The sequence below is a fragment of the Pseudomonas sp. GW456-E7 genome (assembly GCF_059424105.1).
Genome location: NZ_JBWKZB010000013.1, coordinates 57672 through 114728, shown reverse-complemented (window position 1 = coordinate 114728; position 57057 = coordinate 57672). Strand labels below are relative to the sequence as shown.

Sequence of the window (57057 nt, the reverse complement as noted above, 5' to 3'; positions counted from 1 at the left end):
CACCGCTGATGACGAATGTGCCCCAGATGCCGAGGAATATGGCCATCCCGTACTCGCCTTTCCAGGCCAGCCAGGCTGTCGCCGGAATCCACACCAGCGGCGGCCCCATCGGAATCAGGCTGAGCATGAAGGTCACGATGCCGAGCACCAGCGCACCCGGTACGCCGGCAATCAGGAACCCGATCAGCGCCAGGATCGCCTGGGCCGCTGCTGTACCAATCACTCCGTTCACCACCCGCTGTACCGTGCCTGCCACCAGTTCAATGTAGTAGCCGGCCCGTTGACCGATCAGCCGTTCCAGCAATGTGTGCACAAACGCCGCCAGGCGCGGTCCGTCACGATAGAAAAAGAACACGAAGACGATGCTCAGGGTCAGTTCGAGAATACCGCCGCCGATCTGCGCGCTGCGCGCCAGCAACCAGTTACCCATCTGCCCCAGATAAGGCTTGAGCGACACCATCATCGCCGCGCCCTGCTCATCAATGCTGTTCCAGAGTCCGACCAGCCGCTCGCCCACCAGGGGAATCGAACCCAGCCAGGCCGGTGCTTCGGGCAGCCCCTCGACCTGCGCATCCTTGATGAATGCGGTGGCATCACGCACATGATCGGCGAGGTTGAAACCCAGCCACACCAACGGTGCCGCGACCAGCACCATCCAGCCCAGCGTCAGCAATGCCGCCGCCAGAGACTCGCGGCCATTGAGCCAACGGGTCAGCAAGCGCATCAGCGGCCAACTGGCGAATGCCAGGACGGCGCCCCAGAACATCGCCGACCAGAACGGCGCCATCACCCAGAAGCTCGCGCCGAACAGCACGACGAGCAGGATCTGCACCAACAGGCGATCGTTATTGATCATTGAAAATCCCGAAAATATCAGTCAGCAAAAGAGTAGGCGAACGCAGCGTGCACGCTCGCCCGGTACAGCCTACCGCAATAGCTCGATGTGCAGGCCAGAGCCTTCGGCACTGCCGGCTTCCATTCGCGCGGCACGCACGCCCTGGGCAATCAGTGCCTGACGCCAGGCTTCGGCGTTCGCTCCGGAAATGCTGACCCGCAAGGTGGTGTCCAGATTCAGTCCGCGGGAAATCAGGCGCAGCCAGGTCTCGTCTGGTGCACTGTTCAACGTGGAAAAATCCAGTTCGCCGGTGCTCTTGAGCTCACGCAGCAAGGTCGCGGACGTCGGAAACAACTCGCCCAGCGGTGCCGAAGCGTCGAACTGCTCGACATGCAGGTAGGCTTTGCGATTACCGCGGGTGATGCTGTACAGCGCGACGAGCGTGTTATCCCGTGGCGCGGCAAGTCGCAGCAGCAAATAGGCTTGTTGATCGTCGGCACCGTACAGTTTGGCGTTGCCGAAGACTTCGTTGGCCCAGAGGCTGCTTTCGCCGCAATCGCGCGCCTGGCACCAAAAGAGCAACCCGGCGTCCTGTTTTTGCAACGCCTCGCGGGCAGCGGTGAACGCTTCGATGGAAGAATGCTCCGCTGGCAACTCGTAGGTCACCGAAGTGACGTTGCCGCGGGCACTGACCTGACCGTCGAAACGTAACTGGCCACTGATCTTGCGGATCGAGCCCAAGGGGTAGATCCGCTCCAGTTCGGCGGCAGGGCGATAGTCGACAATCTGGGCGTCGACCATGCGCGGCACTATCGGCAGGTCCTGACTGCCAGGAACATCGGCGGCGAACAACAAGGGACTGAAACTGCACAGCACCAGCAAACTGAATGAACGCATGGATAGACTCATCGGATCAGCATGGCCTGGGCGCCCTTGATGACACTGGCTTCATCGGCGCGTTGCGGTACCTGCAGACCACGCTGCACCGCCGGCCGGGCCTCCAGGGTTGCCATCCAGCGTTGCAACGCCGTCAAGCCCTCCACCGGGACACCCGACCACTCGTAACCGCGCACCCATGGAAAGGTGGCGATGTCGGCAATGCTGTATTCATCGGCGAGGAACTCCACGCTTTGCAAACGCGTGTCGAGCACTTCATAGAGGCGACGGGTCTCGTGCTGATAGCGGTCGATGGCGCCCTGGAGTTTTTCCGGAAAGTAGCGGAAGAACACGTTGGCCTGGCCCTGCATCGGGCCGATGCCACCCATCTGGAACATCAGCCACTGCAACACCAGCGAACGTCCCTTCGGGTCGCTCGGCATCAGTTTGCCGGTCTGTTCTGCGAGGTAAATCAGGATGGCGCCGGACTCGAACACGGCGAAATCGCCATTGGCGCGGTCGACAATTGCCGGAATCCGGCCATTGGGGTTGATCTTGAGGAAGTCCGCGGACTTCTGCTCCTTCTTGTCGAAACTCAAGGCATGCACCCTGTAGGGCAGGCCGAGTTCCTCGAGCACGATAGAGACCTTGTGGCCATTCGGGGTCGCAGCGGTGTAGAGATCTATCATGGTTGTCTCCCTTTTCAACCCGTCAAGCCTCGACAGTTGCCCGGCGCAAGTCAAGGAATGGCGAAAAACCGATTGAAACAGTCTGCGACAAGATCGGCACCGGACTCGTCATTCAGGTGCAGATGGTGGCCGCCTGGCAGCTGTTCCCGGCTAAAGGGTAGACGCTCCAGCAACTCGGGGTGTTTGGCGAGCATGCCGTCGGCAGCGACCACCAGCGTTGCTGGACATTTGATCCGCTGGACGAAGGCCATGGCCTGCTCGGTGGTCAGGCGCAGTGGCGATGGCAGCGTGAGGCGATTGTCGGTGCGCCAGGTATAACCACCCGATACCGGCATCAGACCCCGCTGCGCCAGCAGTTCCGCGGCTTCGCGGCTGACCGCCACCAGGCCCTTCATGCGCGCTTCGATGGCGCGGTCGAGGGTGTCGTAGACCGGTTTGCGCTTCTCCCGCAGATCCAGTTGCGCCTGCAGGGCCATGCCCATGCGCTCGGCAGCGTTTTCCCCCTTGTCTGTAGGAGGAATGATGCCGTCGATCAGCGCCAGGTGGGTGACCCGCTCGGGCATCGACCCGGCGATGATCAGCGAAGCGATGGCGCCCATCGAATGCCCCATCAGCGCAAATTTCTTCAGTCCAAGCTGTTCGGCGACTTGCAGCACATCGTGGGCATAGTCCCACATGGCGTAACCGGCTCCCGGCGGGCGATGCCCGGAATGACCGTGACCGGCCATGTCCAGCGCGATGATGCGCAGGCCTTTGAGTTTGGGAGCCAGACGGGCAAAGCTGTTGGCGTTGTCCAGCCAGCCATGCAGGGCAATGACCGGCAAACCGTCTTCAGGACCGAACAGGTGTGCCGCCAGTTCGATGTGCGGCAGGCTCAGGCGGACCTCTTCGACGGCATGGCTCATGCGCAATCCTGTTGTCGACGGCCATCCCAGCGATGGAACAGACCTTTGAGCATTTGCGCGGTATCAAGGGGACGCTCGAGCGGAAACATGTGGCCGCCGGGCATGGTCAACGACTCGCCCAACGGCAGGCGGTCGACCGAACTGGCGTGATGGCGCATCACCACTCGGCTGTTGTGCCCGCGAACCACCGCCAGCGGCACTTGCAACTTGCGGGTGCTGCCCGGGCTGGTGTGCGGCACGCCGCGATAGATGCTGATTTCCGTGGCCGGGTCGAACCGCAGGCGCAGTTTGTCGCCGACCTGGTGCAAGCCATGTTGCAGGTAGGCATCGAAGCATTCGGGGTCGAAACCGCGAAACAGGGTTTTACCGGCAAAGTATTTCCGGGCGCTTTCCAGGTCGGCGAACTCTTCGCGGCGGCCCAGGGTACGGCCGGCCGGCGTCAGGCGGTCGATGAAACCGAAGCGTTTGGCCGCACGTATGACCCATTGATCGGCTCGGGTCAGCACTGGCGAGTCGAGCATCACCACCCCGCGATACAGCTCAGGGCAGCGCAAGGCCGCATGCAGGTGCAACACCCCGCCGAAGGAGTGACCGACGCCCCACACGGGCTCGGCCTGTTGTTGCAGGTGATGGATCAGCTCATCCACCAGGTTGTACCAGTTATCGTCCGCCGGGTAACGCGGGTCGTGGGCGTGCTGCTCCAGATGCGTCACCTGAAACTCGGGTGCCAGCGCCGCAAACAACTTGCCGTAGGTCCCCGAAGGAAAACCATTGGCGTGGGCGAAAAAGATCTGTTGCGACATACCTGCAAATCCATGAGCGAGAACAGACGTTGATTGTCCGTAAGACCGCTTCCTACAGCAATGACCATAACTACCAGGAATGGTGGCAGGAGCTGCCGCAGGCTGCGATCCTTTGATTTCAAACCGTCAACGTAACGGAGGTTTCTCACCCAACGGCACCACCGCCATGGTCAACCGCGACACACAACTGGCCTTGCCCTCATCGCTGGTCAACCGAATGTCCCAGACATGGGTCGTGCGGCCGATGTGGATCGGCTTGGCCACTGCCGTCACCCGCCCGCTGCGCAGGCCGCGCAAATGGTTGGCGTTGATTTCCAGGCCCACGCAATAGAACTTGCTGGCATCAATGCACAGGTAGCTGGCCATCGAGCCGACCGATTCGGCCAGCACCACCGAGGCACCGCCATGCAGCAAACCGTAAGGCTGATGGGTGCGGTGATCGACGACCATGCTGGCGGTCAGGGACTCATCGTCGAAGGACTCAAAACGGATGTCCAGCAGTTCGCCGATGGTATTTTTCTGGATTGCGTTCAACTGCTCGATGTTGGGAGCGGTGCGCCACAGACTCATCGCAGGGTTTCCTTGTTGGTTTTGTTGGTGAATCAATCCTGCCACAGCACCGCTTCGTTGCGCTCGCTCCATTCTGCAAAACGCTCACCGTACGCCGCTTCGATCACGTTGCGCTTGATCTTCAACGTCGGGGTGAGAAAGCCGTTTTCCACGGCCCAACTGTCCTTGACCACCACCAGGCGCCGCAGCTGTTCATGCTTGTCGAGCGCACCGTTGACCTCTTCCAGCAGTTTTTCCAGGCTCGAATGCAGGCCGGCGCGTGCGGCCCCGTCGGCATCCTGTTGGCCGACCGCCGACAACACGCACAAACCCAGCGGTGCACTCAAGCCATCGCCCACCACGCAGACCTGTTCGATACGCGAATGCACGGCCAGGCGATTTTCAATCGGTGCCGGCGCCACGTATTTGCCTTTGCTGGTCTTGAAGATTTCCTTCAGGCGCCCGGTCAGGCGCAGATTGCCTTCGGCGTCCTCCTCGCCCTTGTCGCCGGTGCGCAGGAAGCCGTCCTCGGTAATGGTGTCAGCGGTTTTTTCCGGTTCCTTGAAATAGCCGAGCATGGTCGCGCCACTGCGCACCATGACCTCCCCCGTCTCGGCGATCCGCACTTCAACTTCCGGGCACGGCTTGCCGATCCAGCCTGGTTTGTTCTGGCCCGGGATGCCGATGTGGGAGTAACCGCAACTCTCGGTCATGCCGTAGACCTCCAGCACGTCCAGTCCCAGTTTGCGGTACCACTGCAACAAGGTTTGCGGCACCGGTGCCGCGCCGGACAACGCGATGCGCAACGCATCCAGACCCAGTCCGGCGAGAACTTTATGCCCGACTCGTTTGCCGATGATCGGCAGGCCAAGCAGGAAGTTGAGACGTTTTGCCGGGATCTTGCTGTACACGCCCATCTGGAATTTGGTCCAGATGCGCGGCACGCCAAACAGTGCGGTCGGGCGCGCACGCTGCAGGTCGGTGAGGAAGGTGTCCAGGCTCTCGGCGAAAAATACCGTTTGGCCGGTATAGATCGACGCCAGTTCGACGAACATCCGTTCGGCAACGTGGCACAGCGGCAGGTAGGACAACAACCGGTCCGACTCGTTGAGGCCAAACAACGCAGTGCCGCGTGTGGTGGCGAAGCCCAGATTGCCGAAGCTGTGCATCACGCCTTTGGGCATGCCCGTGGTGCCGGAGGTGTAAATGATGGTCGCCAGTTGATCGGCGGCAGGTTTCGGATCGTCCTGGATGGGCGAGCTGCCTTGCAGGTCGGCCCAACTGAAATCGAACGTACCCGGCGGATGCAGGGGCAGGCTGATGGTCGGCAGGTCGGGGCTGACGCCACGGGACATGCCTGGCCAGTCGTCAAGCTTGCCGATGAATGCCAGCGCCGCTTCCGAATGTTCGAGCACCTGGGCAACCGATTCGGCGGTGAGGTTGGGGTACAAGGGCACCGACACATGCCCGGCCATCCAGATCGCCAGGTCGGCGATGATCCAGTGCGCACAGTTCTTCGAGATCAGGGCGATATGGCTGCCCTGCGGCAACTCCCGCGCTCGCAACCAATGGGCCGCGCAACGGGCCTGGTGACCGACGTCCGCCCAGGTCAAGGTCTCGACCTGGCCGCCTCCGACCGGCTGGACCAGGAAGCGCTGGCGGGGGTGACGGGCCTCACGCTCGTAGAAAACGTCCAGCGGCAAACGAAAAGCAGCAGACATGACTCGCTCCTGTGTTTTTGTTCTGGAGCAAGCGTAGTCAACCAAGCAAGTGCTTGGTTAATTTTTTACAGGTAAAAAGCAAGATCAAAAGATCGCAGCCTGCGGCAGCTCCTACATGGAAATGGCGTGCATCTTGTAGGAGCTGCCGCAGGCTGCGATCTTTGCTTTTATGGGTGCTTGATGTCGTTGAGCCTCATCGACCCGACCAACAACTCATTGCTCTCGAGCTCGGCCAGGCCGGCGGTGCTGACCCGCTCCGGTGGATGTCCCGCGCCATGTTGCAGGTAGCTCAACAAATTCCCCACCAGAGGGTTGTGACTGACCAGCAGGACATCGCTCACCGCCACCATTTGCTCGGCGACCTTGTCCGGCTCGGTGTCCGGTGTCAGCCACTCGACAGTGCGGATTTCCGGCTCGAACCCCAGTGTTTCGCGCACCAGTTGCGCCGTCTGCTGCGCTCGCAGGTACGGACTTGCGTATATCGCCGTCAGCGGTTGCCCGATCAGTTGCGCGGCGCTGCGCAGCACCTCCTCACGACCGTGGTCCGTCAGTTCCCGCTCCGAATCGTGGGGCCGGGAGCCGTGTGGTACAGCTTCACCATGACGCAATACCCAGAGTTTCATAGCTTGGGTTCCTCATCTCGAGCCGGATGCGGTGCCGGTGCCACAACATGCGGCGCTTCACCTTCCGGTGTACGCGGCGTCGGCCAATCGGCGAACGGCCAAGGCTTCTGGTCGCTGTGAAAGCTGCCGAAACGACCGATCTGCGCCAGAAACTGGCTCAGACTGTCGCCAAAGTTCATCAGGCTGGCGCTCGGGGCGCCATAAAACAAACGATAGATCAACTGCACCAGCACGACGGCGCCGAGGATGAACTGCGCGACTTGCCACACCAGCACGAAGACGATCATCCACAACACGCGCAGCAGGATGGATTCATACTTGGCTTCTACTTTTGGATCGTTCATGCGCAACTCCCTGCTTTTATGGCAAGCGTGATTAATTGAAACCACTGGTGGAAATAAAGTCGACGTCGGTTTTCGGCTCGCCACGCATTAACAGACCGATGACCTGCTCCAGCGTGCGGCCTTCGAACAGGATCGCGTGCAACCCGGCGACCAGCGGCATGTACACGCCAACCTCCTGGGACTTGGCCTTGAGTACTTTAAGGGTGTTGACCCCTTCGGCGACTTCACCCAGGCGCGTGACGGCCTCGTCCAGGCTCAGGCCCTGGCCGAGGGCGAAGCCGACCTGATAGTTGCGGCTCTTTGGTGAAGAACAGGTCACGATCAAGTCGCCCACGCCGGCCAGGCCCAGGAAGGTCATCGGGTTGGCGCCCTGATTCACCGCGAAGCGGGTCATTTCCGCCAGTGCCCGGGTGATCAGCATGCTCTTGGTGTTTTCCCCCATGCCCAGCGCCACCGCCATGCCGGCGATGATCGCGTAGACGTTTTTCAACGCCCCGCCCAGTTCCACGCCGAAACGGTCGGCGCTGGCATAAACGCGAAAGGTGCGGCCGTGCAGCGCGGCCTGAACCTGTTGGCACAGTTCTTCGTCTTCACTGGCGACCACCGTGGCCGTCAGCGCATGTTCTGCAATTTCACGGGCCAGGTTGGGGCCGGACAGGACGCCAATGCGTGCCTGCGGGGCGATTTCTTCAAGGATCTCGCTCATCAACTTGAACGTGTGGGCTTCGATGCCTTTGGTCAGGCTCACCAGCATTTTGCCGCTCAAGCGTTCGGCGTGCGGCACCAGCACCGAGCGCAGCGCGCTGGAGGGCAACGCGACGAAACACAGGTCGCTGGCATCCAGGGTGGCTTGCAGGTCGGTGACCGGGGTGACGCCGGGCAGAATCTTGATGCCTTTGAGGTAACGCGGGTTTTCGCGATTGACCCGAATGGCCTCGGCCTGTTCGGGGTCACGCATCCACTGAAGGACCTGATGCCCGTTCTCGGCCAGCAGATTAGCCACGGCGGTTCCAAAACTTCCGCCTCCCAGGACCGCAATCGGGCGCTGTTCAGTCATATGCAATCCGTTAATCCATACCAGTGGCGATGTCGGCATTATACGGGGCAGCCCATCGGCGGCCAGCCCCGACATCAAATACCTGCACCCGCAGGAAGAAGACCAATAAAACCGAGGAAAATGCAGACATCGTGAATGGAAAAGTCATTCGGCTCGGTTAACATGCGCGCCATCAATCACTGACAGGGATGTGTTGTGTCTCCGGCTGCTCCTTCACCGCGTTCGCCTCTGGTACTGGCGCTGATTTTCAGCTCGCCGGTGCTGGCCGACGACCTGTTCCTGGACAGCGAACCGCTGCCGCAAGTGCTCACCGCCACGCGCCTGAAGCAGTCGCCGGCGGCCGTGCCGGGCAGCATGACGGTGATCGACAGCGCCCTGATCCACGCCACCGGTGCCCGTGACATCAGCGAACTGCTGCGCCTGGTGCCGGGGATGATGGTCGGCAACATCAGCGGCAACCAGGCCGCGGTGAACTACCACGGCACCAATGCGACTGAAGCGCGACGCATGCAAGTGCTGATCGACGGGCGCTCGGTGTATCGCGCCGGCCTGGCCACCGTCGACTGGAGCGACATTCCGGTGGCCATGGAAGACATCGAGCGCATCGAAGTCTTTCGCGGGCCCAATACCGTCAGCTACGGCGCCAATGCCCTGATGGCGGTGGTCAACATCATTACCCGGCGGCCGGCCGACAGCCTCGGTACCCGCATGAAGGTCACCCGGGGGCAGCGCGGCATCAACGACTTTTATGCCAGCCAGGGCCTGGGCTGGGAGGATGGTGACATGCGTCTGTCCCTGTCCGGCCAGCAAGACGACGGCTTCGACACCGACAGAACCGGCGCTGATTACCATGACAGTCGTCGCCTCGATCGCTTCAACCTCGCGGTCAGCCAGAGCCTCGACGAACGGCAAAGCCTCGATTGGCAAGTGAATGCCAAGGACGGCACCAACCAGCGGCCCTATACCTACCGGCCGGTGTTCCCGGGGATTACCCGTGCCGGCAACGACTCCGACGTCACCGCCAAGGACTACGCCGGGTCGTTGCGCTGGAACCTGGACATCAATCCCGATCACAGCCTTTATATCCAGGGTTCGGCCCAACACTGGGATCGCCAGCAAACCTGGCGCGCCTGCGACGCAGAAATTTCGTTCAGCCCGCAATTGACCGAGCTCTGGCAACTGAACCCGAACTACACCGAACGCCTGGCCCGCAACATCACACGCTTCACCGGCCGTGGAGCCCCGGCTGGCACACCCGCCGAGCAGGCGCTGGCCAACCAGGTACTCGATCAATGGCGCAACGGTGCGAGCCAGACCGTTTGCGGCGACATCGACCAGAGCACCCGGGAAACGCGCTACGACCTTGAACTGCAGGACACCCTGAGCCTTGCCGATAACCTGCGGCTGGTCAGCGGGATGAACTATCGTTACGACCGGGCGGATTCCGAGACTTACTTCAATGGCACTCTCGATGACAGGACCTGGCGGGTGTTCGGCCAGGTCGAGTGGCGTGCCAGCGAACACTGGTTGCTGCAAGGCGGCGCCATGTTCGAAGATGCCCGGCTGATCGGCAGCTCGCTGACACCTCGCATGGCGGTCAACTACCTGATCAACCCGCGCCACGGCTTGCGTGCGGTGTACTCCGAGGCCATCCGCTCGCCGGACATGTTCGAGAACAACGTCAACTGGAGTTATCAGGTCACTAACCTCAAGCCCGGTGCCTTTGGCCAGTCCAGCGCCCGCTATTTCGTCAAGACCCGCGGCCCGGGCGACCTCGATCAAGAGCACATGCGCTCCCGGGAGCTGGGCTACAACGGCTACTTCCCCGAAACGGGGCTGGCACTCGACGTGAAGTTGTTCCACGACGAAATCACCGGCATGATCAGTGAACCGCTGCGCAACAATCAGTACGTCGCCAGCAACGCCAACAAGGAGCGTTTTTCGGGAGCCGAAACCCAGCTCGACTGGCGCGTCGGCAGCTTCGATCGCCTGCGACTGACCTATGCCTACGTCGATGCCGACGCCAGCAATCCGCTGGATGCCAGGCAGACTGCAAACAACAGTGGTTCAGCCGGATGGCTGCGGGATTGGGGCCGGGGCTGGAACAGTGCGCTTTTCTATTATGGCGACGACGCCCTCAACGGTTACCGCTTCGAACGGGTCGATGCGCGCATCGCCAAACGTATCGCCCTGGGCAAGGCCAGCCTGGAACTGGCCGGAGTGCTCCAGCAACGCCTGGACAATCAGCCGACCACCTTCATCGATAACCGTTATGACCAGCGCCACGTGATGTATTTCAGCGCAGAGCTGGAACTGTAAGATGCCGTATCGTCCGGCCTGGAGAACACCGACCTTGAGCCGGTTGCTGGCGGTGCTTTGCCTGTTGTTCACCGGCATGCTGGGCAGCCTGGCGAGCAATGCGGCCGACATTTTGCTCACGGGGGCCGAAGACAGCCCCGGTGTGCGGGCGTTTACCCAGGCCCTGAGCGAGTTGCGACCGAACGACAACGTACGATTCCAGGCGCTGGCCAGTTTGCCGATACCGGAAAAACTGCCGGAAAATATCCGCTTGATTCTCCTCGATCTGCCCAGCCTCGACTGGCGCCTGCAGGACGCCCAGGGCCCGGCGACACTGGTGCTGCGCATCAGCCGCCTGCAAGCCCGGCAACGCTTGAACAGCTCGCTGCCGGCGCGCCTTTGCCTGCTGTGGAGCGATCCACCGCCGGACCGCCAATTACGCCTGACCCGCACCCTGTTGCCCCAAGCCAGACGCATTGGCGTGCTCTACGACAACCACAGTGAATTCCTGTTGGATGAGCTGCGTCAGGCCGCCCTCCCCCTGGGCCTTGAGGTGGTCACCCAACGCTGGGACAACATTCACGACAGCCGTCCGTTGCAGACCTTGCTGAAGAACAGCGACGTGTTGCTGGGACTGGACGACGCCGACCTGTACAACCCGCAAACCGCAAAGAACCTGCTGCTGAGCAGCTACTCGCGGCAAATGGCACTGATCGGCCCCAACGCGAGCTTCGTCAAGGCCGGGAGCCTGGCCAGCACCTACAGCGATCAGAGCGACTGGCTGGCGGTCCTCGATGAGTTACTCGACCGGCCACCGACCACCTGGCCGCGCTCGCACTATCCCCATCGATTCAAGGTCGCGAGCAATCCCCAGGTGGCGCGCTCCCTGGGTATCGAAGAGATAAACGAGGCGTCTGTCGCCACATTGCTGGCTGAAGGAGAACGCCGCCCATGAACCTGCGCCGTCGCTGGGACATCAACACCCGCACCCAACTCATCAGCCTCGGCCCTGCCCTGCTGCTGACCTTGTTGCTGATCAGCTTCTTCACATTCGTGCGTATCCAGGATCTGCGTCAGGAAATCTCCCACACCGGCCAGTTGATCGCCAACCAACTGGCCCCCGCCACCGAGTACGGGGTGATTTCGGGCAACAGCGAAGTGCTTGAAACCTTGCTCAAGGCGACGCTGGCCACGCCCAACGTGAGCTTTCTGGAAGTCCAGGACAGCGCCAACCGGGTTCTGGTGTACGTCGAACAACCGAACGAACACCACAATCGCGCTCAACAGCTCGAAGTGTTCCAGGCCCCCATACGGCTCCAGCGAATCGCTTTGCACAATGACTTTTTCCAGAGCAGCAAAACCGCCACTGCCGCCCCCACCGAGGACTACCTCGGCCGGGTGATCGTCGGGCTGTCCAACGATGCCTTCAGTCGGCGCCAGCAGGAAATCGTGCTCAAGGCTGCCATTCTGGCGCTGTTTGCCCTGCTGTTTACCTTCCTCGTGGCCCGACGCCTGGCGAGCAGCCTGTCGCAACCGATCCGTGATATCGGCAATGCCGTCAAGGCGATCCAGGCCGGCGATTACAAAAAACCGCTGCCGATTGTCGATGACACCGAGCTGGGGGCACTGTCGCAACACATCAACAACCTCGCCAGCGGCCTCGAACAGGCCAGCCGCGAACAGCATCAGGCCATGGCACAGTTGATCCAGACCCGCGAAGAGGCGGAAAAGGCCAACAACGCCAAATCCGACTTCCTCGCCATGATGAGCCATGAACTGCGCACGCCGATGAATGGCGTACTGGGCATGCTGCAGTTGCTGGAAACCACCGACATGACCGAGGAACAGGTGGAGTACGCGGCGCTGGCCTCGGAGTCCACCGAGCACTTGCTCAAGGTCATCAATGACATCCTGGATTTCTCGCGGATCGAACGTTCGGAACTGGAACTGGAGCACATTCCCTTCAACCTCGCCGATCTGATCGGCAGTTGCGCCCAGTCGTTCCAGCACAGCGCCGCGCAACGCGGTCTCGACCTGCAATTGATGATCCCCGACGACATGCGCGGCCTGCAGGTCAAGGGCGACCCGACGCGTATCCGGCAGATACTGGTCAACCTGGTGGGCAACGCGCTGAAGTTCACCGAGAAGGGCCGCGTCACCCTCGAGGCGCAATGGCAGTCGCTGGATCACGAACTGCTGTGGTTCACCTGCACGGTGCGTGACAGCGGCATCGGCATCCCGGCCGAAAGCCTGGAGTTGATGTTCAACGCATTCCAGCAAGCCGACAGTTCCATTTCAAGGCGCTACGGCGGCACCGGACTGGGCCTGCCGATTGCTCGCACCCTCGCCGAACGCATGGGCGGCACCTTGCGCGCGCAGAGTGAGGAAGGCCGCGGTTCGGTATTCACCCTGGAAATTCCCCTGGCCCTGCACCAGCAGACGCAGCCGCTGTTGCCGCCCCGCGCGCAAACCGGCGACAGCGACGGCGAAGGGCGCAATGTGCTGCTGGTCGAGGACAATCCGGTCAACCAGACGGTCATCGAAGCCATGTTGCGCAGCCTGGGTTTCAAGGTCAGTGTCGCCGCCGACGGCGCGCAGGCGGTACGCAGTGCCGAGAGCCTGATTTTCGAAGCGATCCTGATGGACTGCCGCTTGCCGATCATCGATGGCTATGAAGCCACCCGGCAAATCCGCCAGTTACCCGGGTGCACCGACCTGCCAATCATCGCCCTGACCGCCAATGCCTTGCAGGGCGATCGCGAGGCCTGTCTGTCGGCTGGGATGAACGATTACCTGGCCAAGCCATTCAAACGGACTGATCTGCAACAAATTCTGCAACGGTGGGTGCAGTAGTACAGGCCTTTCGACCATCTGTGACTGGCGTGAAAGGCGAAAGTGCGGCAGTCTTAGGCACCTCGACAGGCCCGAAAAGGGGCTTGAATAATAATTTCAGTGCACAAGTGTACATTCATGTCCTTGGTGCTGTGACTTTCACCACAACGCAATAGTCTATGAGTAGGCTGCCGGTTCGAGGCATGAACGCTTCGATCGGCCGGGAAGATTTGCCCCACCTGCCGCATGGGACTATTGAGGAGCTCGCATGACCAAACAAAACGCCTTTACCCGGGAAGACCTGCTGCGCTGCAGTCGCGGTGAGCTGTTCGGCCCAGGTAACGCGCAACTGCCCGCCCCGAACATGCTGATGGTTGATCGCATCACCCTGATCAGCGAAGAAGGTGGCAAGTACGGCAAGGGTGAATTGGTCGCCGAGCTGGATATCAATCCGGACCTGTGGTTCTTCGCCTGCCACTTCGAAGGCGATCCGGTGATGCCGGGCTGCCTGGGCCTCGACGCCATGTGGCAGCTGGTCGGCTTCTTCCTGGGCTGGCAAGGCCTGCCGGGCCGTGGCCGTGCGCTGGGTTCGGGCGAAGTGAAATTCTTCGGCCAGGTCCTGCCGACCGCCAAGAAAGTCACCTATAACATTCATATCAAGCGCGTCCTCAAGGGCAAGCTGAACCTGGCCATCGCCGACGGTTCGGTCACTGTCGACGGTCGCGAAATCTACACCGCCGAAGGCCTCCGGGTCGGCGTGTTCACCTCCACTGACAACTTCTAAGGGTTATCCGCATGCGCCGCGTCGTTATCACTGGTCTGGGCATCGTTTCTTGCCTGGGCAATGACAAAGAGACCGTCTCCGCTAACCTGCGTGCAAGCCGCCCTGGCATCCGGTTCAACCCGGAATATGCCGAAATGGGTCTGCGTAGCCAGGTTTCCGGCTCCATCGACCTCAACCTTGAAGAACTGATCGATCGCAAGATCTATCGCTTCGTCGGCCATGCGGCAGCTTATGCCTACCTGGCCATGAAAGACGCCATCACCGACTCCGGCCTGACCGAAGAGCAGGTGTCCAACCCGCGCACCGGCCTGATCGCCGGCTCCGGTGGCGCATCGACCCTGAACCAGATGGAAGCGCTGGACATCCTGCGCGAGAAAGGCGTCAAGCGCGTCGGCCCATACCGCGTCACGCGGACCATGAGCAGCACCGTTTCCGCTTGCCTGGCCACTCCGTTCAAGATCAAGGGCCTGAACTACTCCATCGCTTCTGCCTGCGCCACCAGTGCTCACTGCATCGGTACCGCCATGGAACAGATCCAGATGGGCAAGCAGGACATCGTCTTCGCCGGCGGCGGTGAAGAAGAGCACTGGAGCCAGTCGTTCCTGTTCGACGCCATGGGCGCCCTGTCCAGCAAGCGTAACGACACTCCGGAACAAGCCTCCCGTGCCTACGACGCTGACCGTGACGGCTTCGTCATCGCCGGCGGTGGCGGCATGGTCGTGGTCGAAGAGCTGGAACACGCTCTGGCCCGCGGCGCGAAGATCTACGCGGAAATCGTCGGCTACGGCGCGACTTCCGACGGCTACGACATGGTTGCCCCAAGCGGCGAAGGCGCGATCCGCTGCATGCAGCAGGCGCTGTCCACCGTCGACACCCCGATCGACTACCTGAACACCCACGGCACCTCGACCCCGGTCGGCGACGTCGCGGAAATGAAAGGCGTGCGTGAAGTGTTCGGCGACAAGGCTCCGGCCATCAGCTCCACCAAGAGCCTGTCGGGTCACTCCCTGGGCGCCGCCGGCGTTCACGAAGCGATCTACTGCATGCTGATGATGGAAGGCAACTTCATTGCCGGCTCCGCCAACATCGACGAGCTGGACCCTGAAGTGGCCGACCTGCCGGTGCTGACCAAGACCCGCGAAAACGCCACCATCAACACCGTGATGAGCAACAGCTTCGGTTTCGGTGGCACCAACGCCACGCTGGTACTGAAGCGCTGGGAAGGCAAGTAATTTCCCGCTGCTGAGCCACACATGAAAACGCCCCGACTGGTTCGGGGCGTTTTTTTTGCTGCTGAAAATGGGGCAACACTGCGATCCATGTGGGAGCGGGCTTGCTCGCGAAAGCGATTTAATATTCAACATTGATGTCGACTGCCCCACCGCTTTCGCGAGCAAGCCCGCTCCCACAGGTCTTGCGTTCAGCCTGCAGTTTTCATCGTCGCAAACATGAAACCTTTGTCATGAAACTCAACGGCCTGCGACCGAATGTCGCGCATTCAGCGGGCTGCAGGACTGTTTCCGTTTTTGCAAAAAACCGTTACCAAACTCAGCCATTTACTTAGCAAGCTACCAAACTCTATAACAGAGGCCTGCACACGCCTTGCTGCAGATAACAGAGATTGGAGCTAGCAGATGACTGTCAAAGTAACTGAACGCGACGATTCACATAAATCCCACGAGGGTGTAGCCGCCGGCATCCGGATCTGGGACGTGCACCAACAAGACCTGCTGGTCGGCATGTTCCATTCCGAGGCCGACGCGCAAAACTACAGGGCCGAACTGGAAATGCTCGAGCGTAAACGCGAGCTCGCAACCGGTTGAAAACAGACTCCACCACCGTGCAGCCTGCCCTTTCCTGCCAGGCAGGCTGCATCCACATCAGATAACCTCGATCAGCGTCAAATGAAGGTCATCTTCGATCGGCACCGAAGGGACACTTTCAACAATCCAACCCGCTTGAAGCCTGACCACCTCGACGTCGCCATCGCCCATTCCGTCATTGCGGATCGAAAACTGCAGCGATGACGGATGACGCTTGGCATAGTCGAAACTCATGCCGCAGGCGATCAGGAAATCGATTTTTGCCTCGGTCAGCTCTACCTGAACGTCGCGCTCGCCTTCTTTCAGACTGTAGTAATCCAGGCACAAGTTGATTGCAAAAGGGCAGCCATTGACGAGGCTATTGATGAACCGCCCTTCATAACCCCCGAAATAACTGTGTTCAGCCCGCACGCTGCTGAGTTTCTTCACCCTGACTTCGATTTCTTCGGAAATCTTGAACAGCCAGAAGTCCCCCTCCGAAGCCAGGTGTTTGCCAAAGTCGATACCTGATACATGGCGCTTTGGCCACATCGACATCAAAGGTATATCGACTTCATATTCTTTATTGGTGATCGCCAGCAAGTAATTAATAACATCGTAATAACTTGACTCACCTTCTCCAACCTTGACGAGTGTCGCACAGCTTCCCGCCAGCAATACGATCTTGCCATAGCGTTCCACTGGCAGTTCGGTCATCAATAAAGCTATGCACGCTGGCACTTTCTCCAGGTAGGCAGCGTTCAGCTCATGGAGCTCCTCTTCATTACGCACCTCGCGCCAGGGAATGTTCCAGAAGAACTCAGGCAGGGTAAAGAAAACACAAGCGGTCTCGCCATGATCCTCGCGAGCGGCTTTTGCAGCGATCTTGATTTTTCGGCGTACAAGCTCGACACGAGCGACAAGTTCATCGTCCAGGTAATCGCAAATGGATCGCCCGAGCGTTCGCGACTGTGAAAGCTGCGACTTGAAAGTGGGTTGGCGTAACGAAGCGATACTGACAAACATTTATTCCATCCTTGGATACTAAAGTTCATTCCATTTGTTTTCTCAAGACACAAACATCCTTATGAAAAGACATTATTTCCTGGCAAAAGAAAACCCGAAAGATCGTATCGATACAATCTTTCGGGCTCAATGTATAAAACATGCAAAGTACTAGCAAACATGTAAGCCCGTTAGGGCATTAAATCTGTTACCACATCAGGTCATCAGGAATCTTATAGGCCGCGTACGGATCGTCCTCAGCGATGACCTCTTCAGTCTGCACATTGAGCTGCACGATGCGCTGCGGATCGCGCTCCTGAATCTTCAGCGCCGCCTCGCGCGGAATCACTTCGTAGCCGCCAGCGTGATGCACGATGGCCAATGATCCACTACTGAGCTTGTTGCGCATCAGGGTGTTGACGCAGATGCGCTTGACCTTCTTGTCGTCGACGAAATTGTAGTAATCCTCGGTCGTCAGTTTCGGCAGGCGCGAGACTTCGATCAGTTGCTTGACCTGCGCGGCACGGGCCTTGGCCTCGACTTTCTCCTGCTGCTGGCGGTTGAGCTCCTGATCGCGCTTGACCTTCTCGGCCATGGCTTCCTGCGCCGCGCGTTGCTGGGAGTCATCCAGCTCGATCTGACCTTTGTGGGCCAGGCGCTGTTGTTTCTGTTTGTCTTTGCTGACCTGCTTGGCCTGCTTCTGGTTGACCAGCCCTGCTTTGAGCAACTGGTCGCGAAGGGAAATGCTCATGGTGCTTATTACTCACTTGGGCCACGGCTCAACCGCAGCTGGGCAAATTCTTTTCCTGACGTTTGGCTTCGCCCCACAAGGCGTCCAACTCTTCGAGGGTGCAATCTTCTATGGGACGACGGGTATCGCGCAATGCCTGTTCGATAAAACGAAAGCGTCTTTCAAACTTGCCGTTGGCGCCACGCAGCGCGGTTTCCGGATCAACCTTGAGATGCCGCGCCAGATTGACCACGGAAAACAGCAAGTCGCCGATCTCGTCGGCCACGGCTTCGGGATCGTTTTCCGACATGGCTTCGAGCACTTCATCGAGCTCCTCACGCACTTTATCGAGCACCGGCAAGGCGTCCGGCCAGTCGAAGCCGACCTGCCCCGCGCGCTTCTGCAATTTTGCCGAGCGAGACAACGCCGGCAATGCAGCAGGGACGTCATCGAGCAACGACAACTGTTCGGGTGCCGAAGATTTCTCCGCGCGCTCTTCGGCCTTGATCTCTTCCCAGCGCTGCTTGACCTGCTCTTCACTCAGGCGCGGGACATCCAGAGGCGCATACAGATCACCGGTGGGGAACACGTGGGGATGACGGCGGATCAGCTTGCGGGTGATGCTGTCGACTACGCCGGCGAATTCGAAGCGCCCTTCTTCGCGAGCCAACTGGCTGTAATACACCACCTGGAACAGCAGATCGCCCAGCTCACCCTGCAAGTGATCGAAGTCACCGCGCTCGATGGCGTCGGCGACTTCGTAGGCTTCCTCAAGGGTGTGCGGGACGATGGTGGCGTAAGTTTGCTTGATGTCCCATGGACAACCGTACTGCGGGTCGCGCAGGCGGTTCATGAGGTGCAGCAGGTCTTCAAGTGAATACATTTATTAAACTCTGCGAGAACCTGTGGGAGCGAGCTTGCTCGCGATAGCGGTCTGTCAGACAACACATGTGCTGAATGTTAAGCCGTCATCGCGAGCAAGCTCGCTCCCACAGTGGATCGGCGCCGAACATGCATCAAGGTGTACGGTTACGCCGCGTTTCGATGATGTTCGGCAACTGGGAAATCCGCCCCAACAACCGCCCCAATGCATCCAGCCCCGGAATCTCGATGGTCAGGGACATCAGCGCGGTGTTGTCCTCCTTGTTCGAGCGGGTGTTGACTGCCAGCACGTTGATCCGCTCGTTGAGCAGCACTTGCGACACATCACGCAGCAAACCGGAACGGTCGTAGGCGCGGATGACGATGTCCACCGGATAGGTGAGCACCGGTACCGGGCCCCAACTGACCTGGATGATCCGCTCGGGCTCGCGCCCGGCCAGCTGCAGCACCGAGGCGCAGTCCTGGCGGTGAATGCTCACGCCACGACCCTGGGTGATGTAGCCGACGATTGCATCGCCCGGCAACGGTTGGCAGCAGCCGGCCATCTGGGTCATCAGGTTGCCGACACCCTGGATCTGGATATCACCGCGCTTGCCCGGTTTGTAGCCCGTGGCTTTGCGTGGAATCAGTTCCAGCTGTTCGTTGCCGCGCTCCGGCTCGACCAGTTGCTGCGCCAGGTTGACCAGTTGCGCCAGACGCAAGTCGCCGGCACCGAGGGCGGCGAACAGGTCTTCGGCGGTTTTCATGTTGGCCTTGTCGGCCAGCTTGTCGAAATCCACCGCTGGCAAGCCGAGGCGATTGAGCTCACGCTCAAGCAGGGTTTTACCGGCCGCGACGTTCTGGTCACGAGCCTGCAGCTTGAACCAGTGAACGATCTTCGCCCGTGCCCGCGACGTGGTGACGTAACCCAGGTTCGGGTTCAGCCAGTCACGGCTCGGGGTGCCGTGCTTGCTGGTGATGATCTCGACCTGTTCACCGGTTTGCAGGCTGTAGTTGAGCGGCACGATGCGCCCGTTGATCTTGGCGCCACGGCAGTTATGACCGATTTCGGTGTGTACGCGGTAGGCGAAGTCCAGCGGCGTCGCGCCTTTTGGCAAGTCGATGGCGTGGCCGTCCGGGGTGAAGATATAGACCCGGTCGGGCTCGATATCGACCCGCAGTTGCTCCGCCAGGCCACCGATGTCGCCCAGCTCTTCATGCCACTCCAGCACCTGACGCAGCCAGGAGATCTTCTCTTCGTAGTGATTGGAACCGGACTTGACGTCGGTACCCTTGTAGCGCCAGTGCGCGCACACGCCGAGCTCGGCTTCCTCATGCATCGCGTGGGTGCGAATCTGCACTTCCAGCACCTTGCCCTCAGGCCCGATCACCGCCGTGTGCAGCGAGCGATAGCCGTTTTCCTTGGGGTTGGCGATGTAGTCGTCGAACTCTTTCGGGATGTGCCGCCACAGGGTGTGGACGATGCCGAGCGCGGTGTAGCAGTCGCGCATTTCCGGCACCAGCACACGAACGGCACGCACGTCGTAGATCTGGCTGAACTCCAGACCCTTGCGCTGCATTTTGCGCCAGATCGAATAGATGTGTTTGGCCCGGCCGCTGATATCGGCATCGACGCCGGTGGCCTGCAATTCGTTCTTCAGCTGGCTCATCACGTCGCTGATGAAGCGCTCGCGATCCAGTCGCCGCTCGTGGAGCAACTTGGCGATCTGCTTGTACTGGTCCGGCTCCAGGTAACGGAAGGACAAATCTTCCAGTTCCCACTTGATGTGACCGATACCCAGGCGGTGGGCCAGTGGCGCATAAATGTCGAAGACTTCACGAGCCACGCGGTTGCGCTTTTCGTCATCGGCGGTTTTCACCGCACGGATGGCGCACGTGCGTTCGGCCAGTTTGATCAGGGCGACGCGAACGTCATCGACCATGGCCACCAGCATCTTGCGCAGGTTTTCCACCTGGCCCTGGGTGCCCAGCACCAGGGATTTACGCGGGCTCAGGCTGTCGCTGATCGCGGCCATGCGCTGCACGCCATCGATGAGTTTGGCCACCACCGGACCGAAGCGCTGGCTGACCGCCGGCAACTTGATCTGGCCTTCGCGTACGCCTCGATACAGGATCGCGGCGACCAAAGAGTCCTGGTCGAGTTTGAGATCGGCGAGGATCTCGGCGATCTCAAGTCCGGTACGGAAAGTCGAGTTACCTTCCGACCACAGATTCTGTGCCGCATTGGCTTGTTGTTCGGCCTCGCGAGCGTACTCGCAGGCTTCCTTCAAGGCTTCGCGATCCAGTGCCAGATCGACACTCACCGCGTGATCGAGCCAAGCCTCGAGATTGATACTGCCGTCGGTGTTGATCGGCTGGTGTGCTCTCACCTGTACCATCTTGCTTACCTTCCCTACGACGCAGATTCAATGCGTCAAATCGCTGACCTTCGTTGCCTGTGCGCCCACGTCGGGCTCGGTGCGCGGCTGCACGGGCGGGCCAGTCGGACCAGACGAGCATCCTAGCTCGCTTCAAATAACGCCATGGCCTCGACATGTGCCGTTTGAGGAAACATATCGAGAATCCCGGCACGTTTTAACCGGTAGCCCTGCTTGATCAATTCGACCGTGTCGCGCGCCAGCGTTGCCGGGTTGCATGACACATACACCAACCGCTCGGCGCCCAGGGTCTTGAGCTTGCGCACAACCTCGAAAGCACCGTCACGCGGTGGGTCCAAGAGTACCGCACAAAAGCCTTCGGCGGCCCATTCGGCGTCCGTCAAAGGCTGGGATAAATCGGCCTGAAAAAACTTCGCGTTATGCAGATTGTTGCTAGCGGCATTCGCCGCCGCCCGGTCGACCATCACCTGCACACCTTCCACTGCCACCACTTCGCGAGCAGCCTTGGCCAGCGGCAAGGCAAAGTTGCCCAGGCCGCAGAACAGATCGAGTACGCGCTCATCCGCCGTCGGCTTCAACCAGTCCAGCGCCTGGGCGACCATCGCTTCGTTGACACCAGCGTTGACCTGGATGAAATCTCCAGGTCGGTAAGCCAGTTCCAGGTCCCACTGTTCAAGACGATAGCCCAGCGACTGGTCAGCCTCGACCGGTTGCGGTTCACCGTCGCCATGCAGCCACAACTGGGCCTCATGGAACGCGCAGAAATCCTTGAGGATGGTCATGTCACTTTCAGACAACGGCGCCATGTGCCGCAGTAAAACCGCCAGCGTCGAACCGCTGAACAACTCTACGTGCCCCAGTGCCTGAGGTTTGCTCAAGCGCCGCAGCATTTCCGGCAAGCGGGTCATGATCGGTTGCAAGGGCTGTACCAGCACCGGGCAGTCATCGATGCCAACGATGTCCTGGCTGCCGGCGGCACGGAAACCGACTTCGAGTTTTTTCGCCTTCATGTCCCAGCGCACCGCCACGCGGGCGCGACGCCGGTAGGCGAACTCCGCGCCGCTCAATGGCGCCGCCCACTCTTCGGGTTCGACGCCCGCGACCTTCGACAACTGCTCGGCGAGCATGCGCTGTTTCAGGGCAAGCTGTTCGTTATGAGGCAGATGCTGAACGCTGCAACCGCCGCAACGGCCGGCATGGGCGCACGGTGCCGGGCGGCGCAATTCGCTGGCCTTGAACACCCGCTCGGTGCGCGCCTCGACCACTTTGCCGTGGGCGCCGAGCACACGCGCTTCAATCTCTTCACCGGCCAATGCGCCGATGACGAACCAGGTGCGGCCTTCGAAAAACGCGATGCCGCGACCGTCATTGGCCAGGCGCTCGATGGTCAGGCGCTGCTTTTTGCCGGTCGGGATTTGCGGGGCCTTGCTGCCACCGGTGGGCTGGAAGCGCAGGCCTCTTTCATGCTTGGCCATCAGTTGGGCGCGTCGAAAATGCCGGTCGACAGGTAACGGTCGCCACGGTCGCAGATGATCGCGACGATCACCGCGTTTTCAACTTCTTTGGACAGGCGCAGCATTGCCGCCACGGCACCGCCCGAGGACACGCCACAGAAAATGCCTTCTTCGCGGGCCAGCCGACGGGTCACGTCTTCGGCTTCGCTTTGGGCCATGTCGACGATCCGGTCCACGCGGTCAGCCTGGTAGATCTTCGGCAGGTATTCCTGGGGCCAGCGGCGGATGCCCGGGATCGCCGAGCCTTCCATCGGTTGCAGGCCGATGATCTGCACGTTGTCGTTCTGCTCTTTCAAGTAGCGCGACACGCCCATGATGGTCCCGGTGGTGCCCATGGAGCTGACGAAATGGGTGATGGTGCCCTCGGTCTGGCGCCAGATTTCCGGGCCGGTGGTGGTGTAGTGCGCTTCGGGGTTGTCACCGTTGGCGAACTGATCCAGTACCTTGCCGCGACCTTCGGCTTCCATCTTCTGCGCGAGGTCACGGGCGCCTTCCATGCCCTGTTCCTGGCTGACCAGGATCAGCTCGGCGCCATAGGCGGTCATGGCCGCCTTGCGTTCGGCGCTGGAGTTGTCCGGCATGATCAGGATCATCTTGTAACCCTTGATCGCCGCGGCCATGGCCAGGGCGATCCCGGTGTTGCCCGAGGTCGCTTCGATCAGCGTATCGCCGGCATGGATCTGCCCGCGCAGTTCGGCGCGGGTGATCATCGACAGCGCCGGACGGTCCTTGACCGAACCCGCCGGGTTGTTCCCTTCGAGCTTGAGCAAAAGGGTATTGCTGGTGGCGCCGGGCAGGCGCTGCAAACGGACCAGCGGAGTGTTGCCGACGCAATCGGCGATGGTTGGGTACTGCAAGGTCATGGCGTATTCGCAATCCAGACTGCGGGGGCGCCTATCATACCGGCAAACCTCGGAAGGCCATATCACGCAAAGTGTGGTGCTTATGGTTTATGGGAATAAGCGGCAAGCTTTGAGCTGCAAGCGGCAAGTGGCGGTGCCACTCGGAGCATGAAAAACAGGGGTTGCTGTGGTGGGAGTGAGGGCCTCTTCGCGGGCAAGCCCGCTCCCACAGGGGGCTGGGGTGATTACAGGTTTGGCGGTTCAAACACAGTCAGTGTGGGAGCGGGCTTGCTCGCGAAGGAGTCGTCACAGGCGCTACTAACATCCGCCAACAAGCGCATATTCAAGCGCAACCCGGTCCCGGTGTTCTGCGCCCAAAGCTGCCCGCCCTGACGCTGCACAGCGTTCCGGGCAATGCTCAAGCCCAATCCGAATCCACCATCCCCCGGTCGCGAACCGTCGAGTCGGGTAAACGGCAGGAAGATCCGCTCCAGATCAGCTTCCGCCACACCGCCCCCCTGATCCTCCAGCCACAGATGCCAGTATTTACCCTCGCACTGTCCGCCAAGGTGGACCACACCGCCCTCGGGCGAATGCCGAATCGCATTGCGCAGAATGTTTTCCAGGGCCTGGGCCAGGGTGTTGAGATGACCGCGCACCCAGCAGGATGCATCCACCGTGCATTGCAGCCGAGTATCAGGCCAACCGCTTTCATAGCAGGCATTCTCCGTGAGCATCTCCCACAGCGCCTGGATCTGGATCGCTTCGTCGGGCAAGCGGGTGCGCTCGGTGTCCAGCCAGGCCAGCTGCAGCGTGTCTTCCACCAGGCGCTGCATGCCGTCGACCTCCCGGCCGATGCGTTCGCGCAATAGCTCCAGCCCCTGCTCGCTTTCACTGGCCACCCGCAAGCGGCTCAAAGGCGTGCGCAATTCGTGGGACAGGTCGCGCAGCAGTTGCTGCTGCAAGGCCACGGTACTTTGCAGGCGTTCAGACATGTGATCGAACGCCCTGCCCAGCTCGCCCAGTTCATCCGAACGATTGGTGGTCCGGCTCGAGAGCCGTACGTTCAGTTGATCGGCACGCCAGGCATTGGCCTGCTCACGCAAGTGGTTGAGTGGCACCACCAGCAAACGGTAGAGCCCGACGCACAGCAGCAAAGTGAACAGCCCCGGAATCACGCCATTGGTGATCACCCGCCAGAACACCCGGTATTGCCCAGGCAGAAAGCGTTCGGGCAACTCGATCACCAGGCTGCCGGCGGAAGGGTCACCGGGAAACGGCACACGCATCCAGGGCCGGCCCTTCTTGTGGACGGGCCAATCCAGGCCGCGCAAAAAAGTCAGGCGTTCGACTTCCTTGTCCGTCAGCGATTGGTTGCCCAAGGACTGCAAATCCGCGCCGATGACACCCACCCAGCCTTTTTCCCGCTGATGCATGCCTTGCAACCATTCATCGACACCCGCGCTCTGCGTCTGTTGCCATGCCTGCTCGGCCTCGGCGGCATAGCGCGTCAGGGTGCCGCGGGCCTCATCGGAGAGAAACTGGTTGCGCTGCTCCATGTAACGGCCCCAGGACCAACTCAACCAGATCATCAGCAGACAGAACGCGACCAGTAGACAGGCCAGTTTCCAGAACAGCGAATGCCTGCCCGGCAAGTTACATTTCATCGGCGGCGCTCAGGATGTAACCCTTGCCCCAGACCGTGCGCACTTCGCGCTCGGTGTAGCCAATGGCCTTGAGCTTGCGGCGGATCTGGCTGATGTGCATGTCCAGGCTGCGGTCATGGGCTGCGTAACCGCGCTGCAGCACCTGCTGATAAAGGAAGGCTTTGCTCAAGACTTCGTCGGCGTTGCGGTGCAGTGTCTCCAGCAAGCGATACTCGCTGCGGGTCAGCCCGCCCGCCTGCTCGCCATAAAACACCTCGAAGCGTTCATCGTCGAAACGCAGGCTGTCCATCGAAGGGGCTGGCACTGCGGGGACCGGGCGGCGGTCGAGGGCCACCCGCCGCAGGATGGCTTCGATGCGCACCCGCAATTCCACCATGCTGAAAGGCTTTGGCAGGTAATCGTCGGCTCCCAGGCGAAAGCCGCTGATGCGGTCGGCCTCGGCACCGAGGGCTGACATCAGCAACACCGGGGTGGTATGGCTCTGGCGCAATTGGGTCAGCACCGCCAGACCGTCCAGGCCCGGCAGCAGAATATCCATCAGCACCACGTCGAAAGGTTGCCGCCGGGCCATGTCCAGGCCTTCCTGGCCGTTCTGGCACCAGGTCACCTGAAAGCCGCTACGGTCCAGATGTTCATGAACGTAGGCGCCGAGCACGAGGTCGTCTTCGATGGACAGGATTCGGGGGAGGCCGGCATTGATGGGAGTCATGACTATCTGCAAACAATTCTCAGTTGAATGATTATTCAAGATTGCCTCGCCAGGGGCAACCCACCGCTTGGCTGTATCGCCAATGAGCTGCGCGGGCCGACGAATGGCAGCCGCATTTTTACGAAGATTGCCCGCGAGCAAATCGCTACACTGCGCAAGTGCTGCATGACGGATATATATGCAGGTCTATGAATAGCGGGATGCAGGAGAGATGCGTGCTCAAGAAACTGGGAATCAAAGGCCGCGTGCTGTTGCTGACCCTGTTGCCAACCAGCCTGATGGCGTTGGTGCTGGGGGGTATTTTACCTGGATGCAACAGGCTGACCTGCAAACCCAACTCATGCAGCGCGGCGAAATGATCGCCGAGCAGTTGGCTCCCCTGGCGGCGCCAGCCATGGGCCATCAGGACAACGAACTGCTCGAACGTATCGCCACCCAGGCCCTGGAACAAACCGACGTACGGGCCGTGACCTTCCTGGCTCCCGACCGCACGCTGCTGGCCCACGCCGGCCCGACCATGCTCAACCAGACGCCTTCCGGCAGCGGCACGCAGATGCTGCGCCGCAGTGGCAACGATGCGACCCGCTATCTGCTGCCGGTGTTCGGCAAACACCGCAACCTGGCCGGAGACGTGATTCCCGAAGAAGCCGACCGCCTGCTGGGCTGGGTCGAACTGGAGCTGTCCCATAACAGCATGCTGTTGCGCGGTTACCGCAGCCTGTTCGCCAGCCTGATGCTGATCGCAGCCGGACTGATCGGTGCGGCACTGCTGGCCCTGCGCATGGGTCGCACGATCAACCGGCCACTGAGCCAGATCAAGCAGGCCGTGGCCCAACTCAAGGACGGCCATCTGGAAACCCGCTTGCCACCCCTCGGCAGCCAGGAGCTGGACGAACTGGCCTCCGGCATCAATCGCATGGCCGGCACCCTGCAAAACGCCCAGGAAGAATTGCAGCACAGCATCGACCAGGCCACCGAAGACGTGCGCCAGAACCTGGAAACCATCGAGATCCAGAACATCGAGCTGGACCTGGCGCGCAAGGAAGCCCTGGAAGCGAGCCGGATCAAGTCCGAATTCCTGGCCAACATGAGTCATGAAATCCGCACGCCGCTCAACGGCATTCTCGGCTTCACCCACCTGTTGCAAAAAAGCGAGCTCACCCCACGCCAGCTCGACTACCTGGGTACCATCGAAAAATCCGCCGACAGCCTGCTCGGCATCATCAACGAGATTCTCGACTTCTCGAAAATCGAGGCCGGAAAACTGGTGCTCGACCATATTCCGTTCAACCTGCGCGACCTGCTCCAAGACACCCTGACCATCCTCGCCCCCGCCGCCCACGCCAAGCAGCTCGAACTGGTCAGCCTGGTGTACCGGGACACGCCGCTGTCCCTGGTCGGCGACCCGCTGCGGCTCAAGCAGATCCTGACGAACCTGGTGAGCAACGCCATCAAGTTCACCCGCGAAGGCACCATCATCGCCCGCGCCATGCTCGAAGAAGAGCACGAAGACACCGTGCAACTGCGCATCAGCATTCAGGACACCGGCATCGGCCTGTCCAACCAGGACGTGCGCGCCCTGTTCCAGGCCTTCAGCCAGGCCGATAACTCGCTGTCGCGGCAACCTGGCGGCACGGGCCTGGGCCTGGTGATTTCCAAGCGCCTGATCGAACAGATGGGCGGCGAGATCGGCGTCGACAGCACCCCTGGGGAAGGCTCGGAATTCTGGATCAGCCTGAGCCTGCCCAAAGCCCGCGACGATGCCGAAGACCTGCCCGCCGCGCCCTTGCTCGGGCGTCGGGTGGCGGTGCTGGAAAACCACGAACTGGCCCGGCAGGCGTTGCAGCATCAACTGGAAGACTGTGGCCTGAGCACCACGCCGTTCAATACCCTGGAAAGCCTGACCAATGGCGTCACCGCCGCCCACCAGACCGATCAGGCGATCGAGCTCGCCGTGCTCGGCATCACCAGCAACGACATGCCGCCGGAACGCCTCAACCAGCACATCTGGGACCTCGAACACCTTGGCTGCAAAGTGCTGGTGCTGTGCCCGACCACGGAACAGACGCTGTTCCACCTTTCCGTGCCCAACCCCCACAGCCAGCTCCAGGCGAAACCGGCCTGTACCCGCAAGCTGCGACGCTCCCTGTCTGACCTGGTCAGCCCGCGCCCGATGCGCAGCGAGCCGGGCGAACCGGTGTCCAGCCGTGCACCGAAGGTGCTGTGCGTCGATGACAACCCGGCCAACCTGATGCTGGTGCAGACCCTGCTCGAAGACATGGGCGCCAAGGTGCTCGCGGTGGAAAGCGGTTATGCCGCCGTCAAGGCGGTGCAGAACGAGACATTCGATCTGGTATTGATGGACGTGCAGATGCCCGGCATGGACGGCCGCCAGAGCACCGAGGCGATTCGCCAGTGGGAAAGCGAACGGCATTGCACGCCGTTGCCGATCGTGGCCCTCACCGCCCACGCCATGGCCAACGAAAAACGCGCACTTTTGCAAAGCGGCATGGACGACTACCTGACCAAACCGATCAGCGAACGGCAATTGGCCCAGGTGGTGCTGAAGTGGAGCGGCCTGGCGTTGCGCAATCACAGCCCGGAGCGCTCCGGCGATGGGCACGGCAGCGCCCATGACCTGTTGGTGCTCGACCACGAGGAAGGATTGCGCCTGGCCGCTGGCAAGGCTGATCTGGCCGCAGACATGCTGGCGATGCTGCTCGCCTCCCTGGAAGCTGACCGCGAAGCGATTCGTCTTGCTCAGCAGAGCAATGACCACAACGCCCTGATCGAACGGGTCCATCGCCTGCATGGTGCGACGCGCTACTGCGGTGTGCCGCAATTGCGTGCGGCCTGCCAACGCAGCGAAACCCTGCTCAAGCAACAGGACCCGAAAGCCAGCGTGGCACTGGACGAACTCGACCGGGCGATCAATCGCCTGGCAGCCCACGCGCGAATGAACGCTTGATGCAGCGCAATCACGGGAATCAAATATCGGCGTAAGCTCACCACCTACTCTGTAGGAGCTGGCTTGCCAGCGCCTACAGGAACGAGGCAAAGAGGAAATCATGCGTACGATTCTTTTCAGCAGCCAGAACTACGACATCGACAGCTTTCGCGCGGCCGGGCAACCGGCCGGCATCGAGCTGCAATTTCAGCCTGCGCGCCTGAGCCTCGACACGGTAGCAATCGCCCAAGGGTATGAAGCGGTCTGCGCGTTCATCAATGATGACCTCGGCGCGGCAGTGCTCGAGCGGCTGGCCGCTGGAGGCACTCGCCTGATCGCCCTGCGCTCGGCGGGTTACAACCACGTCGACTTGCCAACGGCAAAACGTCTGGGACTGGCCATCGTGCGCGTCCCGGCCTATTCGCCCCACGCCGTGGCCGAACACGCAGTGGCGCTGATCCTCGCACTCAACCGCCGCTTGCCCCGCGCCTACAACCGCACCCGCGAAGGGGATTTCAGGCTGCAAGGGCTGACCGGCTTCGACCTGGTGGGCAAGACGGTCGGCGTGGTCGGCACCGGGCAGATCGGCGCCACCTTCGCCAAAATCATGAACGGTTTTGGCTGCCGGTTACTGGCCTATGACCCCTACCCCAACCCACAGGTCGAAGCCTTGGGCGCGCGCTACCTGAGCCTGCCGCAACTGCTGGCCGAATCACAGATCATCAGCCTGCACTGCCCGCTCAACGAGCAGAGCAAGCACTTGATCAACCGTGAATCACTGGCCCACATGCAGCCGGGCGCAATGCTGATCAATACCGGACGTGGCGGCCTGGTGGACACCCCGGCGCTGATCGACGCGTTGAAAGACGGTCGCCTCGGCTATCTGGGGCTGGACGTGTATGAGGAGGAGGCGCAACTGTTCTTCGAGGACCGTTCCGACCTGCCGTTGCAAGACGATGTGCTGGCCCGGTTGCTGACCTTTCCTAACGTGATCGTCACCGCGCACCAGGCCTTTCTGACCCACGAAGCGCTGGACGCGATTGCCGCCACCACATTGCGCAACATCGCCGCCTGGGTGGCGGGCACGCCGGAAAACCTGGTCACGGGCGACTGAAACGGATCGAAGGTCATCGGCCTGCGCGATGCGGCATGCAAGCCCGTGCTAGCATATCGCGCATATTTGGAGGACCCATGGTCGAACACGATTTCCGCTACAGCCTGATGAACCCGCAACACACCCTCACCGAATGCCGCGCCCTGGTGCCGGGGCGTTATCAGGTCACCGGCAACGGTGGCTCGATTCGCAACAACGACGTGCTGGTCGTGACCCTCAAGGGCGCCAAGGACTTGTCCATGCGCCTGACCGTCGAAACGGTTCGCCACCTGATCAATCCGCCCGGCCAATGGGTCGCGGTGGCCAGCGGCCCGGTGTTCGGCGAACTGGCGATCCATACCTGGCAAGTGAACTGCGACAGCTGCGCCAAAGCGCTGAGCTTCGAGTTCGCCGTCGACGCCAAGCTGGGCAACAAGGCCGAAAAACCTGCCGCCAACGCGCGAATTGCCGAGCTGGGCTGGACCACCGTCGGCGAGAAACACCTGTGCCCGAAATGCCAGGAGCCTGCGTGATGAAACGCCTCGTTCTGAGCGCGATGGCCGGTGCCAGCCTGCTGGGCTGCGCCGCCGAGCCGGTGCAGCTTGAACACAATCGCAGCTACATCCTGGAGTGGATCGGCGAGCGGCCACTGATGGACTACAGCCACCTGACCATCACGCTCGGTGAAGATGGCCGGGCCTACGGCAATGGCGGCTGCAACCACTGGTTCGCGCCGTACACCCTGGAGGGCGACAAACTGACCTTCGGCAAAATCGGCAGCACCCGCAAACTGTGCGCGCCGGCGCTGATGGAGCAGGAAAAACGCTTCCTGCAGGCCCTGGAAAACGTCCAGCGCTGGGACGTCTCCCCGATCGAGCAGATCCGCTTCTGGCCAGCCGAAGGCAAGCCGCTGCGTTGGTGGCTTGAAGAGGGTTGACCCGCAAAAAAGATCGCAGCCTTCGGCAACTCCTACAGGATTAAACGTAAACCTGTAGGAGCTGCCGCAGGCTGCGATCTTTTCTCTCAAGAACAACTCAATTTTTCGCCTGCAACGCCTCAAGCTTCGCCATCACCCCCGCCGCCGTCTGTTCACCCATCAACTGCTCACGCACCTTGCCCTTGTCATCGATGATGTACGTCACCGGCAATGCCTCGCTGCGCGGCAATTCGAACAATTCGGCAGGATCCTGGGCCAACACCGTGAACTTGATCCCCAGTTTCTCGCTCGCGCCCTTCAGTTCCTGCCCCTGGACGTTGTCGAAGTTAACCCCGAACACACCGATTTTCTTGTCCTTGAGTTGCTCGGCCAGGGTGTTCAACTCCGGGATTTCGGTACGGCAGGGTCCGCACCATTCTGCCCAGTAGTTGAGTACCAGCCATTTGCCATCCAGTCGGTCGGAGGCGATCTTTTGGCCGTCCTGGTCGATGCCATAGTCATTCCCGCAGCCCCCCAGCATCAACGCTCCGATGATCGCCAATGCTGCTGCCAGTCGCCTTGTCATGTCGTGTTCCTTGTCAAAAATTGAATGCACCTGCGACCCATCGCCTCTCACGGTTCTGGATTGCGTGCTGCACAGTTAGAATAGCCGCCACCTTACGCAAGATGCGACCCGCTCATGACCGATCTGACGCTTTATCACAACCCGCGCTGCTCGAAATCCCGCGGTGCGCTCGAACTGCTTGAAGCCCGTGGCCTGGCCCCGACCGTGGTGCGTTACCTGGAGACCCCGCTGGACGCCACGCAAATCCAGAGCCTGCTGGGCAAACTAGGGATCAGCGCCCGGCAACTGCTGCGAACCGGCGAGGACGAGTACAAGACCCTCGACCTGGCCGACAGCAGCCTGAGCGAAGCGCAGTTGATTGCCGCCATCGCCGCCCACCCGAAACTGATGGAGCGACCGATTCTCGAAGTCGGTGACAAAGCCGTCATCGGTCGCCCACCGGAGCAGATCCTGGAACTGTTGCCATGAGTGCACCTTACATTCTGGTTCTGTATTACAGCCGCAGCGGCTCGACCAACGAAATGGCCCGGCAGATCGCCCGTGGCGTCGAACAGGCCGGGCTGGAAGCCCGCCTGCGCACGGTGCCGGCGATTTCCACCGACTGCGAAGCCGTTGCGCCGGAGATTCCCGACGAAGGCGCGCTGTATGCCAGCCTCGACGACCTGAAGAACTGCGCCGGCCTGGCACTCGGCAGCCCGACCCGCTTCGGCAACATGGCCGCGCCGCTCAAGTACTTCCTCGACGGCACCAGCAACCTGTGGCTGACCGGCGCCCTGGTGGGTAAACCGGCCGGCGTGTTCACCTCCACCGCGAGCCTGCACGGCGGCCAGGAGACGACCTTGCTGTCGATGATGTTGCCGTTGTTGCACCACGGCATGCTGATCACCGGCCTGCCGTACAGCGAATCGGCACTGCTGGAAACCCAGGGCGGCGGCACGCCATACGGCGCCAGCCACCACGCCGGTGCCGACGGCAAAAGCGGCCTGGATAGCCATGAAGTGGCGCTGTGCCGCGCGCTGGGCATGCGCCTGGCCAAGACTGCACAGAAACTGGAGAGCTGAAGTGGCCAGGAAGCCGAAGATTCTCCCCGCCATTGACTGGCTCGAGCCGCGAGTGCGGGCGATGCGTGTCATCAGCCTGCTGTGCTTTTTGGGGCTGGTGGGCCTTCTCTGCGTCTACTACCTGCTGATCGCCGACCTGCATGGCGCCCGGCCATGGGTGATTCTGCTGATCGAACTGGTGCCACTGCTGATACTGGCGCCGGGCATGATCGTCGGCAGTCCTCGCGGGCATTCATGGATGTGCTTTGTGGTGAACCTGTATTTCATCAAGGGCGCATTGGCCGCTTATGATCCGAACCGACAAATCTTCGGTTTGCTGGAGATGGGCGCAAGCCTGGCGGTGTTTTGCTCGGCACTGTTGTATGTGCGCTGGCGTTATCAGTTGAACCGCAAGCTGGCTGGCGAGGGCGAGACTTCCGTCGCCTGACAGAAAAGATCGCAGCCTTCGGTGTAGCTCCTACAGGGGAATGTGTAAACCTGTAGGAGCTGCCGAAGGCTGCGATCTTTTTGGCCACCCCATCAATGATTCACTGTGTAGGCGAGCATCATCGAAATCTGGCTCATCGGCCGCCCGCCACTTTCCTCATGCCACTGGTTGAACACGTCCTGCACCAACGCCAGGTCGCGCAGACTGCTCGGCACCTTGTCGATGATGTCTTGCGCATTCAGCGCCGCGACCACGTCGTAGCTCGGCACAAAGGTGTCCTTGCCGATCATCCGCAGGAAGCGCGGGGCTGACAGGCCACCCAACTGATGTCCGCGTTTTTTCAGGAAGGTCCAGAGCCCGACGATATCGGTCACCGGCCAGTCGGCGATCAGTTCGCCGAAGCTGCCCTTTTCATGGGCCACGTCCAGTATGAACTGCGCGTTGCGCGGCACACTCTTGAGCTTGCCCAGGTGACGGATGATCCGCGTGTCCTGCATCAGCCGCTCAAGGTGCTCGGCGCTCATCAGCACGACTTTTTCCGGATCGAACCTGAAGAACACTTCTTCGAAGGCTGGCCACTTGGCGTCCACCAGGCTGTGCTTGAGCCCGGCGCGGAATACCCGTAGCGCCATCATCGAGAGGTAGCGATCGTCGCTGATCTTGCGCAATTGCGCCGGGGTTTTGGGAACGGGCAGATGGGCTTCCAGTTCAGCCGCCGAACCGAAACGGTTCAGGCAGTATTCATTGAGCCACTTGTAATCGCGCATGCCCTCTCCAGTAATCTGAAATAAAACGAAAAAACCTGTGGGAGCGAGCTTGCTCGCGATAGCAGTGTGTCATTCAACATTGAAGTCGACTGACATGGCGCAATCGCGAGCAAGCTCGCTCCCACAGTAGTTGTGGTTAGAGGTTGACCACGTTGACGAAGCGCGATGCGGCGCTTTCGTCGATCTTGAGGCTGGTGAAGTCAAACAGGTTGCGGTCCGCCAGTTGCGACGGGATCACGTTCTGCAGGCTGCGGAAAATGCTCTCGGTTCGGCCCGGGGTCTTGCGTTCCCAGTCCTGCAGCATTTCCTTGACCACCTGACGCTGCAGGTTTTCCTGGGAACCACAGAGGTTGCACGGAATGATCGGGAATTGCTTGAAGTCCGAGTAGGCCTGGATGTCTTTTTCGTTGCAGTAGGCCAGCGGGCGAATCACCACGTTTCGACCATCGTCGGCGCGCAGCTTCGGCGGCATGGCCTTGAGCGAACCGTTGAAGAACATGTTCAGGAAGAACGTTTCGACGATGTCGTCGCGGTGGTGACCCAGGGCCATCTTGGTCGCGCCAATCTCATCGGCAAAGGTGTAGAGCGTGCCGCGACGCAGGCGCGAGCACAGCGAGCACGTGGTCTTGCCTTCCGGAATCAGCTCCTTGACCACCGAATACGTGTCTTTCTCGACGATGTGGTACTCGATACCCAGTTCTTTCAGGTAGGCCGGCAGCACGTGCTCCGGGAAGCCCGGCTGCTTCTGATCCATGTTCACGGCCACGATCTCGAACTTGATCGGCGCGACCTTCTGCAAGTGCATCAGCACATCGAGCATGGTGTAGCTGTCCTTGCCACCGGACAGGCAGACCATGACCTTGTCGCCGTCTTCAATCATGTTGAAATCGGCAACCGCCTCACCGGCCTGTCGGCGAAGGCGCTTTTGCAGTTTGTTCTGGTTGACCGTGAGAGTGCCCATGACGCGAAATCCGTGAGGTGTGACGAAAGGCGGGCATTTTACGCAAAAAAACGACCCGTAGGAGCTGCCGAAGGCTGCGATCTTTTGATTTTGATCTTCGATGGCGCTGAAATCATCAAAGATCAAAAGATCGCAGCCTTCGATAGCTTCTACAGACGCAACCGCGATTAGGCCTAGTGTTTACAGCGCGATTTGCTCTAAAGCCCCTGCTCCACCCGGGGAAACTCCTCCCTATACTGCGACATAAGGTCGCTTACATATTTCAGACCTGTGACTTGCTTGGCCGCATTGGCCCGTAGGCGCTCCACTGGGGGGCGACGGTAAAGACAAGAGGAGTGACTGGCATGATCCATCACGTAGTGGGGCTCTTCACCCACCCTGACCAAGAATGGAAAGAAATCCGTGGCGACCAGGAGGAAAGCATCAGCCACATGTACCTGACCCATACGCTGATCCTGGCGGCCATCCCCGCCGTGTCTGCCTTCATTGGCACCACACAGGTCGGCTGGGTCATCGGCAATCGGCCTCCCGTGATGTTGACCGTAGAAAGCGCGATATGGATGACGGTCATGTCGTACCTGGCGATGCTCGGGGGTGTAGCGGTAATGGGCGCATTCATTCACTGGATGGCCCGCACCTATGACGCCAACCCAAGCCTCGCCCGCTGCATTGCGTTTGCAACCTACACCGCGACCCCCTTGTTCATCGGCGGCCTCGCGGCCCTGTACCCGCACTTGTGGCTGGGGATGATCGTCGGCACCGCAGCCATCTGCTACACGGTGTACTTGCTGTATGTGGGCTTACCGACCTTCATGAACATTCCATCTGACGAGGGCTTCCTGTTTTCAAGTTCAGTGCTCGCCGTAGGCCTGGTGGTGCTGGTCGCCATCATGGCGTTCACTGTGATTGTCTGGGGACTCGGCGTGGGGCCGGTCTACACCAACTAGCCGCTCATCACCGAAAATCAGAAATGCCGATAAAGGCCGCCGCGAGGCGGCCTTTTCATTCTTCAGCAACGAGAAAGCCCACGACCATTCGGCAACCTGGTGATTCGCAAGGCCCGAGGGTTGCGGCATACTCGACCGCTCTGGAGATCCATCAAGCATGCCCGAGCAACTCAATTCCCGCGTCGAAGACTGTTTCCAACTAGCCGAATCCTTTTTCAAACGACCTTTCAAGCGCCCCGTGGTGAGCCTCAAGCTGCGCGGGCAAAAAGCCGGTGTCGCGCATTTGCACGAGAACCTGCTGCGCTTCAATCCGCAGCTGTACCGGGAGAATACCGAGGATTTCCTCAAGCAGACCGTGGCCCATGAAGTCGCGCACCTGATCGCCCACCAGCTGTTCGGCGACCGCATCCAGCCCCATGGCGAAGAGTGGCAATTGATCATGCGCGGCGTATACGAACTGCCGCCCAACCGCTGCCACACCTATGACGTCAAACGCCGCAGCGTGACCCGCTACATCTACAAATGCCCGTGCGCCGACAGCGACTTCCCGTTCTCGGCCCAACGCCACAGCCTGGTGCGGCAAGGGCGCCGGTACCTGTGCCGGCGGTGTCGCAACACCTTGGTGTTCAGTGGGGAGATGCGGGTCGAGTAGCGAGATTTGCGGTGGCTGTACTGGCCTCTTCGCGGGCAAGCCCGCTCCCACAGGGGACCTGCGGTATGGCATAGATCCAGTGTGGGAGCGGGCTTGCTCGCGAAGAGGCCGAAGCAGACGCTAGAGAATCACCTTGGCTCGCCGCAATTCAGCAATCCGCTCAGCACCAAACCCCAACTCCCCCAACACCTGATCCGTATGCTGCCCCAGCGCCGCGCCAATATGCCGAGGCTCAGGCAACCCCTCTGAAAACTTCAGCGGACAAGCCATCTGCGCCTGGACCGAACCATCGTCCCGCGGCACGTCGGTCACCAACTCCCGCGCTTGCAACTGCGGATGACACAGTGCTTCTCCCAGGCTCAACACCGGTTCGACGCACGCATCCAGTTCCGCGAACAGCGCACGCAACTCGGCAAAATCATGCTTTTCGAATTCGACCTTCAACGCGTCTTTCAGCTTTTTCTGATGCGCCGGTTGCGGTGACAGGCCCAGGCCAGCCAGTTCCTCCAGCCCCAATGCCGTGCACAACTGCTTCATGAACACCGGCTCCAGGCTGCCCACCGACAGCCAGCGCCCATCCCGAGAGCGGTAGTAATCGTAAAAGCTGCCGCCGTTGAGCACCTGGTTTTCCGGCCCCGGCTCGACGCCACAGGCCAGATATCCGGCACCCGCCAGCGCATTCAGGCTGAACGCGCAGTCGGTCATGCTGACATCCAGGTGCTGGCCCTGACCGGTTTGCTGCCGGGCGATGACCGCCGCCAGCAAGCCAATCACCCCGTGCAGCGAGCCACCGGCGACATCCGCCACCTGCATGCCCAACGGCAGTGGCCCACTGTCGGTTCGGCCGGTGTAACTCGCCAGCCCGGACAAGGCCAGATAGTTGATGTCGTGGCCGGCGCGGTCCTTGTAGGGACCGGTCTGGCCGTAGCCGGTGATCGACACATAAATCAGCTTTGGGTTGATCGCCTTCAGAGCCTCATACCCCAGCCCCAGTCGATCCATGACACCGGGGCGGAATTGCTCCAGCACGATGTCGTAGTCCTGCAACAGATGCTTGATGACATCCAGCGCCTCAGGCTGTTTGAGATCCAGGGCGAGGCTGCGCTTGTTGCGGTTGAGGTAGGCATGACTGGCCGACACCCCTTGATCGTGGGGCGGCAATACTCGCAACAGATCCATGCGGGTCGGTGATTCGATGCGCAACACTTCGGCGCCCATGTCCGCCAGCAGCAACGAAGCGAACGGCCCCGGCAGCAGTGTCGAGAAATCCAGAACCTTGAGTGATGCCAATGGACCGAGCATGAACGTTCTCCCTTAACAATGCCCACAGCCTAGGCAGCCGATCGCTTTGCGGCAATCACCTTATGCGCCACGTGCAGTGACCGTTACGCTCAATCCGCAGGCAACAAAAAACCCGCCGAAGCGGGTTTTTCATCAGGACAAGGCTTACTTGGCGTTAGCCGGGGCTACCTCTTCGACGTGGCCCAAAACATCGTCTTTAGGCTCGTCGGCAATGCCGCGACCGCCCGAAGCCAGTTCGGCTTGCAGCACGTCGGTGTCCAGTTCCTTGACCCATTTGGCCACAACGATGGTCGCCACGGCGTTACCGATCAGGTTGGTCAGGGCACGGGCTTCGGACATGAAACGGTCGATACCGAGGATCAGCGCCAGGCCGGCAACCGGCAGGTGGCCAACGGCGGACAGCGTTGCAGCCAGTACGATGAAACCACTACCGGTCACACCCGCAGCGCCTTTGGAGGACAGCAGCAACACCACCAGCAGGGTGATCTGATGCGTGATGTCCATGGGCGTATCGGTGGCCTGGGCAATGAACACCGCGGCCATGGTCAGGTAGATGGCGGTACCGTCGAGGTTGAACGAATAGCCGGTCGGGATCACCAGGCCTACTACGGATTTCTGTGCACCCAGACGCTCCATCTTGATCAGCATGCGTGGCAGCACCGATTCCGAAGAAGAAGTACCGAGCACGATCAGCAGTTCCTCACGGATGTAGCGGATCATTTTCAGCACGCTGAAGCCGTGCATGCGAGCGATGGAGCCCAGCACGATCAGGATGAACAGCAGGCATGTGATGTAGAAGCACGCCATCAGTTGACCCAGTTGCACCAGCGAGCCGACACCGTAGGCACCAATGGTGAACGCCATGGCACCGAAGGCACCGATAGGCGCGAGCTTCATGATCATGTTGATGATGTTGAACATCACGTGGGCGAAGCGATCGATGAAGTCCAGCAGCGGCTTGCCGTAGGCACCCAGGCGATGCAGGGCGAAACCGAAGATCACCGAGAACATCAGCACTTGCAGGATGTCGCCGGTGGCGAAGGCGCCGACGATGGTGGTCGGGATCACGTTCAGCAGGAAGCCGACGACGCTTTGGTCAGCACCGGCTGCAACATAAGTGGCAATCTTGGAGGCATCGAGGGTGGCGACGTCGATGTGCATGCCATTGCCCGGCTGCACGATGTTGACCACGACCAGACCGACCAGCAAGGCAATGGTCGACACGATCTCGAAGTACAGCAGCGCGTAGCCACCTGTCTTGCCGACCGACTTCATGTTCTGCATGCCGGCGATGCCGCTGACAACGGTACAGAAGATGATCGGGGCGATGATCATTTTGATCAACTTGATGAACCCGTCGCCCAGTGGCTTAACGGCCACACCGAGCTGTGGATAGTAGTGGCCGAGAGCGATACCGATGACAATTGCAACGATCACCTGGAAATACAGGGATTTGTACAGTGGCTGACGAGTCGTCATTGCAAAGTTCCTCAAGGGTGCCCGGTGACAACATCCATCTGTTGCCCGCAACACCGCAATTGCGAACCCTCCTGCACTGGAGGGATTTGTTTTTTCGAGCTGCGCAACGGCAGGCCTCTGCACGTTGTATCGCAAGGCCCGTGCCACCTTCCGTAAAATACCTGCAAGCCTTTTGATATCAGGGGTCGCAGCAAATTCCCTGTCACCGGACGGTTACATGCATGTGGCGGATTTCCGCCCTTCCACTAAAAGTCGTCCTGCAATTTGGCGGATATCCGCCCTGTTCATGCCCGCAGCGCGCAGCTACCATCCGTCGCTCAACGGTCAGATCTGCTGCCATGCGCGAACGCACCATCGCCAGTCATTTCGCCCGCGCCGTTCTCGGGGGGGCGCGTCGACACGGCTACGACTACTCGAGACTGCTGCAACAACTGGGAATCAGCCCCGAGCTGCTGGACGAACCGCGGGCGCGCATCGCTCCGGAGCAGTTCACCCAATTGATCAAGGCCTTGTGGCTGGCACTGGACGACGAGTACCTGGGTTTTGGGCAAGCCCCGAGCAAACCGGGTAGCTTCGCGATGATGTGTCATGCCGTCATCCACTGCCGCAATCTGGATAAGGCACTCAATCGCGGCTTATTGTTTTATAGCCTATTCCCCGGGGCTCCGCGTTTGACCCTGACTCACGAGGACGAATGGGTCCGCCTGAGCCTGGACGACTCGCAGCTTTGGGACCCGGACCACTTTCTGACCGAGGCTCTGCTGGTGATCTGGCACCGTTTCGGCAGCTGGCTGATCGGCCAGCGCATTCGCCTGGAACAGGCCACGTTCAGCTACCCGCGACCGGAACACGGTGCCGAGTACGACCTGCTGTTTTCCTGCCCGCTTGAGTTTTCACGCCCCCAGAGCAGCCTGTTGTTTCACAGCCGCTACCTGGCCATGCCGCTGTTGCAGGATGAGCGCACCCTCAAGCATTTTCTTGAGCACTCCCCGGCCAACCTGCTTTCGCGTCCGGATGACGGCGACAGCCTGAGCAGCCGCTTGCGGCGCTTACTCAGCCGCGACAGTTCACGCTGGCCCGACCTGGAAGCCGTGGCCGCGCACTTGCACATCAGCCCGCAAACCTTGCGCCGGCATTTGCGCGAAGAGGGATCGAGCTTTCAGGAATTGAAGGACCAGTTGCGCCGGGACATCGCGATTTACCACCTGAGCCGCGCTGACCTGTCGTTGCAACAGATCGCCGAGCAATTGGGGTTTTCCGAACCGTCGGCGTTTCACCGGGCGTTCAAGAAGTGGACCGGGCTGACACCGGGGGCTTATCGGGCGCAGGAACACTGAATTTCCAGGCCGATTTTTTTGCTGTCTTCACTGGCCTCTTCGCGAGCAGGCTCGCTCCCACAATTAATCAGTGTCGTTCACAAAAAAGTGTTCACCGCTAATCCCTGTGGGAGCGAGCCTGCTCGCGATGGCGTCCGATAAAACACCGCTAAACCACCGGAAAATGAATGCGGAACGCCGCCCCGCCCATCGGTGAATCACCCAGGGTCAGCTGGGCGCTGTAGCTCTCGATGATGTCCTTGACCACCGCCAGGCCGATGCCCTGTCCCGGATGCTGACGGTCCAGCCGCTCGCCGCGCTCGAGAATCCGTGCGCGCTGATCCAGCGGTACGCCGGGGCCGTCGTCCTCGACACACAACTCGGTGCCGCTGAGGGTTTCACGCACGCTGATGCGTATTTCGCCGAGGCACAGCCGATAGGCGTTTTCCAGCAGGTTACCCATCATTTCCAGTAAAGCGCCCTGCTCGATCGGTACATGGCACGGGTCGGGCAGGTCGAACGCGACGTGCACGCGCTTGTCGCGATAGACCTTGTCCAGCGTGTCGCACAGACTTTTCAACACCGGGTGCAAGTGCACCTGATGACGTACCAGACCGCTCTTGCGCAAGCTGGCGCGCTGCAACTGGTAGCTGATCTGCTGGCTCATGCGCTCGATCTGGGTTTGCAGCACCCAGGCCTGATCGCGATCCTCGGGACGCTGGGCCATGTCTTCACTGACGCCCTGCAACACCGCCAGCGGCGTTTTCAGGCTATGGGCCAGGTCGTCGAGGGAATCACGGTAGCGACTGCGCTGCTCACGTTCACTGTGCAGCAAACGGTTGAGGGAACCGGTCAGGCGCAGCAATTCCCGGGGATGTTCCTCGCTGAGGCTTTCGCGGGTGCCACCTTCGATCTGGTCCAGCTCCTGACTCAAGCGTCGCAACGCCTGCAAGCCCCAGGTCAGGCCGATCCACAGTAACGCCAACAGCACCAGCAGTGCCGCACCAAAACCCAGATAGAGATTTTCCCGCAAGCCTTCGAGGGTCAGTTCGTACTCGCGAACCGGCTGCAACGCCACGATGCTGAAGGCTGCACTTTTGCCGCCGAGCAACTTGACCTCGACGTCGTAGACGAAGAATTCCTGGCCGTTGGCTTCGCGGATCCGCGCAAACTCGCTACCACGTCCGTCATAGCGTGGCTTGTAATTGATGCGTTCTTCCCGGGTCGCCTTTGAGCGCCAGACCAGGCGCCCTTCACGGTCATAGATATAGCCGAGCAGTCGGCTATCGGTGAGATTGAAGCGCTCGTCGGGCAATTGCGCCGGCATCTGCAGGCTGTTGTTCTCGACTCGAGCGGCGGAGATCAACGTGGTCACGTCCGATGCCAGACGCTGCTCGATGGAGTCCTGCAACGCCAGGCTGAAGGCACCCTGCATCGCCGGCAGCAACGCCAGCATGAACAACACCGCCAACAGCGTGGCGGCGAGCATCAAGCGAATGCGCAGCGAACGGATCAAGTGCAACGCTCATTGAACAGGTAGCCAAGGCCGCGCACGGTGTCGATTGGCTTGAAGCCGCCCGGCCCCTCCAGTTTGCGGCGCAGACGGCCGACCAGCACCTCGATCACATTCGGATCACGCTCGTCGTCATCCGGGTAGAGCTGTTCCATCAAGCGGTCCTTGGGCACCACTTGCTGATGGTGGCGCATCAGGTATTCGAGAATGCGGTACTCATACGCGGTCAGTGCCAGCGGCTGTTCGTCGAGGGACGCCTGCTTGCGATTGAGATCCAGCAGCAAGGGACCGGCAACGATGGTCGACTGGGTGAAACCGCTGGAGCGGCGCAGCAAGGCGTTCAGGCGAGCTTCCAGCTCTTCGAACTGGAACGGCTTGACCACGTAATCGTCGGCACCGGCGGCCAGGCCTTCGACCTTGTCCTGCCAGTTGCCGCGCGCAGTGAGGATCAGGATCGGGAAGGTCTTGCCACCTGAACGCAACTGGCGAATCAGGTCGAGCCCGCTCATGCCCGGCAGACCGAGGTCGATCACCGCCAGGTCAAAGTTGAATTGCGCGGTCTGGTACAGCGCCTCCTCGGCGTTGGCCACGGACTCGACCACATGGCCGCTCTCCGTCAGGCGGGTTTTCAGGTGATGACGCAGCAACGCTTCATCTTCGACGACCAGCAGTTTCATAACGCTCTCCCGGGCAAATCAACATCTCCAGAGGCGCAACGTCGCACCTCAATAGCTAACATGGCTACGCCGGATCAGTCACTCGGACTGATCCGGCGCAGGCCGCTCACGAAACGCTTGTCAGAAAGCGTAGTTGGCGGACAGGTAGGTCTGGGCGCTGCTGGTCAGGTCCAGCGAACCCAGCTTGCTGCCACCGCGCTCGCTCATCTCGGTGCTGGCGTTGCTGCGCAGGTAACGGTAACCCAGTTCAACCGAGGTGTTCTGCGAAACCTGTTGCAGCACACCCACCTGGCCACCGATGGCGTAGCCGATATTGCTGTCGCGGCTGAAGCCTGGTGACTCCTGGGTCATTTTGGTCAGGCCCGCCGTGGCGCCGCCGAACAATTTGGTGCTGCCACCCACCGGGTAGAACAGATCGTAGCTGCCCAGGAGGTTTTCCTGACGCAGTTTAATGCCGTTGTGCGAGCCCGACACGTTGTCGTAAGTGGCGTAGTAACGGCCCTGATTATTCTGCTGGCCCAGACGAACACCCCAGGTGGTGTCCTTGCCGATCACACCATCGGCGTTCGGGTGATTGAGGTTGTCGTTCAGGGCGTGGGATTTTTTGATCTTGTCGCTGGTCTGTCCAAGAGTAAGGCTGGCGAAGTTGTCGTTGGAGGCGAAGGCTGCGGTGCTTGCGCCCAGAACCGTGAATGCCAGAAGCAGTTTTTTGAATGCAGTCATTGGGGAATTTCCTTATGTGCCGTTTGTTTTTGGGGTACGAGGCAAGGTTACGCACCGCGCCCTGAACTCCCCCTGAACGCACTCTGAACCTGGGCTGAACCGCCCTTTCCCGAATGTTTCGACACGTTTCAACAGGAGATCCGACCATGCGCATGTTCTTCGCTGTCTTCCTGCTGGCCTTGAGCGGGCTCAGCCAGGCTGCCATCCAGACCCGGGAAATCCCCTACCAAAGTGCCGACGGCACGAAAATGATGGGCTACTACGCCTACGACGACACCCTCAAGGGCCCGCGCCCCGGGGTCGTGGTGGTGCATGAGTTCTGGGGCCTGAACGACTACGCCAAGCGCCGCGCCCGGGATCTCGCCGGCCTGGGCTACAGCGCCCTGGCCATCGACATGTACGGTGACGGCAAAAATACCGAGCACCCCAAAGACGCCATGGCCTTCATGCAAGCCGTGGCAAAAGACAGTGCCGTGTCGAGCGCGAGGTTTCAGGCCGGGCTCGACCTGTTGAAAAAACAACCGCAGACCGATCCGCATAAAATAGCCGCCATCGGCTACTGCTTCGGCGGTGCCGTGGTGCTCAATGCCGCCAGACAGGGCGTGCCATTGGCAGGCGTGGTGAGTTTCCATGGCGCGTTGGCGACCCAGACGCCGGCAACGCCGGGCAGCGTCAAGGCGAAGATTCTGGTGGAACACGGGGCGCTGGACAGCATCGTCACCCCGGAAAACATCACGGCTTTCAAGAGCGAGATGGACAAGGCCGGCGCCGACTACACATTCGTCAGCCTCGACGGCGCCAAGCATGGGTTCACCAATCCGGATGCCGATCGGTTGAGCCATGGCGATCATGGCGGACCGGACATTGGCTACAACAAGGCCGCCGATGAAAAATCGTGGGCGGACATGCAGGCGTTCTTCAAAAAGATCTTTGGCTGAACCGGTAGACCGCTTCGCGAGCAGGCTCGCTCCCACAGGAATTGTGCAAGCGACACAAATCCACTGTGGGAGCGAGCCTGCTCGCGAAGGCGGCAACACCAATCTGAAGCTTTGCACTACCCAGACCCAATGCAACCCGGCAAAATGCCGACATGAATCCAGCACTGCCCGCCTGCTGCACCCCCCTCGATGACCACTGGCCGCTGCCGTTCGTGCTGCCCGATACGGTCCTGTTGAGCACTCACTTCGATAGCGCCCGACTGGCCAGCGATGACTTTCAGCGCAGTGCTGTGGAAGTGCCGGCGAGCATTCAGCGCTCTGTCGCCAAACGGCAGGCGGAGTTTCTCGCCGGGCGGGTGTGTGCCCGGGCCGCGTTACAGCGCCTGGAAGGCTTGAGCGTCATTCCGGCCATTGGTGAAGACCGGGCACCGGTCTGGCCTGCTCATATCACGGGTTCGATCACCCATAGCACGGGCCGGGCCGCGGCGATTGTCGCGAACAAAAGCCATTGGCGCGGCTTGGGCATGGACCTGGAAAACCTGCTCAATGTCGAACGCGCCGAACGCCTGGCCGGGGAAATCCTCAACCCGCCGGAGCTACAGCGCATGGCGCTTGGCCCTCGCGAGCAACGGGCGTTGCTGGTGACCCTGACGTTCTCGGTCAAGGAAAGCCTGTTCAAGGCACTCTATCCGATCGTTCAGCAACGGTTTTATTTCGAACACGCCGAAGTGCTGGAATGGCGTGAGTCGGGTGAGGTGCGGTTGCGACTGCTCACGGATTTGTCCCGCGAATGGCGCAACGGCACCGAGCTGGATGCGCAGTTCGGGGTCAAGGATGGGCAGTTGTTGAGTCTGGTCAGTATCAAGGCCTGAGGTTTTTCGGCGCCTGTCAGGCCCTCATCGCGAGCAGGCTCGCTCCCACATTGGATCTAGGTCACACCACAAATCCCTGTGGGAGCGAGCCTGCTCGCGATGAGGACCGAACAGACAACACAAGGCTCAACGCTTCTCCTGATTGCGCGGCCAGCTCAGGCTGAAACACGCCCCACCCAGACTCTTGCTCTTGCCTATCAACGCACGCCCGTCATGCCAATGGATGATGCGCCGCACGATCGACAACCCCAACCCATGCCCGCCAGACGCACGGGTGCGGCTGTCGTCCAGACGCAAGAACGGTGTGAAGATCTTCTCCCACGCCGACTCCGGCACCCCCGGCCCGTCATCCTCGATATCCACCCGGCAACGTTGCTGCCCCACCTGATAGCTGATGGTCACCCGTGATTGCGCATGGCGCATGGCGTTGCTCACCAGGTTCTGGATCGCCCGGTGCAGATAACGCGGTTCGGCCTCGACCCAGGCATCGTCGTTATCGGCGGCCGACAGGCACAACCCCCGCTGTACCGTGACGTCGGCACGCAACGGCGCCAGCTCCTCAATCACCTGGTTGACCAAGGCATCCAGATCGATCCGCTGGAAGTTCAGTGCCGGAGAACCCTGCTCAAGGCGCGCGTAGGTCAGCATCTCGTCCACCAGCCGGTCGAGATCCTCGATGTCGTTGTCCATGCCCTGGCAGTATTTTTCCAGGGCTTGCGGCGTGGTGGCCGTGCCGATCATCTCCAGGCCAAAGCGCAGGCGCGCCACCGGCGTGCGCAATTCGTGGGACACCGCGCGCACCAGTTCGCGCTGGATCGCCAACAACTGCTGCAAGTGCTCGGCCATGCCGTTGAACGCCGAAGCCAGCCGTCCCACCGAGTCCGCGCCGCGCGCCGGCACACGGGTTTCCAGGCTGCCCTGGGCAATGCGCGTGGCGGCTGCCTCCAGGCCACGCAAACGGCGCTCGAGCTGGCGCACCAACAGATAAACGATCAAACCGATCAGCGTCAGGCCCAGTGCGGCGATCAGCACCAGCCATTGCGGGGGATAAGGATTCATCTGATACAACGGGCCGATTTCCAGGACCCACGGCGTGCCGACCATGCCGGCAAACACCCGGATCGAGTCGCCTTCCTTGCCCAGCGCCATCACGGTGTCGCCCTCGGACACCCGGCGGCTCTGGTCTTCGTCCATGTCCGCCTCATCAACCGTGACCAGGCGCAGGTCGAAGCCAAAGCCCTTGTCTTGCTTCAAGTGCGCCAGGCGCATGGGCTGATCGGCTACGGGGGTGCGCACCAGCTCATCGGTCAACAGGTAGATGGTCGCCCGGGCCAGTTGCTCGCTGATCTGCTGCACTTCCCCGGTCAGCATCAACTGTTCCTTGTCGCTGACCAGCTTGTAGACCTTCGCCGCGTGCGGGCCGGTCTGTTCCACCAATGCCTGGCCGCGCAACACACGAGTGCGCTGGGTAAGGTCCAGGTCAGTCTCGGTAAAGGTTTTCAGTGCCAGCGGAATGCCCAGCAAGCGCTCCCACACCAGCAAGGCCCGATGGCGCTCGGTCTGGTTCATCGGTTGCAGGTTGTCGGCCATCAGCGAAAACGTGCCATGGGCCAGGCGCTCGCGGTATTGCTCGCTGCGCACCTGATTGAGCAGGTGCAAGGCCAGCACACCGAGCACCGCCACCAGAATCAGCGCGGCACACATGCCGCCATAGATACGCAGGAAGATCGAGTTCACAGGGTCTGGTCTACGCAAGCCTCGGGAACGAACAGATAGCCTTTGCTGCGCACGGTCTTGATCAGCCGTGGATGCTCCGGGTCATCGCCGATCTTGGGACGGATGCGCGAGATGCGCACATCGATGGAGCGATCCTGACCGTCATAACCGATACCTCGCAGCGCAGTGAAGATCTCTTCCCGGGAGAGAATGCGCCCGGCATTGGCCACCAACAGCCAGAGCAAATCGAATTCGGCGCTGGTCAGCTCGATGCCGTTGCCCTGCAACCAGGCTTCGCGCAAGGCGTTGTCGACGATCAGCGGGCCGAACTGCAGTCGCCGCTGTTTTTCCGGGGCGACTTCGGGTGTTTCGCTACGGCGCAGCAGGGCCTGGATGCGCGCCAGCAGCAGGCGCGGGCGTACCGGTTTGCAGACGTAGTCGTCAGCCCCCAGGTCAAGGCCGAGAATCTGGTCGGTATCATCGGTGCGGGCGGTGAGCATCAGGATCGGGCCGTCATAACGGGCGCGGACCTTGCGGCAAATGCTCAGGCCATCTTCACCGGGGAGCATCAGGTCGAGAATCACCAGGTCCGGTTGTTCCTTGATAATGCGGTTCGCAGCGAGGGCACCATTCCCTTCGATCGACACACGCAGGCCATTGGCTTCCAGGTAATCGCGGGTCAGTTCGGCCAGTCGCTGGTCGTCCTCCACAATCAATACCTGCCAGGCTTCTTGCTCCACGGGTGACCTCTGCTTGCCAAAAACACTAATAAGGAAGGATCCGCCCGTCTTTTTGTAATGATTCGGGGGGATAAATATGTATACACGCTGGGCCGAATGTATAAACGCCGTCCGTCGAGAACACAAGCGGGTAAATGCGTTCGGACAATGCGTTTTTTTGTGATAGGGTTCGCGCCCTTAAAAATCCGACCGAGCGTTTTCGATCGTGGAAAATCGCTGAAAAAAGGTCCGGTCCAGCAGCGTCGCGGCCTACACGCCGGTTCCCTCTTTCACACACAATTTACGCACAGGTTTATCCACAGGTAGTACGTTGCAATCCCCCCCTAAAACGCATTATCTTGTACCCCGGCGCTAAAAAAACCCTAGATATAGGGTTTTGCGCAAAAAACCAAACACAAACCAGACACCAATTTCAAGCGCTTTTATTGCCTCTGTCCGGTTGAACCAGACGTATTTTCGAAAGACCAAACCGCGCATGCGGATGGCTACTGTGTTTCGGCCCCGAGTGGTGAAAACGGTACGGGTGTTGCAGTCCCAACTGTCACCTGCAAAGGACCAAGGTTTCAGGCCCAAGGCGTGAGACCAAAGACTTCGGCATGGAAGCGGCGCCCCATAAAGCCCCCTTCCTACTGTCCCGAAGTTGTTATGCCCGGCGCTCGCCGGTTGTAGTGCTTCAGGACGGAACGGTGGGCACCGTGATGGTGCCCAAACAAACATAGAGAATGTGGAGACACTCCCCCATGCAAACCGACACAACTCGCGAGAACCCGCAGGGCACCTTGCCGCAGGCCGCTGATTCGAATTCGGATCTGTCCGCCACCGCGCCTGGCCAACTGCGCGTGATCAAGCGTAACGGCACTGTCGTTCCCTACACCGATGACAAAATCACCGTCGCCATCACCAAAGCGTTTCTCGCAGTTGAAGGCGGCACCGCTGCTGCCTCGTCGCGAATCCACGACACCGTTGCCCGCCTGACCGAACAGGTCACCGCGACCTTCAAGCGTCGCATGCCATCGGGCGGCACCATCCACATCGAAGAAATCCAGGACCAGGTCGAACTGGCCCTGATGCGTGCCGGCGAGCAGAAAGTCGCTCGCGACTACGTGATCTACCGTGATGCCCGTTCCAAGGAACGTGCCGTTCGTACCACCGAAGAGCCGGTACAAGCGCACCCGTCGATCCGCATCAGCCGTGCCGACGGCAGCCTGGCGCCGCTGGACATGGGCCGCCTGAACACCATCGTCACCGAAGCGTGCGAAGGCCTGGAAGAAGTCGACGGCGACTTGATCCAGCGCGAAACCCTGAAGAACCTGTACGACGGCGTGGCCCTGACCGACGTCAACACCGCCCTGGTGATGACTGCCCGTACCCTGGTCGAGCGCGAGCCTAACTACTCGTTCGTGACCGCCCGCCTGCTGATGGACACCCTGCGTGCCGAAGGCCTGGGCTTCCTCGGCGTCGCCGAAAGCGCCACCCACCACGAGATGGTCGACCTGTACGCCAAGGCGCTGCCGGCCTACATCGCCAAGGGTATCGAATACGAGCTGCTGAACCCTGAGCTGGCCTCCTTCGACCTGGAAAAACTGGGCAAGGCGATCAACCACGAGCGCGACCAGCAATTCACCTACCTGGGCCTGCAAACCCTGTACGACCGTTACTTCATCCACAAGGATGGCGTGCGTTTCGAACTGCCGCAGATCTTCTTCATGCGCGTGGCCATGGGCCTGGCGATCGAAGAGAAAGACCGCGAAGCCCGTGCCATCGAGTTCTACAACCTGTTGTCGTCCTTCGACTACATGGCTTCGACCCCGACCCTGTTCAACGCCGGCACCCTGCGTCCACAGCTGTCGAGCTGCTACCTGACCACCGTGCCGGATGACCTGTCGGGCATCTACCACGCGATCCACGACAACGCCATGCTGTCGAAATTCGCGGGCGGCCTGGGCAACGACTGGACGCCGGTTCGTGCGCTGGGTTCGTACATCAAGGGCACCAACGGCAAATCCCAGGGCGTGGTTCCGTTCCTCAAAGTCGTCAACGACACCGCCGTTGCCGTTAACCAGGGTGGCAAGCGCAAAGGCGCTGTCTGTGCCTACCTGGAAACCTGGCACATGGACATCGAAGAGTTCATCGAACTCCGTAAGAACACCGGTGACGACCGTCGTCGTACCCACGACATGAACACCGCCAACTGGATCCCTGACCTGTTCATGAAGCGTGTCTTCGATGACGGCAAGTGGACCCTGTTCTCGCCATCCGAAGTGCCGGACCTGCACGACCTGACCGGCAAGGCCTTCGAAGAACGCTACGAGTACTACGAGGCCCTGACCGAGTACCCGGGCAAGGTCAAGCTGTTCAAGACCATCCAGGCCAAAGACCTGTGGCGCAAAATGCTGTCCATGCTGTTCGAAACCGGCCACCCGTGGCTGACCTTCAAGGACCCGTGCAACCTGCGCAGCCCGCAGCAGCACGTCGGCGTGGTCCACAGCTCGAACCTGTGCACCGAGATCACCTTGAACACCAACAAGGACGAGATCGCCGTTTGCAACCTGGGCTCGATCAACCTGCCGAACCACATCGTCGACGGCAAGCTGGACACCGCCAAGCTGCAACGCACCGTGAACACTGCCGTGCGCATGCTCGACAACGTGATCGACATCAACTACTACTCGGTGCCGCAAGCGAAGAACTCCAACTTCAAGCACCGTCCAGTGGGCCTGGGCATCATGGGCTTCCAGGACGCCTTGTACCTGCAGCACATCCCTTACGGTTCCGACGCTGCCGTCGAGTTCGCCGACAAGTCGATGGAAGCGGTCAGCTACTACGCGATCCAGGCTTCCTGCGACCTGGCCGACGAGCGCGGCTCGTACGAGACGTTCCAGGGTTCGCTGTGGTCCAAAGGCATCCTGCCGCTGGATTCGCAACAGATCCTGATCGAGGCCCGTGGCCAGAAGTACATCGATGTCGACCTGAACGAAACCCTGGACTGGGCACCGGTTCGCGCCCGTGTACAGAAAGGCATTCGTAACTCCAACATCATGGCCATCGCACCGACCGCGACCATCGCCAACATCACCGGCGTATCGCAGTCGATCGAACCGACCTACCAGAACCTGTATGTGAAATCGAACCTGTCGGGCGAATTCACCGTGATCAACCCGTACCTGGTTCGCGACCTCAAGGCTCGCGGCCTGTGGGACTCGGTCATGATCAACGACCTGAAGTACTACGACGGTTCGGTGCAGCAGATCGAGCGCATTCCGCAAGAACTCAAAGAGCTCTATGCGACTGCCTTCGAAGTGGACACCAAGTGGATCGTCGACGCTGCCAGCCGTCGTCAGAAGTGGATCGACCAGGCTCAGTCGCTGAACCTGTACATCGCCGGCGCTTCGGGCAAGAAGCTGGACGTGACCTACCGCATGGCCTGGTACCGTGGCCTGAAAACCACTTACTACCTCCGTGCCCTGGCCGCGACCAGCACCGAGAAGTCGACCATCAACACCGGCAAGCTGAACGCTGTTTCCAGCGGCGGCAACCACGGTGAAGATTCGGTCCTGGCAGCGCCTGCCGGCCCTGCTCCAGTGCCAAAGGCTTGCGCCATCGACGAGCCGGATTGCGAAGCTTGCCAATAAGCTGAGCCGACAAGCGCCGCAAGGCGCTTACTCGAGACCCCCGATGAGCCTCTGGTTTATCGGGGGTTTTTCTTTTGCCCATGAAAAAGATCGCAGCCTCGCTTCGCTCGACAGCTCCTACAGGGATGGCATTTCAATGTAGGAGCTGTCGAGCGAAGCGAGGCTGCGATCTTTTGATCTGTATCTTGCACCCACAAAAAAGCCCCTCTCTCGAGGGGCTTTTTATGCAGCGCCGCCCAGCATTAAGCCATCTGAATGATGGTCTGCATGATGGTGCTCTCGGTAGAAATGGTCTTGGCGTTCGCCTGGTAGTTGCTCTGTCCCTTGATCAGGTCAACCAGTTCATTGGTCAGGTTGACGTTGGACTCTTCCAGGGAATTGGAAACGATCGAACCCAGGGTGCCAGTCTGCGGCGCATCGTAGCCCGGGATGCCCGAGGTGTAGGTTTCTTTCCAGCTGGAGCCGCCTACCGGCTGCAGGCCTTGCTCGTTGGTGAAGCTGGCCAGGGAAATCTGGCCGATCGGCTTGGTCTGGTTGTTGCTGAAGTTGGCCAGCAGCACACCGCTGCCGTCGATGGTCAGGTTGGTGATCTGGCCAGTGGCATAACCGTTCTGCGATGGAATCGAACGCGCGGTGTCAGCGTTGAACTGGGTGGTGTTGGCCATCGCGATGGTCAAGCCAGCCGGATCGGCTGCTGCGCCGTTTGCAGTCCAGACACCATTGGTGACACTGCCCGGAGTCCAGTTGGTGATCTTCAGGTCACTGCTGATCACCGAAGTCGGTGGCGTGGTTGGCGGCGTCACAGGTGTGCTGACCGAAGTCAGTTTGCCGGTGGCATCGAACGACATGGTCGAAGCAATCGGAGCGGTAACCTTTGGATCACTGCCATCGGGGTTGCGACCATCGATCAGGGTGTAGGTATCCCAGGTGTTCGCGCCCGTCTTGACCATGTATTGATCCATGGTGTGCTGGTTACCCTGAGTATCGAAAATCGGGGTACTGAACGACTTGGTAAAGGTCTCGGTCTTGGACGGGTCGAACTTGTTGGCCGCAACCGTCTGGTCGATCACCGGCGACGTGGAGTTCAGGTTGATCGTCGACGACACGTTGCTGGTGGACTTCGGCGCCAGGTTGGAGGTGTCGATCCGCAGGTCGGTCAGCACGCCGTTGACGATCTTGCCGCTGGAATCCACACCGTAGCCTTGCAAGCGGGCAGTACCGTCGCTGTTGGTGACGTAGCCGTCCTTGTCGGTCTTGAACGTACCGGCACGGGTGTAGGTCAGCGAACCGTTGTTGCTCAGGACAAAGAAACCGTTGCCCTGGATACCCATGTCGAGCACGTTGCCGGTGTTGCTCACGTCACCCTGGGTGAACTGCTGGGAAACGTTGGCCAGGCGCACGCCGTTGCCGACGGTCTTGCTGCCGGTGCCCAGGCGGGTCGCCGAGTACACGTCTTCGAATTCTGCACGGGACGACTTGAAACCGGTGGTCGCGACGTTGGCGATGTTGTTGCCGGTCACGTCCAGTTGTTTGTTGGCTGCAAAGAGACCGCTAAGGCCGATATTGAAAGACATCATCCACTCCTTTATGCCGGGTTAGTCGGCTTTACATACCAATGGTTTGTACTTTGGACAGGGCAACGCTGCCCAGCCCGGCCAGATTGAGCATCAACTCACCGCCGGTCTGGCTGATGGTCACGCTGTTGACGGTCGCGGGCAGGTTGGTGATCAACGCGACGGACTTGCCATCGATCGTGGTCGTGGCGCCGAAGGTGTAGGTGCCCGCAGGTACCGTCTCACCCGCATCGTTCTTGCCGTCCCAGATGAAGCTGGCGTTGCCGGCCTTCTGCGAACCGAGGTCGATGGTGCGCACGGTCTTGCCGGTTGAATCGGTGATCTTCAGGGTGGCGGACGCCACCGAAGACGGCACCACCACCGTGCCGCTGAGGCTCTTGGTGGTATCGACCACAGCCTTGTCGCCCGGCGCGATGACCGAACGGCCGACCAGCGACGACGCCTGCAAGGCCTGGGACGAGTTGTAGTTGCTGGCCAGGCCGCTCACGGTGTCGTTGAGCGTGGTGATGCCTTCCAGGCTGCTGAACTGCGCCAGCTGGGCCACGAACGCACCGTTGTCCTGAGGTTCCAGCGGGTTCTGGTTTTTCAACTGGGTCACCAGCAACTGCAGGAACGCATCCTTGCCCAGGGCCTGGTTGCCCGATGCGCTGCCGGCTGCCGAGGCGAGGCCGTCAGTCGTGGTGTTGGTCTTGATCGAAGAGTTGGCCAGGATGTCGTTGAGGCTCAAACCACTGGTGGAATCGGTAACACTCATCTGAGTCGCCCCTTATCACTGACCGAGGGTCAGGACTTTCTGCATCATGGTTTTGGCGGTGTTCATCATTTCGGCGTTGGTCTGGAACGAACGGCTCGCGGAAATCATGTCGGCCATTTCTTCAACCACGTTGACGTTCGGGTAGTAGACGTAGCCCTTGGCATCGGCGGCCGGATGGTTCGGCTCGTAGCGCGCCTCGAGATTGCTCTGGTCTTCGACCACACCCAGCACCTGCACGCCTTGGCCGGCGGCGTCCTGGTTCTGGAACAGCGAGTCGCTGCCGCCGCTCTGGCCGCCCTGGAACATGGTGGCGAACACCGGGTGACGCGCGCGGTAGGTCTGGTCGATGCTCGACGAGACGGTCTCGGCGTTGGCGATGTTCGAAGCGACGGTGTTCAAACGCGTGGTCTGCGCACTCATGCCGCTACCGGCAATGTTGAAAACACTGGATAGAGACAAGGCTTACTCTCCGCGCAGGGCTGACACCAGCCCTTTGAATTTGCTGTTGAGCAGGGTGAAGCTGGCCTGGAAGTTGACCGCGTTTTCCGCGTAGTTCGACTGTTCCAGCTGAGCGTCCACGGTGTTCTGGTCGATCGACGGTTGCATCGGCGTGCGATACAGCAACGATTCGTCGCCATTGCCCAGACCTTCAGCTTCGATATGACGGTTGTTGGTCATGTTCAAGGCGAAGGTGCCGTTTTTGGTTTTCTCGTTCTGCTCGGCGAGCACTTTCGAGAAGTCCAGGTCCCGAGCCTTGTAGTTCGGGGTATCGGCGTTGGCGATGTTGTTGGCCAGGACTTCGGCACGCTGGGCGCGGAAGCCCAGGGCTTGTTCGTGGATACCGAGCGCTTTATCGAAGCTGATGCTCATGTCGGGAAACCTTCGGGTGACCTGATTTTTCGTAGGATCAACTTAGCAAGCCCCATGCCAATTCAAAAAAGCCCGGAAACCGGGGCTTTGCCGGACATGGCAAGGCGGCAATGCCAGAAAAGCGGCAACGGTTTTCCGCCGCCTGCCGCTTTTCTGCCGCTTGGCACCGCTTACGAAGACACCAACTGACCCTGTGGGAGCGGGCTTGCCCGCGAAAGCGGTGTGTCAGGCAAAGTTGATATCGACTGACACGACGCCTTCGCGGGCAAGCCCGCTCCCACAAGGGGTGTGGTGATTTCAAATGATCATTTGCAGGCATAAAAAAAGGAGTCCCTGAGGACTCCCGTTTTTTGACAACAGCAGCGAAATCATTTCGCCTGGTAAATGATCCCCGGGCTGCACTGGACCATCTGGTAATGATCCGGCAAACCGTTCAACGCTTCGGAAGCACCGAGGAACAGGTATCCACCCGGCTTCAACGTGCTGTGGATGCGCAACAGGATGTCCTTCTTCACCTCGGCGGAGAAGTAGATCAGCACGTTGCGGCAGAACACGATGTCGAACTTGCCGAGGCCCGCGTAACTGTCCAGCAGGTTGAACGAACGGAACTCCACCCGGCTCTTGATCGGCGCCTTGATCGCCCAGCGTCCCGGCCCTTTCGGGTCGAAATAACGCTGCAGGCGCTCGGGCGACAGACCGCGGCCGATGGCCAGGCTGTCGTACTCGCCGGTCTTGCAGTTGTTCAGCATGGTGCCGGACAGGTCGGTGGCAACGATCTGTACGCCCATCCTCAACTGGCCCATGTTGACCCGTTCGAACTCGTCGATGGACATCGACAGCGAATACGGTTCCTGGCCCGACGAGCACGCCGCCGACCAGATACGCAGGCGCTGGCCGGGGCTGGCCTTGATCGCTTCGGGCAGGACCTTGTTCTTCAAGACTTCAAACGGGTAGGTGTCACGAAACCACAGGGTTTCGTTGGTGGTCATTGCATCCACCACCTGTTCGCGCAAACCGCTGCGCGGCTGGGTCTGCATGCGCTGAACCAGCTCACCCAAAGACTTGATGCCTTGCTGTTCCATCAGTTTGTTGAGACGGCTGGAGACCAGGTACTGCTTGTTTTCACCGAGCAAAATGCCACAGGCTTTTTCCAGGAATACCCGGAACTGTTCGAAATCCAAATTACCCGTAGACAATGATGCCGCCTCTTAAATCGTGTTGACTGCCAGGGGCGCAGGCCCCTAGCTGATATCTGCTGCTTTGATCCGGTCGACTACCCGGGATGCCAGGTCATCAGGACGGAACTTGGCCAGGAAGTCATCGGCACCGACTTTCTTGACCATCGCCTGATTGAATACCCCCGACAACGAAGTATGCAGGATGATATGAAGCTTTTGCATGCGCGGGTCGTTGCGGATTTCCGCCGTCAGGGTGTACCCGTCCATCTCCGGCATCTCGATGTCGGAGATCATCATCAGGAACTCTTCTTCCGGCTTCTTGCCCTCGTCGACCAGTTTGCGCAGGTAGTCCAGCGCTTGCCGACCATCGTTCAACGCCACCACTTCGACGCCGACCGTTTGCAGGCAACGCGTGACCTGCTTGCGCGCCACCGAGGAGTCGTCGACCGTCAGCACGCGCAACGAAAGCGCCTTGTGCTGGGTTTCGACATCCACCACGCCGACGGAAATCGCTTCCGGCGTAGGTGCCACTTCCGCGAGCACCTTCTCGACATCGATGATTTCCACCAACTGATTGTCGACCCGCGTCACCGCCGTGAGGTAGTGATCGCGTCCGGTGCCCTTGGGTGGCGGATGGATCTCCTCCCAGTTCATGTTGACGATGCGCTCCACCGAGCGCACCAGGAAACCCTGGGTCTTGGTGTTGTACTCCGTGATGATCACGAACGGATTGTTCTTGTCCTTCAACGCACCGGAGCCGGTCGCCATCGCCAGATCAAGGATCGGAATGGTCGCCCCCCGGATGTTCGCCACGCCGCACACGACAGGACTGGACTTGGGCATCAACGTCAGCTGAGGGCATTGCAGCACCTCCCGAACCTTGAATACGTTGATCCCGTACAGCTGCTGGCCGTCGAGACGGAACAACAACAGCTCAAGGCGATTCTGCCCCACCAGTTGCGTGCGCTGGTTTACCGAATCCATTACACCAGCCATGCCCAGACTCCTACACCAACGCCAAGTGTTGTTGCGACGCGCCTTCATCACTAAACGGCACGGCGCTTGCTTTTTTAATCGTTATGAACACAGAACCGACATTTTTTCGACGCCTGACCACACCCTATCGCAAATTGCTGGGCGTGCTGGCGGCTGTTTGCCTGTTCAACGCTGGCACCCCTGCCCTTGCTGACGCGGTTACCTTGCCTGACATGCTTATCGGCGTCACTCAGGGCTTTCTTGAATTCACCGTAGAAGACTATCTGGCAACCAGTCAAACGGAAGGTCGCTACGAGATCCAGGTCAACCCGCTCGACCCGCGCATGCACATGCCCATGTGCGACAAGGAATTGACAGCAACCCTCGAGAGTCCCAAGCCGCTGGGACGGGTCACGGTCAAGGTCCGCTGCGAGGGCGCCTCCCCCTGGACTGTGTTCGTACCCGCTCAAGTCCGCCTGTTTCGCGATGTCGTGACCACCGCCCGGCCACTGCGTCGCGCCGCCATTGTCGAGCCCGGAGATGTGGTGCTGCGCGAGCGCGATATCAGCCTGATCAGCCAGGGCTACCTGACGTCC

53 protein-coding genes and 1 pseudogene (2 of these 54 running past the window's edge) are annotated in these 57057 nt (G+C 60.5%); 20 read left to right on the top strand and 34 right to left on the bottom strand.

All coding sequences use genetic code 11. The features are described 5' to 3' along the window. From AC07YV_RS11420 to AC07YV_RS11375, 10 genes are all read right to left on the bottom strand, one after another. Positions 1–856, bottom strand: the 5' portion of a protein-coding gene (locus AC07YV_RS11420; RefSeq protein ID WP_102699770.1) for an AI-2E family transporter. It extends 200 nt beyond the left edge of the window; only the first 856 of its 1056 coding nucleotides appear in the window; the start codon lies at positions 854–856; its stop codon lies off the left edge, out of view. A gap of 69 nt (positions 857–925) precedes the next feature. Next, the gene (locus AC07YV_RS11415; protein ID WP_102674693.1) at positions 926–1732 is read right to left on the bottom strand and encodes a DUF4892 domain-containing protein; all 807 of its coding nucleotides are present in this window, start codon (positions 1730–1732) and stop codon (positions 926–928) included. An 8-nt stretch (positions 1733–1740) separates the two neighbouring features. Continuing rightward, on the bottom strand, positions 1741–2400 hold the full coding sequence (locus AC07YV_RS11410) for a glutathione S-transferase family protein (protein WP_102699771.1): 660 nt from the start codon (positions 2398–2400) through the stop codon (positions 1741–1743). Positions 2401–2450: 50 nt separating this feature from the next. After that, positions 2451–3305, bottom strand: a complete 855-nt coding sequence (locus AC07YV_RS11405; protein ID WP_102699772.1) for an alpha/beta hydrolase — start codon at positions 3303–3305, stop codon at positions 2451–2453. Further along, positions 3302–4108, bottom strand: coding sequence for an alpha/beta fold hydrolase (locus AC07YV_RS11400; protein WP_158248441.1), 807 nt, complete (start codon positions 4106–4108; stop codon positions 3302–3304). The genes AC07YV_RS11405 and AC07YV_RS11400 overlap by 4 nt, the downstream gene beginning before the upstream one ends. A 126-nt stretch (positions 4109–4234) precedes the next feature. Beyond that, positions 4235–4678 carry a hotdog fold thioesterase gene (locus AC07YV_RS11395; protein WP_102699774.1) on the bottom strand — a complete coding sequence of 148 codons (444 nt, stop codon included), beginning with the start codon at positions 4676–4678 and terminating at the stop codon, positions 4235–4237. Positions 4679–4710: 32 nt separating this feature from the next. Continuing rightward, a complete protein-coding gene (locus AC07YV_RS11390; RefSeq protein WP_102699775.1) occupies positions 4711–6378 on the bottom strand; it encodes an AMP-binding protein in 1668 nt (555 codons plus the stop codon). A gap of 167 nt (positions 6379–6545) precedes the next feature. After that, the gene (gene sixA / locus AC07YV_RS11385) at positions 6546–7001 is read right to left on the bottom strand and encodes a phosphohistidine phosphatase SixA (RefSeq protein ID WP_102699776.1); all 456 of its coding nucleotides are present in this window, start codon (positions 6999–7001) and stop codon (positions 6546–6548) included. Further along, entirely contained in the window at positions 6998–7345 is a 348-nt protein-coding gene (locus AC07YV_RS11380; RefSeq protein ID WP_007974561.1) for a DUF4389 domain-containing protein, read from the bottom strand. The genes sixA and AC07YV_RS11380 overlap by 4 nt, the downstream gene beginning before the upstream one ends. A 31-nt stretch (positions 7346–7376) precedes the next feature. Then, a complete protein-coding gene (locus AC07YV_RS11375; protein WP_102699777.1) occupies positions 7377–8402 on the bottom strand; it encodes an NAD(P)H-dependent glycerol-3-phosphate dehydrogenase in 1026 nt (341 codons plus the stop codon). Positions 8403–8597: 195 nt separating this feature from the next. Here AC07YV_RS11375 and AC07YV_RS11370 point away from each other — a divergent pair, with 195 nt between their 5' ends. The 6 genes from AC07YV_RS11370 to AC07YV_RS11345 all read left to right on the top strand — a co-directional run bounded on the left by AC07YV_RS11370 (position 8598) and on the right by AC07YV_RS11345 (position 16139). Continuing rightward, positions 8598–10721 (top strand): TonB-dependent receptor plug domain-containing protein, encoded by a 2124-nt coding sequence (locus AC07YV_RS11370; RefSeq protein WP_102699778.1) that lies wholly within the window; start codon positions 8598–8600, stop codon positions 10719–10721. Between the two features lies 1 nt (position 10722). Then, positions 10723–11655, top strand: coding sequence for an ABC transporter substrate-binding protein (locus AC07YV_RS11365; protein WP_102699779.1), 933 nt, complete (start codon positions 10723–10725; stop codon positions 11653–11655). Then, the gene (locus tag AC07YV_RS11360; protein ID WP_102699780.1) at positions 11652–13553 is read left to right on the top strand and encodes an ATP-binding protein; all 1902 of its coding nucleotides are present in this window, start codon (positions 11652–11654) and stop codon (positions 13551–13553) included. The genes AC07YV_RS11365 and AC07YV_RS11360 overlap by 4 nt, the downstream gene beginning before the upstream one ends. 247 nt (positions 13554–13800) lie before the next feature. Next, complete coding sequence (fabA, locus tag AC07YV_RS11355) at positions 13801–14316, top strand: 3-hydroxyacyl-[acyl-carrier-protein] dehydratase FabA (protein ID WP_003227150.1); 516 nt, start codon at positions 13801–13803, stop codon at positions 14314–14316. A gap of 11 nt (positions 14317–14327) precedes the next feature. Further along, on the top strand, positions 14328–15548 hold the full coding sequence (fabB, locus tag AC07YV_RS11350) for a beta-ketoacyl-ACP synthase I (protein ID WP_015096439.1): 1221 nt from the start codon (positions 14328–14330) through the stop codon (positions 15546–15548). A gap of 402 nt (positions 15549–15950) precedes the next feature. Further along, the gene (locus tag AC07YV_RS11345; protein WP_007974549.1) at positions 15951–16139 is read left to right on the top strand and encodes a hypothetical protein; all 189 of its coding nucleotides are present in this window, start codon (positions 15951–15953) and stop codon (positions 16137–16139) included. A gap of 57 nt (positions 16140–16196) precedes the next feature. Here the strand turns inward: AC07YV_RS11345 and AC07YV_RS11340 are convergent, their stop codons facing one another. The 8 genes from AC07YV_RS11340 to AC07YV_RS11305 form a co-directional block, all read right to left on the bottom strand. Continuing rightward, on the bottom strand, positions 16197–17144 hold the full coding sequence (locus AC07YV_RS11340) for a hypothetical protein (protein WP_102699781.1): 948 nt from the start codon (positions 17142–17144) through the stop codon (positions 16197–16199). Positions 17145–17331: 187 nt separating this feature from the next. Next, the gene (locus AC07YV_RS11335; protein ID WP_102699782.1) at positions 17332–17874 is read right to left on the bottom strand and encodes a DUF2058 domain-containing protein; all 543 of its coding nucleotides are present in this window, start codon (positions 17872–17874) and stop codon (positions 17332–17334) included. A 28-nt stretch (positions 17875–17902) separates the two neighbouring features. Next, positions 17903–18736: a nucleoside triphosphate pyrophosphohydrolase gene (gene mazG / locus AC07YV_RS11330; protein ID WP_007974542.1), complete on the bottom strand. Its 834-nt coding sequence runs from the start codon at positions 18734–18736 to the stop codon at positions 17903–17905. A 133-nt stretch (positions 18737–18869) separates the two neighbouring features. Beyond that, positions 18870–21113 carry a GTP diphosphokinase gene (relA, locus tag AC07YV_RS11325; RefSeq protein ID WP_007974540.1) on the bottom strand — a complete coding sequence of 748 codons (2244 nt, stop codon included), beginning with the start codon at positions 21111–21113 and terminating at the stop codon, positions 18870–18872. A gap of 122 nt (positions 21114–21235) precedes the next feature. Further along, positions 21236–22588, bottom strand: coding sequence for a 23S rRNA (uracil(1939)-C(5))-methyltransferase RlmD (rlmD, locus tag AC07YV_RS11320; RefSeq protein WP_102699783.1), 1353 nt, complete (start codon positions 22586–22588; stop codon positions 21236–21238). Next, on the bottom strand, positions 22588–23490 hold the full coding sequence (gene cysM / locus AC07YV_RS11315) for a cysteine synthase CysM (RefSeq protein WP_015096444.1): 903 nt from the start codon (positions 23488–23490) through the stop codon (positions 22588–22590). Before cysM ends, rlmD begins: the two co-directional genes overlap by 1 nt. Before the next feature lie 224 nt (positions 23491–23714). Next, the gene (locus AC07YV_RS11310) at positions 23715–25136 is read right to left on the bottom strand and encodes a sensor histidine kinase (RefSeq protein ID WP_102699784.1); all 1422 of its coding nucleotides are present in this window, start codon (positions 25134–25136) and stop codon (positions 23715–23717) included. Beyond that, positions 25126–25845 carry a response regulator transcription factor gene (locus tag AC07YV_RS11305; protein ID WP_102699785.1) on the bottom strand — a complete coding sequence of 240 codons (720 nt, stop codon included), beginning with the start codon at positions 25843–25845 and terminating at the stop codon, positions 25126–25128. The genes AC07YV_RS11310 and AC07YV_RS11305 overlap by 11 nt, the downstream gene beginning before the upstream one ends. A gap of 215 nt (positions 25846–26060) precedes the next feature. Between AC07YV_RS11305 and AC07YV_RS11300 the strand changes: the two are divergent. The 4 genes and pseudogenes from AC07YV_RS11300 (at position 26061) to AC07YV_RS11285 (ending at position 30822) form a co-directional block, all read left to right on the top strand. Beyond that, positions 26061–28813 (top strand): annotated as a pseudogene (locus AC07YV_RS11300) (response regulator). 100 nt (positions 28814–28913) lie between these two features. Continuing rightward, positions 28914–29906, top strand: a complete 993-nt coding sequence (locus AC07YV_RS11295; protein ID WP_102699786.1) for a 2-hydroxyacid dehydrogenase — start codon at positions 28914–28916, stop codon at positions 29904–29906. Positions 29907–29983: 77 nt separating this feature from the next. Next, complete coding sequence (locus tag AC07YV_RS11290; protein ID WP_102699787.1) at positions 29984–30418, top strand: hypothetical protein; 435 nt, start codon at positions 29984–29986, stop codon at positions 30416–30418. Further along, positions 30418–30822, top strand: a complete 405-nt coding sequence (locus AC07YV_RS11285; protein ID WP_102699788.1) for an META domain-containing protein — start codon at positions 30418–30420, stop codon at positions 30820–30822. The genes AC07YV_RS11290 and AC07YV_RS11285 overlap by 1 nt, the downstream gene beginning before the upstream one ends. Before the next feature lie 97 nt (positions 30823–30919). Here AC07YV_RS11285 and AC07YV_RS11280 read toward each other — a convergent pair whose 3' ends face one another. Then, positions 30920–31387 (bottom strand): TlpA disulfide reductase family protein, encoded by a 468-nt coding sequence (locus AC07YV_RS11280; RefSeq protein WP_102699789.1) that lies wholly within the window; start codon positions 31385–31387, stop codon positions 30920–30922. Positions 31388–31501: 114 nt separating this feature from the next. Between AC07YV_RS11280 and arsC the strand changes: the two genes are divergently transcribed. From arsC to AC07YV_RS11265, 3 genes are read left to right on the top strand one after another with little or no spacing between them, the layout of a single operon-like run. Further along, positions 31502–31855: an arsenate reductase (glutaredoxin) gene (arsC, locus tag AC07YV_RS11275; protein WP_102699790.1), complete on the top strand. Its 354-nt coding sequence runs from the start codon at positions 31502–31504 to the stop codon at positions 31853–31855. Next, complete coding sequence (wrbA, locus tag AC07YV_RS11270) at positions 31852–32448, top strand: NAD(P)H:quinone oxidoreductase (RefSeq protein ID WP_102699791.1); 597 nt, start codon at positions 31852–31854, stop codon at positions 32446–32448. Before arsC ends, wrbA begins: the two co-directional genes overlap by 4 nt. 1 nt (position 32449) lies before the next feature. Beyond that, positions 32450–32875 (top strand): DUF2069 domain-containing protein, encoded by a 426-nt coding sequence (locus AC07YV_RS11265; RefSeq protein WP_102699792.1) that lies wholly within the window; start codon positions 32450–32452, stop codon positions 32873–32875. A 92-nt stretch (positions 32876–32967) separates the two neighbouring features. On the opposite strand, the gene AC07YV_RS11260 is transcribed toward AC07YV_RS11265, so the two are convergent. Together AC07YV_RS11260 and ttcA are read right to left on the bottom strand one after the other, a co-directional pair. Next, positions 32968–33642: a DNA-3-methyladenine glycosylase I gene (locus tag AC07YV_RS11260; RefSeq protein ID WP_102699793.1), complete on the bottom strand. Its 675-nt coding sequence runs from the start codon at positions 33640–33642 to the stop codon at positions 32968–32970. 136 nt (positions 33643–33778) lie between these two features. Beyond that, positions 33779–34603: a tRNA 2-thiocytidine(32) synthetase TtcA gene (gene ttcA, locus AC07YV_RS11255; RefSeq protein WP_015096458.1), complete on the bottom strand. Its 825-nt coding sequence runs from the start codon at positions 34601–34603 to the stop codon at positions 33779–33781. A gap of 344 nt (positions 34604–34947) precedes the next feature. On the opposite strand from ttcA, the gene AC07YV_RS11250 reads away from it, so the two are divergent. Further along, the gene (locus AC07YV_RS11250; protein ID WP_015096459.1) at positions 34948–35550 is read left to right on the top strand and encodes a Yip1 family protein; all 603 of its coding nucleotides are present in this window, start codon (positions 34948–34950) and stop codon (positions 35548–35550) included. A gap of 157 nt (positions 35551–35707) precedes the next feature. Further along, a complete protein-coding gene (locus AC07YV_RS11245) occupies positions 35708–36202 on the top strand; it encodes a SprT family zinc-dependent metalloprotease (protein ID WP_007980095.1) in 495 nt (164 codons plus the stop codon). 120 nt (positions 36203–36322) lie between these two features. On the opposite strand, the gene AC07YV_RS11240 is transcribed toward AC07YV_RS11245, so the two are convergent. After that, the gene (locus AC07YV_RS11240; protein WP_102699794.1) at positions 36323–37504 is read right to left on the bottom strand and encodes a CaiB/BaiF CoA transferase family protein; all 1182 of its coding nucleotides are present in this window, start codon (positions 37502–37504) and stop codon (positions 36323–36325) included. A gap of 144 nt (positions 37505–37648) precedes the next feature. Then, complete coding sequence (locus tag AC07YV_RS11235; protein ID WP_102699795.1) at positions 37649–38983, bottom strand: dicarboxylate/amino acid:cation symporter; 1335 nt, start codon at positions 38981–38983, stop codon at positions 37649–37651. A gap of 338 nt (positions 38984–39321) precedes the next feature. Between AC07YV_RS11235 and AC07YV_RS11230 the strand changes: the two genes are divergently transcribed. Further along, positions 39322–40320, top strand: coding sequence for an AraC family transcriptional regulator (locus AC07YV_RS11230; RefSeq protein WP_102699796.1), 999 nt, complete (start codon positions 39322–39324; stop codon positions 40318–40320). Positions 40321–40468: 148 nt separating this feature from the next. Here AC07YV_RS11230 and AC07YV_RS11225 read toward each other — a convergent pair whose 3' ends face one another. From AC07YV_RS11225 to AC07YV_RS11215, 3 genes are all read right to left on the bottom strand, one after another. Beyond that, positions 40469–41815, bottom strand: a complete 1347-nt coding sequence (locus AC07YV_RS11225; RefSeq protein ID WP_102699797.1) for an ATP-binding protein — start codon at positions 41813–41815, stop codon at positions 40469–40471. Further along, positions 41812–42489, bottom strand: a complete 678-nt coding sequence (locus AC07YV_RS11220) for a response regulator transcription factor (RefSeq protein ID WP_007980106.1) — start codon at positions 42487–42489, stop codon at positions 41812–41814. Before AC07YV_RS11220 ends, AC07YV_RS11225 begins: the two co-directional genes overlap by 4 nt. 120 nt (positions 42490–42609) lie before the next feature. Further along, on the bottom strand, positions 42610–43212 hold the full coding sequence (locus tag AC07YV_RS11215) for a hypothetical protein (RefSeq protein ID WP_102699798.1): 603 nt from the start codon (positions 43210–43212) through the stop codon (positions 42610–42612). 146 nt (positions 43213–43358) lie between these two features. Here AC07YV_RS11215 and AC07YV_RS11210 point away from each other — a divergent pair, with 146 nt between their 5' ends. Both AC07YV_RS11210 and AC07YV_RS11205 read left to right on the top strand, forming a co-directional pair. After that, a complete protein-coding gene (locus AC07YV_RS11210) occupies positions 43359–44150 on the top strand; it encodes a dienelactone hydrolase family protein (RefSeq protein ID WP_102699799.1) in 792 nt (263 codons plus the stop codon). A gap of 152 nt (positions 44151–44302) precedes the next feature. Further along, positions 44303–45022, top strand: coding sequence for a 4'-phosphopantetheinyl transferase family protein (locus tag AC07YV_RS11205; RefSeq protein WP_102699801.1), 720 nt, complete (start codon positions 44303–44305; stop codon positions 45020–45022). Between the two features lie 126 nt (positions 45023–45148). Here the strand turns inward: AC07YV_RS11205 and AC07YV_RS11200 are convergent, their stop codons facing one another. Further along, positions 45149–46759 carry an ATP-binding protein gene (locus AC07YV_RS11200; protein WP_102699802.1) on the bottom strand — a complete coding sequence of 537 codons (1611 nt, stop codon included), beginning with the start codon at positions 46757–46759 and terminating at the stop codon, positions 45149–45151. Further along, positions 46756–47478 (bottom strand): response regulator, encoded by a 723-nt coding sequence (locus AC07YV_RS11195; RefSeq protein WP_102699803.1) that lies wholly within the window; start codon positions 47476–47478, stop codon positions 46756–46758. Before AC07YV_RS11195 ends, AC07YV_RS11200 begins: the two co-directional genes overlap by 4 nt. A gap of 740 nt (positions 47479–48218) precedes the next feature. Here AC07YV_RS11195 and AC07YV_RS11190 point away from each other — a divergent pair. Continuing rightward, the gene (locus AC07YV_RS11190) at positions 48219–51110 is read left to right on the top strand and encodes a ribonucleoside-diphosphate reductase subunit alpha (RefSeq protein WP_102699804.1); all 2892 of its coding nucleotides are present in this window, start codon (positions 48219–48221) and stop codon (positions 51108–51110) included. Between the two features lie 242 nt (positions 51111–51352). Here AC07YV_RS11190 and flgE read toward each other — a convergent pair whose 3' ends face one another. The 6 genes from flgE to AC07YV_RS11160 all read right to left on the bottom strand — a co-directional run bounded on the left by flgE (position 51353) and on the right by AC07YV_RS11160 (position 56482). Beyond that, complete coding sequence (gene flgE, locus AC07YV_RS11185; RefSeq protein ID WP_102699805.1) at positions 51353–52684, bottom strand: flagellar hook protein FlgE; 1332 nt, start codon at positions 52682–52684, stop codon at positions 51353–51355. A 31-nt stretch (positions 52685–52715) separates the two neighbouring features. Continuing rightward, the gene (gene flgD, locus AC07YV_RS11180) at positions 52716–53438 is read right to left on the bottom strand and encodes a flagellar hook assembly protein FlgD (RefSeq protein WP_102699806.1); all 723 of its coding nucleotides are present in this window, start codon (positions 53436–53438) and stop codon (positions 52716–52718) included. Between the two features lie 15 nt (positions 53439–53453). Next, positions 53454–53897, bottom strand: a complete 444-nt coding sequence (gene flgC, locus AC07YV_RS11175) for a flagellar basal body rod protein FlgC (protein ID WP_007937507.1) — start codon at positions 53895–53897, stop codon at positions 53454–53456. Positions 53898–53900: 3 nt separating this feature from the next. Continuing rightward, the gene (flgB, locus tag AC07YV_RS11170; protein WP_102699807.1) at positions 53901–54308 is read right to left on the bottom strand and encodes a flagellar basal body rod protein FlgB; all 408 of its coding nucleotides are present in this window, start codon (positions 54306–54308) and stop codon (positions 53901–53903) included. Positions 54309–54676: 368 nt separating this feature from the next. Then, the gene (gene cheR, locus AC07YV_RS11165) at positions 54677–55504 is read right to left on the bottom strand and encodes a protein-glutamate O-methyltransferase CheR (protein WP_102699808.1); all 828 of its coding nucleotides are present in this window, start codon (positions 55502–55504) and stop codon (positions 54677–54679) included. 45 nt (positions 55505–55549) lie between these two features. Next, entirely contained in the window at positions 55550–56482 is a 933-nt protein-coding gene (locus AC07YV_RS11160; protein WP_015096472.1) for a chemotaxis protein CheV, read from the bottom strand. A gap of 83 nt (positions 56483–56565) precedes the next feature. Here AC07YV_RS11160 and flgA point away from each other — a divergent pair, with 83 nt between their 5' ends. Further along, positions 56566–57057 carry the 5' portion of a flagellar basal body P-ring formation chaperone FlgA gene (gene flgA, locus AC07YV_RS11155; RefSeq protein WP_102699809.1) on the top strand. 267 nt of this gene lie beyond the right edge of the window, so 492 of the gene's 759 nt are visible here — the first part of the coding sequence; its start codon is at positions 56566–56568; its stop codon lies beyond the right edge, outside the window.

Excerpts from the sequence above, each read along its gene's own strand:
- AC07YV_RS11260 (WP_102699793.1), bottom strand. The coding sequence starts at position 33,642 with ATGCGCGATTACAAGTGGCTCAATGAATACTGCCTGAACCGTTTCGGT.
- AC07YV_RS11360 (WP_102699780.1), top strand. The coding sequence starts at position 11,652 with ATGAACCTGCGCCGTCGCTGGGACATCAACACCCGCACCCAACTCATC.
- AC07YV_RS11335 (WP_102699782.1), bottom strand. The coding sequence starts at position 17,874 with ATGAGCATTTCCCTTCGCGACCAGTTGCTCAAAGCAGGGCTGGTCAAC.
- AC07YV_RS11405 (WP_102699772.1), bottom strand. The coding sequence starts at position 3,305 with ATGAGCCATGCCGTCGAAGAGGTCCGCCTGAGCCTGCCGCACATCGAA.
- AC07YV_RS11365 (WP_102699779.1), top strand. The coding sequence starts at position 10,723 with ATGCCGTATCGTCCGGCCTGGAGAACACCGACCTTGAGCCGGTTGCTG.
- AC07YV_RS11310 (WP_102699784.1), bottom strand. The coding sequence starts at position 25,136 with ATGAAATGTAACTTGCCGGGCAGGCATTCGCTGTTCTGGAAACTGGCC.
- AC07YV_RS11340 (WP_102699781.1), bottom strand. The coding sequence starts at position 17,144 with ATGTTTGTCAGTATCGCTTCGTTACGCCAACCCACTTTCAAGTCGCAG.
- AC07YV_RS11375 (WP_102699777.1), bottom strand. The coding sequence starts at position 8,402 with ATGACTGAACAGCGCCCGATTGCGGTCCTGGGAGGCGGAAGTTTTGGA.
- mazG (WP_007974542.1), bottom strand. The coding sequence starts at position 18,736 with ATGTATTCACTTGAAGACCTGCTGCACCTCATGAACCGCCTGCGCGAC.
- AC07YV_RS11190 (WP_102699804.1), top strand. The coding sequence starts at position 48,219 with ATGCAAACCGACACAACTCGCGAGAACCCGCAGGGCACCTTGCCGCAG.
- AC07YV_RS11400 (WP_158248441.1), bottom strand. The coding sequence starts at position 4,108 with ATGTCGCAACAGATCTTTTTCGCCCACGCCAATGGTTTTCCTTCGGGG.
- AC07YV_RS11415 (WP_102674693.1), bottom strand. The coding sequence starts at position 1,732 with ATGCGTTCATTCAGTTTGCTGGTGCTGTGCAGTTTCAGTCCCTTGTTG.
- flgD (WP_102699806.1), bottom strand. The coding sequence starts at position 53,438 with ATGAGTGTTACCGATTCCACCAGTGGTTTGAGCCTCAACGACATCCTG.
- AC07YV_RS11250 (WP_015096459.1), top strand. The coding sequence starts at position 34,948 with ATGATCCATCACGTAGTGGGGCTCTTCACCCACCCTGACCAAGAATGG.
- AC07YV_RS11345 (WP_007974549.1), top strand. The coding sequence starts at position 15,951 with ATGACTGTCAAAGTAACTGAACGCGACGATTCACATAAATCCCACGAG.
- rlmD (WP_102699783.1), bottom strand. The coding sequence starts at position 22,588 with ATGGCCAAGCATGAAAGAGGCCTGCGCTTCCAGCCCACCGGTGGCAGC.
- flgB (WP_102699807.1), bottom strand. The coding sequence starts at position 54,308 with ATGAGCATCAGCTTCGATAAAGCGCTCGGTATCCACGAACAAGCCCTG.
- fabB (WP_015096439.1), top strand. The coding sequence starts at position 14,328 with ATGCGCCGCGTCGTTATCACTGGTCTGGGCATCGTTTCTTGCCTGGGC.
- flgE (WP_102699805.1), bottom strand. The coding sequence starts at position 52,684 with ATGTCTTTCAATATCGGCCTTAGCGGTCTCTTTGCAGCCAACAAACAA.
- wrbA (WP_102699791.1), top strand. The coding sequence starts at position 31,852 with ATGAGTGCACCTTACATTCTGGTTCTGTATTACAGCCGCAGCGGCTCG.
- AC07YV_RS11215 (WP_102699798.1), bottom strand. The coding sequence starts at position 43,212 with ATGACTGCATTCAAAAAACTGCTTCTGGCATTCACGGTTCTGGGCGCA.
- AC07YV_RS11160 (WP_015096472.1), bottom strand. The coding sequence starts at position 56,482 with ATGGCTGGTGTAATGGATTCGGTAAACCAGCGCACGCAACTGGTGGGG.
- relA (WP_007974540.1), bottom strand. The coding sequence starts at position 21,113 with ATGGTACAGGTGAGAGCACACCAGCCGATCAACACCGACGGCAGTATC.
- AC07YV_RS11245 (WP_007980095.1), top strand. The coding sequence starts at position 35,708 with ATGCCCGAGCAACTCAATTCCCGCGTCGAAGACTGTTTCCAACTAGCC.
- AC07YV_RS11305 (WP_102699785.1), bottom strand. The coding sequence starts at position 25,845 with ATGACTCCCATCAATGCCGGCCTCCCCCGAATCCTGTCCATCGAAGAC.
- sixA (WP_102699776.1), bottom strand. The coding sequence starts at position 7,001 with ATGAAACTCTGGGTATTGCGTCATGGTGAAGCTGTACCACACGGCTCC.
- arsC (WP_102699790.1), top strand. The coding sequence starts at position 31,502 with ATGACCGATCTGACGCTTTATCACAACCCGCGCTGCTCGAAATCCCGC.
- ttcA (WP_015096458.1), bottom strand. The coding sequence starts at position 34,603 with ATGGGCACTCTCACGGTCAACCAGAACAAACTGCAAAAGCGCCTTCGC.
- AC07YV_RS11220 (WP_007980106.1), bottom strand. The coding sequence starts at position 42,489 with ATGAAACTGCTGGTCGTCGAAGATGAAGCGTTGCTGCGTCATCACCTG.
- AC07YV_RS11380 (WP_007974561.1), bottom strand. The coding sequence starts at position 7,345 with ATGAACGATCCAAAAGTAGAAGCCAAGTATGAATCCATCCTGCTGCGC.
- cysM (WP_015096444.1), bottom strand. The coding sequence starts at position 23,490 with ATGACCTTGCAGTACCCAACCATCGCCGATTGCGTCGGCAACACTCCG.
- AC07YV_RS11205 (WP_102699801.1), top strand. The coding sequence starts at position 44,303 with ATGAATCCAGCACTGCCCGCCTGCTGCACCCCCCTCGATGACCACTGG.
- AC07YV_RS11280 (WP_102699789.1), bottom strand. The coding sequence starts at position 31,387 with ATGACAAGGCGACTGGCAGCAGCATTGGCGATCATCGGAGCGTTGATG.
- AC07YV_RS11395 (WP_102699774.1), bottom strand. The coding sequence starts at position 4,678 with ATGAGTCTGTGGCGCACCGCTCCCAACATCGAGCAGTTGAACGCAATC.
- AC07YV_RS11390 (WP_102699775.1), bottom strand. The coding sequence starts at position 6,378 with ATGTCTGCTGCTTTTCGTTTGCCGCTGGACGTTTTCTACGAGCGTGAG.
- fabA (WP_003227150.1), top strand. The coding sequence starts at position 13,801 with ATGACCAAACAAAACGCCTTTACCCGGGAAGACCTGCTGCGCTGCAGT.
- AC07YV_RS11285 (WP_102699788.1), top strand. The coding sequence starts at position 30,418 with ATGAAACGCCTCGTTCTGAGCGCGATGGCCGGTGCCAGCCTGCTGGGC.
- AC07YV_RS11410 (WP_102699771.1), bottom strand. The coding sequence starts at position 2,400 with ATGATAGATCTCTACACCGCTGCGACCCCGAATGGCCACAAGGTCTCT.
- AC07YV_RS11230 (WP_102699796.1), top strand. The coding sequence starts at position 39,322 with ATGCGCGAACGCACCATCGCCAGTCATTTCGCCCGCGCCGTTCTCGGG.
- AC07YV_RS11235 (WP_102699795.1), bottom strand. The coding sequence starts at position 38,983 with ATGACGACTCGTCAGCCACTGTACAAATCCCTGTATTTCCAGGTGATC.
- AC07YV_RS11210 (WP_102699799.1), top strand. The coding sequence starts at position 43,359 with ATGCGCATGTTCTTCGCTGTCTTCCTGCTGGCCTTGAGCGGGCTCAGC.
- AC07YV_RS11240 (WP_102699794.1), bottom strand. The coding sequence starts at position 37,504 with ATGCTCGGTCCATTGGCATCACTCAAGGTTCTGGATTTCTCGACACTG.
- AC07YV_RS11290 (WP_102699787.1), top strand. The coding sequence starts at position 29,984 with ATGGTCGAACACGATTTCCGCTACAGCCTGATGAACCCGCAACACACC.
- AC07YV_RS11295 (WP_102699786.1), top strand. The coding sequence starts at position 28,914 with ATGCGTACGATTCTTTTCAGCAGCCAGAACTACGACATCGACAGCTTT.